Origin of the sequence: Candidatus Thiopontia autotrophica, from assembly GCA_014384675.1 — a bacterium.
GTDB lineage: Bacteria > Pseudomonadota > Gammaproteobacteria.
This window is the reverse complement of record JACNFK010000020.1, coordinates 1-57,671: the sequence shown is the minus strand read 5'-3', so window position 1 is coordinate 57,671 and position 57,671 is coordinate 1. Positions and strand designations below refer to the sequence as shown.

47 protein-coding genes, 3 tRNA genes and 2 pseudogenes (1 of these 52 running past the window's edge) are annotated in these 57,671 nt (G+C 49.6%); 20 read left to right on the top strand and 32 right to left on the bottom strand.

Annotated elements, in window-relative coordinates; all coding sequences use genetic code 11:
- On the top strand, nucleotides 1-847 hold the 3' portion of the coding sequence (gene hemN, locus H8D24_02725) for an oxygen-independent coproporphyrinogen III oxidase (protein ID MBC8519305.1). 542 nt of this gene lie to the left of the window's left edge; only the last 847 of its 1,389 coding nucleotides appear in the window; its start codon lies off the left edge, out of view; the stop codon is at nucleotides 845-847.
- A gap of 16 nt (nucleotides 848-863) precedes the next feature.
- Here hemN and mdh read toward each other — a convergent pair whose 3' ends face one another.
- The 18 genes from mdh to H8D24_02635 form a co-directional block, all read right to left on the bottom strand.
- Nucleotides 864-1,799, bottom strand: a complete 936-nt coding sequence (gene mdh / locus H8D24_02720) for a malate dehydrogenase (GenBank protein MBC8519304.1) — start codon at nucleotides 1,797-1,799, stop codon at nucleotides 864-866.
- 3 nt (nucleotides 1,800-1,802) lie between these two features.
- A complete protein-coding gene (locus H8D24_02715) occupies nucleotides 1,803-1,994 on the bottom strand; it encodes a hypothetical protein (GenBank protein ID MBC8519303.1) in 192 nt (63 codons plus the stop codon).
- Nucleotides 1,991-2,584, bottom strand: a complete 594-nt coding sequence (locus tag H8D24_02710; protein MBC8519302.1) for an RnfABCDGE type electron transport complex subunit A — start codon at nucleotides 2,582-2,584, stop codon at nucleotides 1,991-1,993. Before H8D24_02710 ends, H8D24_02715 begins: the two co-directional genes overlap by 4 nt.
- Nucleotides 2,581-3,234, bottom strand: coding sequence for an electron transport complex subunit E (locus tag H8D24_02705; GenBank protein ID MBC8519301.1), 654 nt, complete (start codon nucleotides 3,232-3,234; stop codon nucleotides 2,581-2,583). The genes H8D24_02710 and H8D24_02705 overlap by 4 nt, the downstream gene beginning before the upstream one ends.
- Nucleotides 3,235-3,236: 2 nt before the next feature.
- A complete protein-coding gene (locus tag H8D24_02700) occupies nucleotides 3,237-3,872 on the bottom strand; it encodes an FMN-binding protein (protein MBC8519300.1) in 636 nt (211 codons plus the stop codon).
- Nucleotides 3,869-4,885, bottom strand: coding sequence for an RnfABCDGE type electron transport complex subunit D (locus H8D24_02695; protein MBC8519299.1), 1,017 nt, complete (start codon nucleotides 4,883-4,885; stop codon nucleotides 3,869-3,871). The genes H8D24_02700 and H8D24_02695 overlap by 4 nt, the downstream gene beginning before the upstream one ends.
- The gene (rsxC, locus tag H8D24_02690; GenBank protein MBC8519298.1) at nucleotides 4,882-6,231 is read right to left on the bottom strand and encodes an electron transport complex subunit RsxC; all 1,350 of its coding nucleotides are present in this window, start codon (nucleotides 6,229-6,231) and stop codon (nucleotides 4,882-4,884) included. Before rsxC ends, H8D24_02695 begins: the two co-directional genes overlap by 4 nt.
- Nucleotides 6,232-6,244: 13 nt before the next feature.
- Nucleotides 6,245-7,120: a succinate--CoA ligase subunit alpha gene (sucD, locus tag H8D24_02685; GenBank protein MBC8519297.1), complete on the bottom strand. Its 876-nt coding sequence runs from the start codon at nucleotides 7,118-7,120 to the stop codon at nucleotides 6,245-6,247.
- 2 nt (nucleotides 7,121-7,122) lie between these two features.
- On the bottom strand, nucleotides 7,123-8,298 hold the full coding sequence (sucC, locus tag H8D24_02680) for an ADP-forming succinate--CoA ligase subunit beta (protein MBC8519296.1): 1,176 nt from the start codon (nucleotides 8,296-8,298) through the stop codon (nucleotides 7,123-7,125).
- Nucleotides 8,299-8,324: 26 nt separating this feature from the next.
- Nucleotides 8,325-12,101, bottom strand: coding sequence for a 4Fe-4S binding protein (locus H8D24_02675; GenBank protein MBC8519295.1), 3,777 nt, complete (start codon nucleotides 12,099-12,101; stop codon nucleotides 8,325-8,327).
- Nucleotides 12,085-12,918: an RnfABCDGE type electron transport complex subunit B gene (locus H8D24_02670; GenBank protein MBC8519294.1), complete on the bottom strand. Its 834-nt coding sequence runs from the start codon at nucleotides 12,916-12,918 to the stop codon at nucleotides 12,085-12,087. Before H8D24_02670 ends, H8D24_02675 begins: the two co-directional genes overlap by 17 nt.
- A 38-nt stretch (nucleotides 12,919-12,956) precedes the next feature.
- Nucleotides 12,957-15,476: a ferredoxin gene (locus tag H8D24_02665; protein ID MBC8519293.1), complete on the bottom strand. Its 2,520-nt coding sequence runs from the start codon at nucleotides 15,474-15,476 to the stop codon at nucleotides 12,957-12,959.
- A gap of 18 nt (nucleotides 15,477-15,494) precedes the next feature.
- Nucleotides 15,495-16,457: a 2-oxoglutarate oxidoreductase gene (locus H8D24_02660; protein MBC8519292.1), complete on the bottom strand. Its 963-nt coding sequence runs from the start codon at nucleotides 16,455-16,457 to the stop codon at nucleotides 15,495-15,497.
- A 2-nt stretch (nucleotides 16,458-16,459) separates the two neighbouring features.
- Entirely contained in the window at nucleotides 16,460-18,415 is a 1,956-nt protein-coding gene (locus tag H8D24_02655; GenBank protein ID MBC8519291.1) for a 2-oxoacid:acceptor oxidoreductase subunit alpha, read from the bottom strand.
- 126 nt (nucleotides 18,416-18,541) lie between these two features.
- On the bottom strand, nucleotides 18,542-19,801 hold the full coding sequence (locus H8D24_02650; protein ID MBC8519290.1) for an SLBB domain-containing protein: 1,260 nt from the start codon (nucleotides 19,799-19,801) through the stop codon (nucleotides 18,542-18,544).
- The gene (locus H8D24_02645; protein ID MBC8519289.1) at nucleotides 19,798-21,435 is read right to left on the bottom strand and encodes an FAD-binding protein; all 1,638 of its coding nucleotides are present in this window, start codon (nucleotides 21,433-21,435) and stop codon (nucleotides 19,798-19,800) included. Before H8D24_02645 ends, H8D24_02650 begins: the two co-directional genes overlap by 4 nt.
- 2 nt (nucleotides 21,436-21,437) lie before the next feature.
- The gene (locus H8D24_02640; GenBank protein ID MBC8519288.1) at nucleotides 21,438-22,064 is read right to left on the bottom strand and encodes a (2Fe-2S)-binding protein; all 627 of its coding nucleotides are present in this window, start codon (nucleotides 22,062-22,064) and stop codon (nucleotides 21,438-21,440) included.
- Nucleotides 22,065-22,161: 97 nt separating this feature from the next.
- Nucleotides 22,162-22,236: transfer RNA gene (locus H8D24_02635), tRNA-Glu, on the bottom strand.
- A 102-nt stretch (nucleotides 22,237-22,338) separates the two neighbouring features.
- On the opposite strand from H8D24_02635, the gene pcnB reads away from it, so the two are divergent.
- From pcnB to H8D24_02610, 5 genes are read left to right on the top strand one after another with little or no spacing between them, the layout of a single operon-like run.
- Complete coding sequence (gene pcnB, locus H8D24_02630; protein MBC8519287.1) at nucleotides 22,339-23,679, top strand: polynucleotide adenylyltransferase PcnB; 1,341 nt, start codon at nucleotides 22,339-22,341, stop codon at nucleotides 23,677-23,679.
- Complete coding sequence (gene folK / locus H8D24_02625) at nucleotides 23,679-24,173, top strand: 2-amino-4-hydroxy-6-hydroxymethyldihydropteridine diphosphokinase (GenBank protein MBC8519286.1); 495 nt, start codon at nucleotides 23,679-23,681, stop codon at nucleotides 24,171-24,173. The genes pcnB and folK overlap by 1 nt, the downstream gene beginning before the upstream one ends.
- On the top strand, nucleotides 24,173-24,997 hold the full coding sequence (gene panB / locus H8D24_02620; protein MBC8519285.1) for a 3-methyl-2-oxobutanoate hydroxymethyltransferase: 825 nt from the start codon (nucleotides 24,173-24,175) through the stop codon (nucleotides 24,995-24,997). The genes folK and panB overlap by 1 nt, the downstream gene beginning before the upstream one ends.
- Before the next feature lie 12 nt (nucleotides 24,998-25,009).
- Nucleotides 25,010-25,861 carry a pantoate--beta-alanine ligase gene (locus H8D24_02615; GenBank protein MBC8519284.1) on the top strand — a complete coding sequence of 284 codons (852 nt, stop codon included), beginning with the start codon at nucleotides 25,010-25,012 and terminating at the stop codon, nucleotides 25,859-25,861.
- A 7-nt stretch (nucleotides 25,862-25,868) separates the two neighbouring features.
- Nucleotides 25,869-26,249, top strand: coding sequence for an aspartate 1-decarboxylase (locus H8D24_02610; GenBank protein ID MBC8519283.1), 381 nt, complete (start codon nucleotides 25,869-25,871; stop codon nucleotides 26,247-26,249).
- An 11-nt stretch (nucleotides 26,250-26,260) separates the two neighbouring features.
- Here the strand turns inward: H8D24_02610 and ppc are convergent, their stop codons facing one another.
- From ppc to H8D24_02595, 3 genes are all read right to left on the bottom strand, one after another.
- Nucleotides 26,261-29,074, bottom strand: coding sequence for a phosphoenolpyruvate carboxylase (gene ppc / locus H8D24_02605; GenBank protein MBC8519282.1), 2,814 nt, complete (start codon nucleotides 29,072-29,074; stop codon nucleotides 26,261-26,263).
- A gap of 36 nt (nucleotides 29,075-29,110) precedes the next feature.
- Nucleotides 29,111-29,404: a rhodanese-like domain-containing protein gene (locus tag H8D24_02600; GenBank protein MBC8519281.1), complete on the bottom strand. Its 294-nt coding sequence runs from the start codon at nucleotides 29,402-29,404 to the stop codon at nucleotides 29,111-29,113.
- Between the two features lie 304 nt (nucleotides 29,405-29,708).
- The gene (locus tag H8D24_02595; GenBank protein ID MBC8519280.1) at nucleotides 29,709-30,065 is read right to left on the bottom strand and encodes a DUF3301 domain-containing protein; all 357 of its coding nucleotides are present in this window, start codon (nucleotides 30,063-30,065) and stop codon (nucleotides 29,709-29,711) included.
- A 233-nt stretch (nucleotides 30,066-30,298) separates the two neighbouring features.
- Here H8D24_02595 and H8D24_02590 point away from each other — a divergent pair, with 233 nt between their 5' ends.
- Nucleotides 30,299-30,625 carry a c-type cytochrome gene (locus tag H8D24_02590; protein MBC8519279.1) on the top strand — a complete coding sequence of 109 codons (327 nt, stop codon included), beginning with the start codon at nucleotides 30,299-30,301 and terminating at the stop codon, nucleotides 30,623-30,625.
- A 134-nt stretch (nucleotides 30,626-30,759) separates the two neighbouring features.
- Here H8D24_02590 and H8D24_02585 read toward each other — a convergent pair whose 3' ends face one another.
- The 8 genes and pseudogenes from H8D24_02585 to acs all read right to left on the bottom strand — a co-directional run bounded on the left by H8D24_02585 (nucleotide 30,760) and on the right by acs (nucleotide 39,088).
- On the bottom strand, nucleotides 30,760-32,193 hold the full coding sequence (locus H8D24_02585) for a formylglycine-generating enzyme family protein (protein ID MBC8519278.1): 1,434 nt from the start codon (nucleotides 32,191-32,193) through the stop codon (nucleotides 30,760-30,762).
- A gap of 201 nt (nucleotides 32,194-32,394) precedes the next feature.
- Nucleotides 32,395-33,717 carry an FAD-dependent oxidoreductase gene (locus H8D24_02580; GenBank protein MBC8519277.1) on the bottom strand — a complete coding sequence of 441 codons (1,323 nt, stop codon included), beginning with the start codon at nucleotides 33,715-33,717 and terminating at the stop codon, nucleotides 32,395-32,397.
- A gap of 15 nt (nucleotides 33,718-33,732) precedes the next feature.
- Nucleotides 33,733-34,257, bottom strand: a complete 525-nt coding sequence (locus tag H8D24_02575; GenBank protein ID MBC8519276.1) for a c-type cytochrome — start codon at nucleotides 34,255-34,257, stop codon at nucleotides 33,733-33,735.
- A 273-nt stretch (nucleotides 34,258-34,530) separates the two neighbouring features.
- The gene (locus H8D24_02570) at nucleotides 34,531-35,469 is read right to left on the bottom strand and encodes an ankyrin repeat domain-containing protein (protein MBC8519275.1); all 939 of its coding nucleotides are present in this window, start codon (nucleotides 35,467-35,469) and stop codon (nucleotides 34,531-34,533) included.
- 10 nt (nucleotides 35,470-35,479) lie between these two features.
- Complete coding sequence (locus H8D24_02565; GenBank protein MBC8519274.1) at nucleotides 35,480-35,941, bottom strand: NapC/NirT family cytochrome c; 462 nt, start codon at nucleotides 35,939-35,941, stop codon at nucleotides 35,480-35,482.
- A pseudogene (locus H8D24_02560) lies at nucleotides 35,918-36,181 on the bottom strand (NapC/NirT family cytochrome c). The gene H8D24_02565 and the pseudogene H8D24_02560 overlap by 24 nt, the downstream one beginning before the upstream one ends.
- A gap of 55 nt (nucleotides 36,182-36,236) precedes the next feature.
- Entirely contained in the window at nucleotides 36,237-36,863 is a 627-nt protein-coding gene (locus H8D24_02555; GenBank protein ID MBC8519273.1) for a c-type cytochrome, read from the bottom strand.
- 284 nt (nucleotides 36,864-37,147) lie between these two features.
- On the bottom strand, nucleotides 37,148-39,088 hold the full coding sequence (acs, locus tag H8D24_02550; GenBank protein MBC8519272.1) for an acetate--CoA ligase: 1,941 nt from the start codon (nucleotides 39,086-39,088) through the stop codon (nucleotides 37,148-37,150).
- Nucleotides 39,089-39,393: 305 nt separating this feature from the next.
- On the opposite strand from acs, the gene tig reads away from it, so the two are divergent.
- The 7 genes from tig to H8D24_02515 all read left to right on the top strand — a co-directional run bounded on the left by tig (nucleotide 39,394) and on the right by H8D24_02515 (nucleotide 47,478).
- On the top strand, nucleotides 39,394-40,698 hold the full coding sequence (gene tig, locus H8D24_02545) for a trigger factor (protein MBC8519271.1): 1,305 nt from the start codon (nucleotides 39,394-39,396) through the stop codon (nucleotides 40,696-40,698).
- A 78-nt stretch (nucleotides 40,699-40,776) separates the two neighbouring features.
- Nucleotides 40,777-41,355 (top strand): ATP-dependent Clp endopeptidase proteolytic subunit ClpP, encoded by a 579-nt coding sequence (clpP, locus tag H8D24_02540; GenBank protein MBC8519270.1) that lies wholly within the window; start codon nucleotides 40,777-40,779, stop codon nucleotides 41,353-41,355.
- 131 nt (nucleotides 41,356-41,486) lie between these two features.
- Nucleotides 41,487-42,755, top strand: coding sequence for an ATP-dependent Clp protease ATP-binding subunit ClpX (clpX, locus tag H8D24_02535; GenBank protein ID MBC8519269.1), 1,269 nt, complete (start codon nucleotides 41,487-41,489; stop codon nucleotides 42,753-42,755).
- Nucleotides 42,756-42,810: 55 nt separating this feature from the next.
- Nucleotides 42,811-45,213, top strand: coding sequence for an endopeptidase La (lon, locus tag H8D24_02530; GenBank protein MBC8519268.1), 2,403 nt, complete (start codon nucleotides 42,811-42,813; stop codon nucleotides 45,211-45,213).
- Nucleotides 45,214-45,301: 88 nt separating this feature from the next.
- Nucleotides 45,302-45,377 (top strand) — tRNA-Val (locus tag H8D24_02525).
- 22 nt (nucleotides 45,378-45,399) lie between these two features.
- Nucleotides 45,400-45,476, top strand: a tRNA-Asp gene (locus tag H8D24_02520).
- A 79-nt stretch (nucleotides 45,477-45,555) separates the two neighbouring features.
- Complete coding sequence (locus tag H8D24_02515) at nucleotides 45,556-47,478, top strand: SurA N-terminal domain-containing protein (protein MBC8519267.1); 1,923 nt, start codon at nucleotides 45,556-45,558, stop codon at nucleotides 47,476-47,478.
- Between the two features lie 11 nt (nucleotides 47,479-47,489).
- On the opposite strand, the gene H8D24_02510 is transcribed toward H8D24_02515, so the two are convergent.
- Nucleotides 47,490-48,290, bottom strand: a complete 801-nt coding sequence (locus H8D24_02510; protein MBC8519266.1) for an enoyl-ACP reductase — start codon at nucleotides 48,288-48,290, stop codon at nucleotides 47,490-47,492.
- Nucleotides 48,291-48,384: 94 nt separating this feature from the next.
- Here H8D24_02510 and H8D24_02505 point away from each other — a divergent pair, with 94 nt between their 5' ends.
- The 4 genes from H8D24_02505 to H8D24_02490 are packed head-to-tail and all read left to right on the top strand — an operon-like array spanning nucleotide 48,385 to nucleotide 55,037.
- Complete coding sequence (locus H8D24_02505; GenBank protein MBC8519265.1) at nucleotides 48,385-50,604, top strand: ABC transporter substrate-binding protein; 2,220 nt, start codon at nucleotides 48,385-48,387, stop codon at nucleotides 50,602-50,604.
- A gap of 13 nt (nucleotides 50,605-50,617) precedes the next feature.
- On the top strand, nucleotides 50,618-51,595 hold the full coding sequence (locus H8D24_02500; protein MBC8519264.1) for an ABC transporter permease: 978 nt from the start codon (nucleotides 50,618-50,620) through the stop codon (nucleotides 51,593-51,595).
- A 20-nt stretch (nucleotides 51,596-51,615) separates the two neighbouring features.
- Complete coding sequence (locus tag H8D24_02495) at nucleotides 51,616-53,034, top strand: ABC transporter permease (protein ID MBC8519263.1); 1,419 nt, start codon at nucleotides 51,616-51,618, stop codon at nucleotides 53,032-53,034.
- Nucleotides 53,031-55,037: an ABC transporter ATP-binding protein gene (locus tag H8D24_02490; GenBank protein ID MBC8519262.1), complete on the top strand. Its 2,007-nt coding sequence runs from the start codon at nucleotides 53,031-53,033 to the stop codon at nucleotides 55,035-55,037. Before H8D24_02495 ends, H8D24_02490 begins: the two co-directional genes overlap by 4 nt.
- Here the strand turns inward: H8D24_02490 and H8D24_02485 are convergent.
- Nucleotides 55,034-55,693, bottom strand: coding sequence for a glutathione S-transferase family protein (locus tag H8D24_02485; GenBank protein ID MBC8519261.1), 660 nt, complete (start codon nucleotides 55,691-55,693; stop codon nucleotides 55,034-55,036). The genes H8D24_02490 and H8D24_02485 overlap by 4 nt on opposite strands.
- 55 nt (nucleotides 55,694-55,748) lie before the next feature.
- On the opposite strand from H8D24_02485, the gene H8D24_02480 reads away from it, so the two are divergent.
- Together H8D24_02480 and H8D24_02475 are read left to right on the top strand one after the other, a co-directional pair.
- Nucleotides 55,749-56,456 (top strand): hypothetical protein, encoded by a 708-nt coding sequence (locus H8D24_02480; protein ID MBC8519260.1) that lies wholly within the window; start codon nucleotides 55,749-55,751, stop codon nucleotides 56,454-56,456.
- 601 nt (nucleotides 56,457-57,057) lie between these two features.
- A pseudogene (locus H8D24_02475) lies at nucleotides 57,058-57,219 on the top strand (PrsW family intramembrane metalloprotease).
- A 69-nt stretch (nucleotides 57,220-57,288) separates the two neighbouring features.
- Here H8D24_02475 and H8D24_02470 read toward each other — a convergent pair.
- A partial coding sequence (locus H8D24_02470) for a response regulator (GenBank protein MBC8519259.1) occupies nucleotides 57,289-57,671 on the bottom strand: 383 nt, incomplete at its 5' end.

The following is a 57,671-nucleotide window of genomic DNA, read 5'->3' as shown; positions in this document are numbered from 1 at the left end:
TCCTGTGGTACAGAAAGCAGTAAACCGCATCCAGTCAGAGGAAGAGACGTTTGCGGTATTGAATGCGGCTCGTGATACCGGTTTCAAATCGATCAGTATTGATCTTATCTATGGTCTGCCACATCAGACTGCAGATAGCTTCCAGAAAACAGTGGACAAGGTGCTGGAGGTTAGACCAGACAGGCTGTCGGTATTTAATTATGCTCATCTCCCCGAGATATTTAAACCACAGCGCCGTATCAATGAGGCAGACCTTCCAACGCCTGATCAAAAACTGGAAATTCTTCAACGTACCAACCAACAGCTATCCGAGGCAGGATATCTATACATTGGAATGGATCACTTCGCACTTCCTGATGACGAACTGGCTGTGGCCCAACGTGAAGGTACACTCTATAGAAACTTCCAGGGCTACTCTACCCACCGTGACTGCGATCTTATTGGTCTGGGAGTAACCTCAATTGGGGTGGTGGGTAATACATACTCACAGAACCTGAAAGAGTCAGATGATTACTATGCAGCAATAGATGCCGGCCAACTTCCAATTTTCCGTGGGGTAGAGCTGGATGCCGATGATCTGCTACGCAGAGATGTAATCACCGAACTTATCTGCAACTTCCGTCTTGGCTACAGTGCAATCGAAGAGCGCCATAACATCAACTTCAGTAACTACTTCCAGATAGAACTTGAAGAGCTCAAGGATATGGAGACAGATGGACTGCTAACCATGGACAGTGATGGTGTTACCGTGGCTACTGCAGGACGGTTGTTGATCCGTAACGTATGTATGGTATTTGACCGCTATCTACGTGAGAAAAAGGCACAACACTTCTCAAAGGTTATTTGATAGGTCAATTTTTCGTTCAGATCTGTTTTATGTTTTCCAGTAGTGATTGGTAGTTGGTTTTGAGCTGGGACTGTTCACTAGCAGTCAGCTCCATCTCTACTATCTTTTCCACACCACCAGCGCCGATCACACAAGGCACACCTATGAAGCAGTCATTGATCCCATACTCTCCATCACAACGCACAGAGGATGCAATAAGTCTCTTCTTGTTGTACAGGTAGGCCTCAACCATCTCCATAATTGCAGAGGCAGGGCTTATGTAGGCGCTGCCTTGCCCCATAAGTTGAACAATCTCGGTTCCGGCGTGACGGGTACGTTCGACAATCTCCTCGATCTTCTCATCTGATAGCAGGGTCTGGATGGGGATGCCGCCAACAGTTGCAGTTCTGGTCAGGGGGATCATTGATGGGCCATGCCCACCCATTACCATGCAGGAGACATCCTTGGCAGAGAAGCCGGTCTCCATGGCGATAAACAGACGAAAGCGTCCGCTGTCCAGAGCACCAGAGAGGCCGATTACACGATTTTTAGGAAAACCAGAGTGGCGCTGGAAGGCCTGACACATGGTATCTACAGGGTTTGTTGACAGGACAACAAACGCATTGGGGGCGTGAGTGGCAACCTCTTTGGCGACGGATTCGATAACCCCAAGATTTATCTCCAGCAGGTCGTTACGACTCATGCCAGCTTTGCGTGGAATACCTGCTGTTACGATCACAACCTCGGCATCCGCTATCTTGCTGTAGTCACTGGTTGCAGTAATCTCTACATCAACACCGGCGTGGGGGCGTAGTGCCATGATATCAAGTGCCTTGCCCTTGATAGGGTCGACTGCTTCTGGCAGATCAACAATGACTACTTCGGCATGATCTTTCTGGGTGATCATAAGGGCTAGTGCTGTGCCTATCTGGCCACCACCAACGAGGGCAATTTTTCTGGTCTGTAAACTCATAGTCTATTTAGGTGTTGTAAATTTTATTGTGTTGTCTGGTTTCTGGGCAGAGCAGTTATCCTTGCTGGCACAGGCGTCACATCCTGGTTTATATCCAAACTGTTGGGGATCCCTCTTCTTCAGCCACTCCTGAAACAGCACCCAGCCAACTAGCAGGGCGATCAATGCAAGGATAGAGATGATATATCCCGTCATGACGAGAAGAGTCCGGCAAAGCCCATAAAGGCCATGGAGAGGATGCCTGCAATAATCAGATTAAATGCAGTGCCACGTATCAGGGTTGGAACATCGGATAGTTCACTCTCCTCACGAAGTCCGGCCATAAGCAGCAGTGCCAGGGTGAATCCGCCTCCGGCACCAAGGGCGAAGATAATGCTTTCAGCAAACCCATATTCACGGTTGGTGGCAAATATGGCAAGCCCCAGGATGGCGCAGTTGGTGGTGATCAGCGGCAGGAAGATTCCAAGTGAGCGGAATAGAGAGGGGCTGAGCTTTTTGATCAGCATCTCGATAAATTGTACTACGCTGGCAATCACCACAATAAAGCTGATCAGTCGCAGGTATGGTGCATGGGGAAGTACGTAGGTGTTGAGTATCCAGGCACAGATGGCGGTGATAATCAGTACAAAGGTGGTGGCAAGCCCAAGCCTGAATGAGGTTTCGAGCTTTCCGGAGACACCCAGGAATGGGCAGAGCCCAAGAAAGTATGCCAGCACAAAGTTGTTTACCAACAGAGCACTGACGAAAATCCAGAGGAAGTGCTGGAAGGCGGCATCTGTCATCATGACGCTCTCTCCTCAGCCGGTTGCAGCATACGCATCTGTGCCTCTCTGCGCTTCTCTGTGACCCAGTTGAAGAAGAGCAGAATCAGCCCCAGGGTAAGGAAGCCGCCAGGTGGCAGGATCATGATTATCCATGGTTCAAAGTTGGGTCCGAAGAGTGAGACCCCAAACAGTGCCCCCTCACCGAGAATCTCGCGCACCCCACCAAGTGCCAGCAGGGCGAAGAGGAATCCTCCCGCCATACCCACCGCATCCATTACCGCAAAGCGGACACTGTTGCGTGAGGCGAAGGCCTCCTGGCGCCCCAGGATCAGGCAGTTTGCGGTAATCAGCGGGATGAACGCTCCTAGCTCTTTGTGGATCTTGGGAAAGATTGCCAGCAGGGTATAGTCGATGATGGTTACAAAGGTGGCGATAATGATGATGTAGCTGGAGATACGAACCTGTTTGGGAATCCACTTGCGCATTAGTGAGACCAGCAGGCTGGAGCCTACCAGCACAAAGAATGTGGCTAGCCCCATCGCCAATGCATTGACAGCAGAGTTGGTGACCGCCAGCATGGGGCACATTCCGAGTACCTGGACAAAGACAGGGTTGTCTCTCCAGATCCCCTTGAGCATCTCCTGGTACGCGCTTTCAGGTGTTTTTGCCATGACTATCTGGCTCCCTCATGTAGTGGAATGCCGTGGGTAGGAAGCCTGTTTAACCAGCGCTCATTACCCTCGTTGATAATACGAACCACAGCTTTTGCTGAGATGGTTGCACCTGTAATGGCATCAACTTCATTGGGAGCGTTCTTCATCCCTTTTTTCACGGTAACTATTTCTGGATCAATAGCAAGATTATCAAAATTGGATACAAATGAGAGGTCCTTGTATATTTTGTCTCCAAGCCCTGGAGTCTCACGGCTCTCCAGAATCTCCATACCTACTACTTTACGTGACTCTGGAATATATCCATACAGTATCCCGATAGTGTCCTGAAACCCCGGACCGGCACTGGGGAGGGCATAACCGACGAACTCTCCATGCTGGTTATATCCACCGTAAAGGGTGTTTTCATCTTTACCTTTTTCTGTACGGAAACGCAGGCCGTCTGCATCTAGCTGAAACTTTTTCATCTCACTTACCCCTGGCAACACCTTGAATACAGCCTCTCTCAACTCTCTGGCTTTATTGTCGGTAATTGTCTGCAGAGTAGCCTCATAGATGGCAACAATTGCCACGCCTGAAATTAGCCCAGCTATTGCCAGTGTGGAGATCAGGCGGGTGGAGGTGGGTTCGTCACTCATTTCCTGCTCCGGCCAAAGACTCTGGGTTGGGTATAACGGTTAATCAGTGGGGTGGCGGCATTCATAAAGAGAATGGCATATAGTATCCCCTCTGGTAGCCCACCAAAGTTACGAATTAGCACTACCAGGAATCCAACTCCGCAACCAAATATCCATGCCCCTTTTGTAGTGACAGGTGAGGTGACAGGGTCGGTTGCCATGTAGATTGCACCAAGCATCATTCCGCCAGAGAAGAGGGTGAAATGGATATCTGGGAAACGGGCTGGATCGATTGCCTGTAACAGTAGGGTAAAGACCCCTACAGAGAGAAAGATTGCCAGTGGTATTCTCCACTCCAGCGCACGACGTAACAGCAGGTATAGTCCTCCAACCATCAGTAGCAGGCCACTGGTCTCTCCAAGTGAGCCAGAGGTGTTGCCAAACATCAGGGAGAATATTGGGGTATCAATCTGCTCAAACTTCATCAGGCCAAGTGGGGTTGCGGCACTCATGCCATCCATGGGGGGAGACTGCATGAATGGCATGGCAAGGGTGCTTGGGTGTAGGCTGAAGAAACTGTCAGGCCCCGCAGCGATATGCCATGTCGTCATTGCTATTGGAAATGTTCCAAGCAGAAAGGCACGACCCACAATGGCAGGGTTGAATAGATTATTACCAAGACCTCCCCAGATTATCTTGCCGAGCCCAATAGCAACTACTCCTCCCAGCCACGCCATCCACAGCGGAAGAGCAGGTGGTAGGGTCATACCCAGTAATATTCCAGTAAGTAGTGCACTGCCATCACCAAGCGTAATGGAGCGGCTCTCTCTGGAGGTAAAAACCCACTCTGTCATCAAGGCACCAAGAGTGGTCGCAGTAACCACCAGCAGTGCACTCAGGCCAAAGAACCAGATCCCTGCAAATAGTGCAGGCATAAGTGCCAACAACACGTCACGCATTGCAGTCGGTACAGTCAGCCCCTGTTTTACCAGAGGTGATGGCTGCAGCAGAAGATTCGGGTCATCCCTGTTCATGCTGCCTCCTCGACAGGGTGCTGGCGCATATTGTCTTTGGCTGTTCTAATCAACTGCACAATCGGGATATTGGATGGGCATGCAAAGCTGCATGCACCGCACTCAACACAATCCATTACATGGTAATCAATAGTCTCTTCATAACGTCTGTTGCGACTTAACAGTGCCAGCCGTGATGGATTGAGAAAGTATGGGCATGCCTCCAGGCAGCGCCCACATCTAATGCATGGGTACTCATGGGGTCTGGCTGTCTCTTGCTCGGTAAATGCAAGAATGGCTGAGCTTCCCTTTAGAATGGGAACATCCAGACTGGCTATAGGAAATCCCATCATGGGACCACCCATTATTACCTCTCGAGTTTTGTCATTGAGCCCACCACAGAATTTCAATACATCCCTGACTGGAGTACCAAGTGGAACCAGAAGATTTGCTGGTTGATCAATGCCAGGGCCAGAGACTGTGACCACCCGTTCAATAAGTGGGGATCCGGTTGCAAAGAGGTCAGCAATCGCTACAACGGTGCCGCTGTTGTTGACAGCAACCCCGATATCTCTCGGTAGTTGACCGGCAGGAACCTCTTTGTGGTAGACAGATTGAATCAACATCTTCTCTGCACCCTGGGGATACTTCACCTCCAGAGGGGTTATGGTTATTGGCAGTTCCGGGTTTTTATCAAGAGCTTTTTGGAGATTTACAATCGCCTCTGGCTTATTTTTCTCTACGCCAATATTGGCTCTCTTGGCCCCAAGTTTTTGGCGCAGGATTTCGGTTCCGTTAATAACTTTTTCTGGCTGCTCAACCATTAAGCGATGATCGTTGGTAAGGAACGGCTCACACTCTGCACCATTGATCAGCAGATCATCAATCACGATGCCGTCTGGAATCGAGTATTTAACATGGCTGGGGAATGCTGCACCACCCATTCCAACTACTCCTGCCTGCTGTACAAGTTCAATAAAATCATCCAGAGAGATGGTCTCCCAGGATGGGGGAGGGGTGGTCTCTACCCTCTGGGTGGAAAATGGATCAGCCTCGATGACAATGGCTGGTTTAAATGATCCATCCAGTGTGCGTTGAGGGCTTATTTCACTTACTGTGCCGGTGACTGGGCTGTGTAGAGCGGTAGATATGAAGCCTCCCGGTTTGGCAATCATCTCTCCACGTTTCACGCTCTGACCTTTTTTTACAACAGCTATGGCTGGCGCACCTATATGTTGCCCCAGCGGCATTACATAACGGTGACCAAAAGGTACCCGCTGAATTGCAAGGTCTGCAGTCTGCCCCTTGTTGTGGGCAGGGTGTACACCGTGTGCAAAGCTCTGTCTGAAAAGTGAAAGGAGACCCATAAACTATTAATGGTTAACTGTTCAGTAATGCAGCCATATGTTTTCCGATCTCGGCAGGAGAGCGGGAGACTGTGACCCCGGCTGCCTCAAGGGCGCTTATCTTGTCTTCCGCTGTTCCCTTGCCACCAGAGATGATTGCACCTGCATGACCCATTCTGCGTCCTGGAGGTGCGGTCACTCCGGCAATATATGCTACTACCGGCTTTGTTACATTCTGGCGAATATACTCTGCGGCCTCCTCCTCTTTGCTGCCACCAATCTCACCAACCAGTACAATTCCCCTGGTCTGTTCATCCTGCTGGAACAGCTCCAGACAGTCGATAAAATTCATGCCATGGATTGGATCTCCTCCAATACCGATACAGGTACTCTGTCCAAGACCCTCATTGGTGGTCTGGAAGACCGCTTCATAGGTGAGGGTGCCAGAACGGGAGACTATGCCAATTGCCCCCTCCTGGTGAATATTGCCAGGCATGATTCCAATCTTGCAGGCTCCGGGGGTGATGATGCCTGGACAGTTGGGTCCGATAAGGCGGGTGTCTGGAAAGTCTTTCAGGAATGCCTTTACCTTGATCATGTCCTGAACAGGAATGCCCTCGGTAATGCATACGATCGTCTTGATACCACCGGCAGCAGCCTCAAAGATTGCGTCCGCCGCAAAGGCGGCAGGAACATAGATCATGCTGGCATCAGCACCGGTAGCGTCTACAGCATCTTTTACAGTGTTGAATACAGGGCGGTCAAGATGGCTCTGGCCACCTTTCCCCGGGGTTACTCCTCCAACAATATTTGTTCCGTAGGCAATTGACTGCTCTGCGTGGAATGTGCCCTGTTTGCCTGTGAAGCCCTGGACGATGACACGAGTATCGTTGTTAATTAAAATGCTCATCTCTACTCTCCCTCCTGGCTATTGGTTGAAGAGACTGCCTTCTTGGCAGCCCCTGTAAGGGTCTCTTCAACATCAATGTTGAGTCCACTGTTTTTCAGGAGATCCATCCCTTGCGGAGCGTTGGTTCCCTCCAGACGAACAATTACCGGGATCTCTATACCAACCTCCTTCACAGCCGAGATTATTCCCTCGGCAATCAGATCACAGCGCACGATGCCACCGAAGATATTTACCAGAATGGCCTCTACCTTGGCGTCACTGAGGATCAGCTTGAATGCAGCGGCTACCCGTTCTGCAGTTGTACCGCCACCGACATCAAGAAAGTTTGCAGGGTCTCCGCCATGGAGCTTGATCAGATCCATTGTAGCCATAGCGAGACCGGCACCATTGACCATGCAGCCAATATTGCCGTCCAGAGTTATATAGTTCAGGTCGTGTTTGCTTGCTTCGAGTTCAGTCCTATCTTCCTGTGACGGATCATGTAGTTCCTGTAGTTTCGGGTGGCGATAGAGAGCGTTATCATCCAGGTTGATCTTGGCATCAAGCGCCAGAAGATCTCCATCACCAGTTACTATAAGAGGGTTAATCTCTACCAGACTAAAGTCGTTGTGAGTAAATAGACGGTGCAGACCGCTAACAATTTTGGTCAACATCCCAATCTGTTTGCCCTCCAGCTCCAGCCCAAATGCCAGTTGGCGGCATTGGTATGGCTGCAGACCAGCAGCACTATGGGCATGTACTGTAAGTATCTTCTCGGGAGTTTCGGCAGCAACCTGTTCGATATCCATTCCACCAGCCGCAGATACCATATAGACAATCTGTTCGCGATCGCGATCAACCAGTGCGCCAAGGTATAACTCTCTACTGATATCCAGTGTCTGTTCAATTAATACCTTCTGGATAGGCAGGCCACGACCATGGGTCTGAGGGGTGGTTAGGGTGCTACCCAGCATCTCATCACTGAAGGTAGAAAGTTCATCAATGCTCTTTGCTATTTTTACGCCTCCAGCCTTGCCGCGCCCACCAGCATGGACTTGCGCCTTGGCAACCCAGGCCTCGCCACCAATATCGTTGGCAGCCTGCGCTACCTCACCAAGACGTTCGATGGTTACTCCAGCAGGTACGGGGATCCCAACCTGTTCAAAAAGCTCTTTGGATTGATATTCGTGAAGGTTCATTAATTACGTTCCTTGTAATTGCTAATTTATTGGTCTGGATCAGACTGGCTGTCAGTTAGTGCAACCAGTTGATCAGTTATGCGTTGGGTAATCTCGGACTCCAGCCGGTTTCTTAGTGTCTGGAGCTCCTCTTGGTGCTCTCTGTTCAGTTCATCAATCTCTCTTTGATGGTCGGCAGAGATATTGCTCTCTGCCTCTCTCTTAACCTGTTCAGTAAACGGAGTAACGATTCCGGCGAGCTCCTGGAGCATCTGCCACTGCTCAAGCAGTTGCCCCAGACGACTGGCAAAACCGGGATTGATTGCATGTTCTTCGAAAACAGGAATCTTGTTGTTCTGGGCCCTGGTATCAAGCTTGAGCCACTCCTCAAGCTCTACAGCTTTGCTCTTCTGTCCATTGGAGAGGCTGGTGAACTGTCCCGAGAAACGTTCTTCGCTGATTGCCCACTCTGCAATTGATCTGCTCTCGGTTGGATTTCCTTCCAGGCTAATGCGTGTTCCAAAGACTCCGTCAGCAGTCGGGTTGTAGCTAAATAGAGGAGTGGCATGTCCGTTGAGGGCCAATTCAGCCTGTCTGATTGTCGCCTCGGGATTAAATCCATGGCGTTGTGGGCTGGGCACATAAATTCTTAGCAGGGCAGGTCCAGAATGACGCAGTGATTCACGTACCACTCTATTTAGATGGTCAGGGGCGGCGATTGAGCTCTGTGCAACGTAAGCATTGCGTTGGGAGAGGGCAGTCAGAGCAAGCTCCGAGCGGGCATCGGAGTGGGTGTCACTAAACCCAAGATCCATTTCTGCCAGCACAATAACCTTTATGGGGAGTCTGCTGTTAAGTAACCAGATAAGTTCCCCTGCAGATTCTGCACCCAGCGTGGTGTCATTGCCAATTAGCAATAGAGGAGGCGATTGCTGTAGTTCATCTCTGCTTAAATCCCCCCAGACAAGCTGTTCTGTGGCCTTGCGTTCTGCAAGAGAGCCATTCTTCAGTAGTAGTTTTGCTTTGCGCAAAATGCGATGAATCTCTGTGGCCTGTTCCAGTTGACCCTCTATCAGGCCGGATGCAAGGGCACCGACCTCTCCTGCAGATCCAATAACTACAGGGACCTGGAATGGGTTGGATGGAAAGGTTCCCGCCCAGGCTGCTGCAGTTCCAGGAGCAAATACCATGCTATAGCGGGAGCGTCCCAGAGAGTGTTCTCCGCTTGCAATCCTTTCTCTCTCTGTGCGGATTCTCTCAGCCAGATTTATCCACTCTTTCAGCTCTTCCGCATTTACACCATCACTTTCAATATTGGCAGTCTTTTCTGCCAATGCACTCAGATCAATTTGCCTGCTGGATACGCTCTCAAGACCTTCTGCCAGCGAGGAGAGATCATCGGCATGAGAGGCTACTGCCAGTTTTTCCCGGATTCCGGAGAGTAGCTTTTGATGAGTCTCATCAATATTCTCCAGAAGTCTGTGTACCATTGGCTGTTGATGATATTCGGTTATCCCCAACAGTTGTCTGATAGCAATTTTCTCACCAGAACCTGGTTCTGCAGAGTCACCACCAGCCATTGCCATAGATGCATGGCGAGAGAGCATGGTTGCATTGAGTGTGCTGATTTCCGGACGAGCACCATAATCAATAATGGTTGTTGAGCTACTGTCTGGAAGTTGCTCCCATACTCTCCAGCTCTTATAGGCGTGGTCCAGCTCTTCATCACTCTGTTCCTGCATAGTGAGTGCAGGCGTATCTGATTCTGTTTTACAAAGTTCGGCACAGATTCCACATCCCTTGCAGCTGTCAGGGTTGACTACAATTGATAGCAGCTCCCCGGATTGTGCTTTTAGCCGTTCCGGGTGGTGGAAAAGAGGTTCTGTATGGATGAGAGGGAGCTCACCAATGTTGGATGCAAGCTGTGATATGGCATCTTCCGCACTGGTTCTGCGTTCATCCGGGAGGGGGGAGTGTGTCATTAACTCATCCCAGCTTTTTTCTAAAAGCTCTTTAGCTTCACCGCTGTTGATGGTGAGGCTCATCTGTTTGGCGAGTTTGGATAGGTGGGGGCGCAGTGCATCTGCTCCTCCCATCTTTATACCTGCCTCCAGAAGTTGGGTGGGAGAGAGGGAGACAGCTACAATTGCACTGTCAGGACAGTTACTCCAACACTTGCCACATCCTGTGCACTGCTCCGGATTGAGAAGAGGCAGAGTGTTGCAGCCAGTAGTGATAAATGTTGAGGTTAGCGGAGGAATGTGACCAACTGCAGCGAATGGATCAATACCCTGGTTACTCTCCATCCCGTCCCGGTAGAGAACTCCGGTCTGATCCCAGAATCGTGACAGGTTCTGGTATCCGCTATCTTGATCAGATCCCAGGTGGCGTACTGCCATAGGGGTATGCTGTGAGTTGGATGGTGTGGAGGGGTGGCTGTTGTTCTCTCTCCCTCCAGTAATGCCAAGTTCCCCCAGTTCAGGATAATTCCTCTCCAGCAGGTCAGTTAGGACCTGCTGTTTTGGATTGCTGTTGTTGGGTAGTGGGGTAACTCCAACCCTTATAGCGTCATCATGGTGAGGAGCCTTAAACGCTGCCACCAGATCAGAGTCGTGAACAGGAAGTCCTCCAACTCCATAGATGACGGAGTTTGCCTTACAGTTATGTGAGAGCAGAGGCAAAACTTCTCTATACAACTGAGGCTTTTCATCAAGCAGTGATTCACTGCGATCAAGGATTATAGCCTCACTACAGTTCTGTAGAGTCTCATGTAGTGTTTTGGCAGGAAATGGTGCAAGCAGATGAATACTAGCTACAGCAATCTCTTTAAGTTGGTTGGAGATGTTATTACAACGACCTGTTATTGATCCATAGCAAACAATAATCTTTTTAGCTCTCTTCTTGCCGAGGTAGGTGACAGCACTGTAATTTCTACCTGTTAGTTGAGCGAAACCGGTGAAGGTATCCTGCAAAATTTCCTGAACCAGTGCTCCAAAGAACTTGGTGTGAGAGATGGTGCCAAGCCCAAAACTGTATGGGTCTCGATAGCTTCCCTGTAGTGTTGGATTATCCAGACTGTACCAATTTGGCACCCGGCGGCGCTCTTCTCCAAATACAAGTTGCTGGGCTGGCTCTGCAACCGGAATTGAATCAGCATAGTTGCCAACCAGGTTTTCGATAAGTTCTGGAGATGGCAGTTCAATCTGTTGTGGTGATGACGCGGTTTCGTGACCATCCATTATTACTATACCTGGAACAAGTGCCTTCTCAGCAACTGCTCTGGCAATCAGGGTGAAATCAATGGCCTCTTGTACATTCTGTGCATAGAGAATAAATGCTCCACTATCTCTGAGTTGATGAATACCTTCATCACTATCTTCATGGCTTTCGCCATTCAGGGGAAGTGCCTTGCTGGTGGCATGGATAACCAGTGGCAAGTGGTGACCAACTGCACGTCTGACAAGATCCTGTGCATTGGCAAGGTCACTTGACCATAGACTGCAGGAGGCCCGTTTGCCAGCCATCGCAAGCCCCATGGCCGCAGATAGTGCACCACGAGCACTTCCGCTCTCTATGTTAAGGAGTGGCTTTCCAAAAAGATTAACCTGTTGACGCTGCTGTTCGTTACGCCATGCAATGGAACCTTTCTCAGGAGGGAAGGCCTCACCACATGCGGCAGCCTCCGATAGAATGCTCTCAACTGTAGCTACCGCAACACTACCATTTAGCGTTGTGGTAATACCGTGACTGTCTGTTTGCAGAGTGTTATCTGCTCCGATGACTTTGCGGTAGATGCGGTTTGCGATTTCAGCGAAGCTGGGCATAACGTTTTTGACCCTCGGTCAGGTTTCTGTTTTTGCGGTCAAACTGTCCACCATCTATCCATATAATGGCTTCAGTGGGGCAGCGATAGGTGGCCTCTGGTGTCTCTTCCACCATGCTACTGTAATCTACAACAGGCAGGCCATCCACCATCTCTATCAAGCCAGGATTGGCATCTGTTGCACAACGTCCACAGCCATCACAGGCGGTACCACATAGTGAGAGAATCGCATCCCCCTCCAGTGGGGCACTGCATTGAACCAGGAGGTGTTCATTAATCGGGTGAATCTTGAAAAGATCCTTTGGACATGCAACTACACAATCCTCACAGGCTGTACATTTATCCAGATCCACAACCGGGAGACCATTGGCATTCATGTGAATGGCATCAAAATCACATGCGATCTCGCAGTCTGCCAGTCCCAGACATCCCCATGAACACCCTTTGCCACCTCCAGAGACTACAGCAGCAGCGCGGCAGCTATCAAATCCCTGGTACTCTGCAATCTGCCAGGCCTCCTCTTTGCCACCAGCACAATGAAGACGGGCAACCCGTTTTATCTGTGAGCCAGCATCAACTCCCAGGAATTCGGCAATTTCCTCGATCTCATCCTTGGGGGCAACCGTACATTGGCTTGGTTCCACACTGCCTTTGATGAGTTCTTCAGCAAAAGCACGGCATCCAGGAACACCACATGCACCACAGTTGGTGCCAGGTAGCATCTCTTCTGTCTCATCAATTCTGGGGTCTTCGTCTACCTTTAGCAGACGATAGGCAACAGCAAGAATTACCCCGAAAAAGAGTCCTATTCCCATCATTATAGCTGGAGATGCTAGCAGACTGTTCAAGGCTGCTCCTATCCCTGGTTGAATGGGGCTGCTCTCTCGATCAGCTCATCCAGATCAGGTTCACTGCTATTGAGTGGCATTCCAGGGTGGATACAGCGGGATGGACATATTTCTGCCGCTTCAACCAGTTCCGCATAGGTTCCAGCATTGGGGTCAGCTATGTATGCCTGTTTATCATCGTTGTAGACAAACATTTGTGGATTCATATTGGTGCAATCATTGCATGTTGTGCAGAGAATGGATTCGATCCATGGGTCTTCAGAGATCTCGATAACAGGCTCCTCCTCTGAAGCCATCTCTTCGACAGCCTCCTCGGTTGGTTCGGAGTCTTGCTCTTCTGTCTCTGTAGTAGTTGCAGTAGTTGCAGTAGATCCAGCGCCGGCAACGATATTCTGTTCGAGGTTCATTCCCATCAGCACCTTAGCCAGTTTACTCATCACCGTTGCTGTTGCATCGGCCTGTAGTTGACTAATCTCCTCGGCGTGACTCTGCTGAAGCTCACTGATAATGCTGTTCTGTTTTGCCTCCATCAACAGGTTAGCCTCATTGACAGCCTGGTCTGCGTGTGGATTACGTACTCCAGAGAGCTCCTGCAGGGTATGCCAGTAGTTGAGCCTATCCTTGCACGCAAGCACCAGTTCTCGGGATACAACAGCTCTGTGGAGCAGGTTATCCTTGTTGATAGTCCAGACGAATGGTACTAGAGAGAAGCTGTTTTCCTCGGATTGTTGCAGATACTCAGCAATTGGAGTTAGAGCCTCGGACTCAAAATTACCAGGAATAAGGCGAAAATGGTTTCTGAGTTTAGGTACCAGCAGTGCATAGTCGGCAAAGGTGAAGGCGAATTCCGTATGAGTCACCTCACCATTCTCATTTTGATAGCTGAACGGATGGATGGCCCAATCCTTTTCAGGCTGCGGATTGACACTAAAATTCATCCGCTCGGCAAAGGTATCCCCCAGTTCTGGATTCATCCGGAAGAAGGGGTGAACACGCCCCTCCAGGGCAGCACTGGCCACCATCCATGGATCCATCAGGAACTGTTTTCTGCTCTTCTGGATTGATGGATCGATCATGTGAGGATCATCTTCCTGCAGATTACTGGTAATCTGAACCCCGGTATTAATCAGGTGGACTCCAGTGTGGGGAATCTCGGTTGCCTCCAGGAAGCTGCTCATCAAATGTTGATAGCGAGCAGCAGAGGTTTGGGCCACGTAGCATTGACGATGTGCTGTTGCTATATACCCTAGTTCCAGACGGAAATCATGGAATGGGGACTCTTCTTCACTAGCAGCAGGATTACTATGACCCTTGACTCGAGTCAGGATCTGAATGGGTCGTCCGGAGCCCAGTAGCTGAGAGAAGGAGCTAAGCCCCTCACGGGCCAATCGATTTGCCGGCTCTAAAGCAACCGTTGCTGGAACAAGTAAGAGTTCCTCCTTTGAAAAAGCCTCCCAGTTAAAGTTGGCAAACCAGGGGTCATGAACAGTTGCATCATAACTGTTGTCAATCTCCAGGCGGGCAATTCTGCATGCAGTAAAGAGCTCGGCAAGCTCATTTGCCTCACTGTCGAATATGGATGTCGCCTTGTGACAAGGGTCTGCATCAACTGTAGTCTCAAAGTGGTTGGGATGATCAGCCCATGGACCAGAGAAGTCGCCAGTATGGATAAAGCGTACCTGAACAGGATCTCGCTGGAACTGGTTTATGATCTCTGCTGCATGAGTGATTCTATCCTTGCGCGCCTCAGACATGGTGACTGTGCCACTATTCTGGGGAAGCACTGAAGAGAGGGCCTCGGAATTAAAGCGATTGGCATTGCTGCCAACACTTTTCTGTAGTGCAGAGGCGCCCATTGCTTCACCTGATTTGCGCTGCTCGATATCAAGAATCTGATTGAGTTGGCGGCGTAAATCCTGGAGCTCAATCTCAAACTGGTCCCAGCGCTCTTCAGAGCGTCCATGGACCAGATGAATCATTAGATGAATTGCGGTATAGCGATCGTATGGGAGGAGTTGATCCGCTTCACTGAAGAAACCCTTAAGTTGCTCAAGATCATTCTCGACCGCCTTCTGGTTGTCACCAGATAGAGAGAGGTGCTGTAACAGTGCTTCAACAGAACGGTTTACTGCCGGGAAGAGCTGGAGTGGCCCATCATGCCCTTCCAGCTCACCTCGAATTGCATGTTCCAGCCAACCCAGGTTATCTTTAAGTATTCGTGCACCATTCTCGCCGGGGGCAAATTCTGCTACAGACTCCTGGAGAAATGTGGAGAGAGGTAGTGCATATTGACTGCTCTGGCGGGACTCTCTGGAGAAGAGAACCAATGGATAGTCATAACTAATCTTTGAGACATCACGAAATGGACCAAGCAGTGCAGGAAGATAATCACTGCCAATCTGTCTGGTCTCACGTTCTACACTAGGGTCTCCAAGGTGAAAGTGGTGAAGAGTCCTTAGAGTTTTGGTCTCTGATTCTGGCTCTGATTGCGTAGAGTTCAGTATGGGAAGTGAATGTGCACTACTCATTGGGTTGAATATTCCTCTTTAGATCGCAAACGCATCCAGGGCGTCATTGGTTGCAGCAATCTTTATTTCATCCGTAGCATCGTGGCCGACGCTAGAGAGGTCACTGTAGCAAGGGATGTTACTATTCTGATAGAGGAGACCAACAGGAATGATTCCCTTCTCGGTCTCGTCACGTGCAATTTGAAGAGCTTCAGCCATATCTGCAGGGTCATGTTCCATGGTTTCAGGAAAGAGCTTTTCAATTCCCTTGGCGACGGGGATCCCGTTTTCATGGGTCAGTAGACGCAGTCTGGAGGCATCCTCCTGAAGCTCCTTGGTAATGGAGTCTACAAAGACCGGGCAACGCTGAATGATTCTGACAAAACTTGTCCCCTTGTGTTTGTGTGCCGCCTTCAGAGTCTCGTGCAGCAGGGGAGGGTTCCAGTCCACAACCTGCGCAACAAATGATGCGTTGGTGATTCCCAGAGTAACTGTATTGGGGTTGAGCATATCCAGAGATGCTCCCTGCGGATGAGTGCTGGTCTTGAACTCGATTGGGGTGGTTGGAGAGGTCTGCTTTTTGGTCAATCCATAGATCTGGTTGTCAAAGACAAGCACTGTCATATCCATGTTATAACGCACGGCATGAATCCAGTGAGCTGTACCAATAGAGAAACAGTCACCATCTCCGGTAGCTACCCATACATCAAGATCTGGGCGTCGAGATTTTACCCCGCAGGCCAGAGGGAGGGCGCGACCATGGAGCCCATGGAGTCCATAAGTTGCCATATAGTGTGGCATCCGGCTTGAGCAGCCGATTCCGGAGACAAAAACTGATTTTTCCGGTGGTAGCTGAGCATCACGCAGGATGCGATGAGCTGTTGCCAGTACTGCATGGTCACCACATCCGGAGCACCAGCGTGCCTCATTTCCTTCATAATCATCCAGGGTGAAGTAACGCTCCTGAATATCGAGGGACCAATCTGCCTTGATTCCAAACATCGTTATTCTCCTTTGTCCTGTGAGGATCGGTTGTCAGTAACCTGATCCAACCGTTCCTGAATGGCGTTCTCAATAAGTTCCGGTTGCAGGGGGTGTCCATAGACCACTGACCAGCAGTCCACATCAACCAGAGTCTGAATACGTAGTATGCTAGCCAGCTGTGCGTAGCGACGGTTCTCATCGGTAATCATCGGTGCCTTGGGGTCGTCACTGTAGTTGACCTCTACCGTAATTACCTTTTTGAATCTAGAGAAAATCTCTTTTAGTCCAGGCTCCAATGGAGAGAGGAATCGTAGGTGTATTGAGGAGACCTTGCTCCCTTTTTCACGAAGATTATCAATTGCCTCGTTGATTGCGCCATAGGTAGAACCCCAGCCAACAACTAACAGGTCTCCACTCTCGTCACCGTGTATTTCTGGAGGAGTCAGGGTGCTTTGCAAGGTGGCCAGTTTGCGACTACGCATGCTTGTGCTGTGCTGGTTCTCGGTCGACTCATAGGATACCTTGCTCTGTTTGGTGTGAGAGAGGCCTGTCAGTACATATTCACCCCTGGGCATTCCCGGGATTGGGCGTTGTGAGAGCCCGGTTTTTTCATCCCAGTCATAGGCTGGAACATCCGGGTTCCATTCTGATTGATCCAGTGGTGGTGCCAGCATGTCACGGCTCAATTCCGGACGTACCCAAGGCTGTACCCCGGTTGCCAGATTTGCATCTGTCAAGACGATTACTGGGGTGCGGAAGGTTTCAGCCAGTTTGCGGGCCAGCACTACCATACTAAAACACTCAGCAATGGTGGCGGCAGCAAGTATAATCTTGGGCGCATCTCCAGGCATGCCATAAAGGGATGAGAGGAGGTCTCCCTGCTCAATTTTGGTGGGGAGACCAGTAGATGGCCCGCCACGCTGAACATCTACAATCACCAGCGGGATCTCTGCCATTACTGCCAGAGCAATGTTCTCGGTCTTCAGTGCCATACCTGGACCTGAGGTAATTGTGCAGGCTGTTTTGCCAGCGTAGGAGGCACCAATTGCAAATGCTATTGCCGCAATCTCATCCTCTGCCTGATGAACGAAGCCTCCAGCTGCCGGGTAAACATCTGCCAGATAGTGTGAGGCAGAGGTTGCCGGAGTAATGGGGTACATGGAGACTAACTCCATTCCAGAGGCCATCACCCCCAAACCAATTGCAGTATTCCCGTTAGTGACAACCATTTTCTGACTGCCCATCTCTTCTGCTGGAGGAATATCAAAGAAATAGTCGCCAACATGCTTCTCTGCAAAGGCGTAACCAGCATCAAACAGGTTTTGATTGCTGGTGATGATCGCGTTTTTCTTGCCGGCAAAGGTGATGGCAATCTCGTTTCGGCTCATCTCTTTGTCGCGGTTATAGATTCGGCAGAGCATGCCGAGGACAAACATGTTTTTCCCTTTGCGGGGGTCTTTGACTACCTCCAGACAGGCCTCGTGGATCGGTAGCTCATGGACAACCAGCCCATGCTCACGGAATTCGACAACGGCCTTTCTATACATCTCCTGAATTTCTGTGGAAGCATCACTTTCCCAGCGATTATCCAACAGAACAATAGTGCCTTTTTTGTAGGCACCATTGGCTATTCTGGAGTAGAGAACCTGTTCATTGAAGGCGACAACCAGGTCACCCTCATTGCCGACATTGGTCATATATTTAGAGCCAAAGCGGATACGAATACCACTGGCTCCAGATGGGGTGCGCGCAGGTGGCTGGATCTCGGCAGGGATAATTTCTACCGTCCAGACTCCATTGTTCATTTTGGCACTTATATTTCCGAAGGTCTGCCCACATTTTTGGGCTCCTTCTCCAGAGTCGCTTACAATTTCTACAATATTTTCTTTGATGCTAGTTGGTTGCACGAACGATTTCCTCGCAGAGCTTTTTCTTTTGTTGACCTTGACAGGTCGGTGGCAATAGCCGCTAATCATCTCATGAAACAGGGTGTGGAATCAAGCTGAAATGACTATATAAGCTATGTGTGTATTGTGGTTTTTGGAGAAAATAACCGACGATTACCGGTTTTTTACCTAGATTTCGCCGAAGTTTAGGTTTGTTTAGCTGTGTCTCAGTGGTTGCTCATATTCATCCATAAAATGGTAGAGAGAGCTATCAAGCAGTTTTATTGCCCCGTCCAAAAGATGGCAACGGCCACTTCCCGGGAGGATGCGGGTTAGATTAATCAATGTGTCAAGATCGGCACGGGTTCCATTTCCGCTGTCAATTCGCGAGAGCAGTTGAGACGCATAAAATGTTCCTGTTTTGCATGAAGGACACTGCCCACAGGATGAGTTTGCAAAGAACGAGACATATTCTGTCACCCGGCGTACAACTCCTGTCCCCTCTGAGATTACGATCATTGCCCCTGTACCCAGGCTGGATCGTCTCTCCTGCACCGAGTCAAAGTCCAGCGGGACATCCAGATCCTTTGGTGTCAAGATTGTGTTGGAGGGGCCACCGGTAAAGACTGCCTTGAGTTTTCTGTCCAGCAACATGCCTCCACCATGGATATGGATCAGGTCAGACAGGGGAGTACCCATCGGGAGTTCATAAGCTCCGGGACGTAGTACATCACCACTCAGGGAGAAGATCTTTGTGCCGTGCGAGTCTCCCTCTCCCTGGTTTATAAACCACTCTGCACCATTGCGAATAATATGAGAGACGTTGGCCATGGTCTCTACATTATTAATCAGTGTAGGGAGTCCAAATAGTCCTGCTTTAGCAGGATATGGTGGCTTGCCACGTGGAAATGGAAATTTGCCCTCAATAGACTCAATTGCCGCAGTCTCTTCACCACCAATATAGTGACCAGAGCTGGCAACAATATAAAACTCAAGAGGGCGTCCAAGGATGTTGGAGACCTGGTTTACATAGTCGGTTTCACTCCACTGGTTTGTGGCCTCTTTCATCGCCTCAAGCGAACCTTCCTGTTCAGGATTTATATAGAAGACAATCTGGTTTGTGCCAGTGGCCAGTGCGGTAATAATTGCCCCTTCAATAACCTGATGAGGGGTCTCCTGAAGCAGGATTCGGTCTTTGAATGTTCCCGGCTCATCTTCATTTCCGTTACAGATGAGATATTTGTCCTGGTCACTCGGTTCATTCGCTACAAATTCCCACTTGATATGGGTTGGGAACCCGCTACCACCGAGCCCCAGTAACTTTGCTTCACGAATGGTTGGTAGAATATGTTCCGGATTCAGTATTGCTTTCTCCAGACCGTCACCACCAATATCAACCAGCCAGGTATCGAGATCAGCACCGAAGCGACGATCAGGATGAAGTAGTACCTGATTCAGTTTTGATAAGTCACTCATGAGCTCTGCCTTCGGTTACGGTGCAGACCAACATAATCTGAGTCCAGATCAAATTTTGCATATTCAGGAAAGAGTATTGGTCCCTGTAGATCCATAGAGAGTTCTGCGTTGGTCAGCTCTCTACGGAGTGTATTTAGGTGCTCAATAGATAGTTGACTGCTGCGTTTGTCTTTTCTTTTTTTGGCGGCGGCAGCTCCTGCCTTACGCCCAAAGCTGATAATCTCAAGAAGAGCATTTCCCATAAGACGATTTCTTCCGTGAATTCCACCGGTTACCTCACCAGTAGAGAAGAGTCCTGGCACTGAGGTTTCACAATCTTCATTAATTACTACACCACCGTTCTGATAGTGGAGGGTAGGGTATATAAGTAGTGGTGTTTCAGCCGGGTTGATTTCGGCTTTCTCTCCCAGGTGCATTAGCTTGGGAAACCTCTTCTGCAGAACCCCGGGTTGCCTGGCCTCCAGCCCTGGGGTGTCCAGCCAGATTCCCTGATGGCCATCCTCTGTAATTATGCCTCGACCTTCACGACATTCACGAATAACGGCGGCAGCAACAATATCTCGAGCGGAGAGCTCATCAACAAAGCGTTCTCCATTCCCGTTTAACAGATAGGTTCCACAGGAGCGAACTCCTTCAGTTATAAGGCTGCCTGCAAGGTGGAAGGGGTATGCAAGACCAGTTGGATGGTACTGAAAAGAGTCAAGATCACGCAGTTGCGCTCCCATGCGATAGGAGAGTACCAGGCCATCACCAGTTGCACCGAAATGGTTTGATGTTGGAAAACCATTAAGGTGCATTCTTCCAATGCCGCCAGTTGCGACAATAACTGCCTTTGCGCTTATCTGGATATATTTTCGATTTTTCAGTGAAGAGATAACAGCTCCAGAGCAGCCACCCTGATCATCCCCTAGTAGCTCCACTGTTGGACTGTAGTCCCACACATCAATGTTGCTGTTATGGACAGATTCACGTAGTACTCGCATCATCTCCAGGCCAGTGTAGTCACGATAGAAACATATGCGTTCCGCTGAGGTACCACCAGCACGCCTGGTAAGCAGGTCACCAAACTCATCCAGATCAAACTGCATGCCCTGCTGGATAAGCCAGCGAATAACATCAGGTCCATCCAGCACCAGTTGAGATACAAGGTCAGGATCAGATTTCTGATGGCCGGCACTCATGGTGTCGTTATAGTGGAATTGGGGCGAATCATCCTTGTTGATGGAGGCTTGAATACCGCCCTCTGCCATTACTGTGTTGCTATCCCCAAGACGCAGTTTTGTAGCCAGGATTACTCTGGCCCCCTGTTGTTGTGCAATCAGTGCGGCAGCACATCCTGCACCACCACCACCAATAACCAGTACATCTGTCTCTACAGTCGCGGCTCCTGCCAAATCAGCTTCACTGATTCTTGAGTCTGACTGCAGTGTATCGGCAAGCTGTTTGTGGCAAGGGTCTCCCTTGTTGGCTCCAACCTTTAGTGTAGTTAGGCACTCTTCGATATAGTCTGGGTGAAAACTGTTTAACAGTTTTTCACTATCAATTTCAGGTATTGGCAGAGGCCGCTCCTGTTTGATGCGATAGTTGGCGACTGCCTTCTGATAGGATATTGCCTCGTTATTGACCTTATCCATAATTACTCCTTGATCACCTGTAGGGCGCCAGTACGGATCTTTTCAAGGCGATTAATCAGGTTGGAGGGGCGAGAGTGAAAGTATGCGGTCACACGTCGAGCAAACAGGCCAACATGGTTTGGAGCAATCTGTTCAGGACATCCGGTCATGCAGAGATCACACATAACACACTCAATAAACAGGTCTCCGGCCTCTTTAAAACGCCCCTTTACCGCAAGCTCAACCCCCTTCTCAACATCAATATCCTTGGGGCATGATGTTGTACAACCGTGACAATTGCGGCACTGTTGTGCTTCAGGAAAAATCTTGTGGAACTCGGTCTGGACCTCCCATGAATTTTGTATCTGTTCCAGACTGTAGCTATGCTGGGATGGTGACGGAAAGACCAGAAACATTACCTCCATACCATCCTCAACCAGGGTCTGGCACCCCATCTCCATGCTTATCTCGTCAGTTTCTGCGCGACGCACCAATACCCGGCAGGATCCACATACACCCTCGAGACAGCCAACCCCCTGGACGCGGGGATATCCTGCTTTCCACAGTGCCTGGATTACAGATAGTGTCGAGGAGACATGGATCTGTTTGCCGTTAATGGTGACATGGACTTTTGTTTGGGTATCGCTCATGCAGGATTTTATGTATTGAAAACAAACGAATATAACATAAAAAACCGATTCTTATCTCTGTAGAGCAGGTCTATAGAACAAGAATCGGCCTTGTTGTTGGTACTCCCTAGGGGAATCGAACCCCTGTTACCGGCGTGAGAGGCCAGCGTCCTAACCGCTAGACGAAGAGAGCATTTTTTTGGTCTATGTGACCGGTGGCGTATTCTGCCAGAGAGATAAAACAAGTACAATACGCAATATGAAATTAATAAAAGGCTCAGGATGGATAAAACGCATGTTCTCTTCTGAAAAAGGGCGACCATCTGTCGATGCGACTATATTTTCTCGTTCGGAGCATCCGGTCTCACGTGGGCAGATGAGCCGTAATGCGGTCAAGGTTCTAAATAGAATACACAAAGGTGGATATGGAGCTTATCTGGTTGGGGGTGGAGTTAGAGATTTGATGCTGGAGCGTGAGCCCAAGGATTTCGATGTAGCAACAGATGCAACTCCAGAGGAGATCAAGGCACTATTTCGTAACTGTCGTCTGATTGGTCGCCGTTTTCGTCTGGCTCATGTCCATTTTGGGAGGGAGATAATCGAGGTTGCCACCTTCCGTTCGGGACAGGATGGTTCAGTGAGTAACGCGAAACAGAGTGAACAGGGCATGATTCTGCGAGATAACCTCTACGGAACTCTGGAAGAGGATGCCTGGCGTAGAGACTTCACAATCAATGCGCTCTATTACAATATTGCCGATTTTTCGGTGGTGGATTATACCGGTGGAGTAAGAGATCTGGAACGTGGACAGATCAGGATGATTGGTGATCCAGCGCAACGCTATCATGAAGATCCTGTAAGAATGTTGCGGGCAGTCCGTTTTGCAGTAAAGCTTGGTTTTCAGATTGAGAAAAAGACTGAGCAACCAATTTTCAAGCTGGGAAATCTGTTGGAGCAGATCCCCCAGGCGCGACTATATGAGGAGTTTCTCAAGATGTTCCAGTCAGGGCAGGCGCTGGAGACCTTTGAACGACTGCGTCACTATGATCTGTTTCGCTACCTCTTTCCGCTTACTGACAGGGTATTGGATCAGCAAGAGGGGTTTCCTCATGCCTTTCTGATCAAGGCACTGGAGAATACGGATCGTCGTGTTGCAGAGAACAAACCAATTACCCCGGCATTTCTGATTGCAGCACTTCTCTGGGAGGAGGTGCGACAGATTGCAGACAGATCTGATGAGAGACACCCAGAAAGTGGTGCCAGATTGCCAGAAAATGTACGCCTGCACCATGCAGGGCGTAATGCATTGAGGGAACAAAGAAAAACTCTATCAATGCCAAAAAGGTTCGCCATAATGGCCCAGGAGATATGGGAACTGCAGACCCGTTTTCAGCGTCGTAAAGGCAGGCAGCCATACCGTTTTATGGATCACCCCCGCTTTCGTGCTGCTTATGATTTTCTGTTGCTCAGATCCGAGGTTGGTGAGGTTGATAGCGAACTGGCCAACTGGTGGACTGACTTCCAGAAAGTTGGTACGAAGGAGCGAGAGAGCATGATCAACGAGGCTCCGGGTAGCGGTAAGCCCAGAAAAAAGCGGCGTAGACGCAGCAAGAAGCCGGCTCAGACCAGCAACTGATGAAGGCATATGTTGGGCTGGGAAGTAACCTGGATAGTCCAGACAAGCAGATAGATAGTGCGCTGCTTGCGTTGGAGAATATGGATCAAACCACTCTTGTTGCCATCTCTTCACTTTATATAAATCCACCGATGGGACCACAGGATCAGCCGGACTACCTGAATGCAGTTGCAGAGATAGATACAACACTGGGACCATCACAACTTCTGGATCAGCTACAAAAGATAGAGCATCAACAAGGGCGTAACAGAGAAAGGCGTTGGGGGGAGCGTACAATTGATCTTGATATTTTGCTCTATGGACAAGATGTTGTGGATGACGAGAGATTGCAGATTCCTCATCCAGGAGTTGCAGAGAGGCCATTTGTACTGGTTCCTCTGGCTGAGATTGCAGGTGCTGAGCTGAATGTTCCCGGGGAGGGGATGGTTGGAGAGTTGTTGCAACAGTGTGATTGTGGTGAGATGACAAAAATAGAAATAAGAGGGATAGATTGATGAGTAGTTCAACCACAAACAGTGGGCATGGTCGTGTAACAGTCTCTACATTAATGGAGATGAAGGCTAATAAAGAAAAAATCACCTCACTTACGGCATATGACTATAGTTTTGCTCAACAGATTGATAAGGCGGGAGTTGACCTGGTTTTGGTAGGGGACTCTCTGGGGATGGTAATTCAGGGCAGAGAGACCACAATTCCAGTGACTGTTGACGAGATGATTTATCACGCCAGGATGGTTGGTCATGGCCTGAAGAGAGCGTTACTGCTGGTTGATATGCCCTTTATGAGTTACGCCACGCCAGAGCTGGCTCTGGAGAATGGTGGTCGCCTTATGAAAGAGACAGGGGCACAGATGGTAAAACTGGAGGGTGGAGAAGATCAGGTTGAAACGGTGTCACTTTTGGTGAGTAGAAATATTCCTGTTTGTGCTCATCTGGGATTGCAGCCACAGTCTGTTCACCGTTTGGGCGGATATCGTGTTCAGGGCAGAGAGAGTGATGTTGCCCAGCAGATGATTGCCGATGCTCACGCGCTAGAGCAGGCAGGAGCCTCAATGCTGGTGCTGGAGTGTGTCCCGGTGGTTCTGGCTCAGGAGATTACGGCGGCGCTTGAGATTCCGGTTATTGGGATTGGGGCAGGGGTTGAGTGTGATGGCCAGGTGTTGGTGCTGTACGACATGCTGGGAATTACTATGGGCAGAGTTCCACAGTTTGTGAAAAACTTCATGGAAGATGGCGGTGCTGTTTCGGAGGCACTTTCCAATTATGTTGCAGAGGTTAGAGGGGGCAAGTTCCCGGCTGTTGAGCATACATTTCAGTAGGGCGGTTGTGGGGTGGAAGAGTTTAGTCAAATTGAGTCATTAAGAGAGCATCTTGCCGGATTGCGCTGCATGGGCGAGTCAATCGCCTTTGTACCAACCATGGGTAACCTGCATGAAGGACACCTGGAGTTGGTGAAAGAGGCAAAGAGAAATGCAGCTGTGGTGGTTGTCTCTATCTATGTTAATCCTGCCCAGTTTGGAGAGGGTGAGGATTTTGATAATTATCCCCGGACCATGCAGCAAGACCGAGAGAAGCTTGAGAATATTGATACCTCAATTCTCTTTGTTCCATCAGATGGAGAGATGTATCCAGCTGGAGACCGTTCACCAGCTACAACTGTTGAGGTTGCAGGGATATCCGAACAGCTCTGCGGCCGCTCTCGTCCAGGACATTTTGCCGGGGTAGCTACAGTAGTTACCAAGTTATTAAACATTGTGCAGCCTGATGTAGCGCTTTTTGGGCAGAAGGATTACCAGCAGTTACTGGTTATTCGCCAACTGGTTGCAGATCTTAACCTTCCTGTTGAGGTTATCGGGGTTCCAACTTTTCGTGAAGATGATGGTTTGGCCATGAGCTCCAGGAATGGTTATCTTGATGCGGAGGAGAGAGAGAGGGCCCCCGAAATATACCGTACACTACAGTGGGCTGGAGATCAGCTTGAGGCAGGTAGAGAGGATTACCCCGTGATTGAGCTGGAGGCGATAGAAAAACTTCGGCAGGCCGGGTTCCTGGTTGACTACTTCTCAATTCTGGATTCAGGGTTGCACAGCGTCAAAAATGGCAGCAAAAACCTGACTGTTTTGGCTGCAGCAAAGATGGGGGCAACCCGATTAATTGATAATTTACCCCTTAATCTGAGATAATATGCCGATGCAAATCAATATGCTCAAGACAAAACTGCATCGTGCAACGGTTACCCACTCTGAATTGGAGTATGAGGGCTCATGTGCGATTGATGGAAGCCTGCTTGATGCCTCCGGAATAATGGAGTACGAGCAGATACATATCTACAATATCGATAATGGCGAACGTTTTGTAACCTATGCTATTCGTGCAGAGCATCGTTCTGGTGTGATCTCGGTTAATGGTGCGGCAGCACACAAGGCAAACCCTGGAGATCGTGTGATTATCTGTGCTTACACGGCACTGGATCAGGCAGAGGCAAAAAATTTCAAGCCCAGACTGATCTACCTCAGCGGTGATAACCGTATTGAGAGAACCGCCCATACCATTCCTGTACAGGCCGCCTAGTACTATATTCTCTAGCCAGTATTCCTCATCCCATTGGATATGGCATTAATGGTTCTTAACAGCGGCTGCATCCATTGATCATCCTCTCTCTCTATATCTGGAGATGAGATAAATCTCTGGTGCAGAATAATCTGGATGTGGTTAAGTGGGTCCAGATAGGGGTTGCGGCGCATAAGAGAGAGTGCGAGAGATGGTATATCCTCAAGCATGCTCTCCTGTTCGGTAATCTCCAGGAGCTGCTGACATGTTTTGGCATGTTCGTCTCTGATCATGCTGAAGATCTTTTGTGCGCTCTCTTTGTCCTCTGCCAGCATGGAATACTCTTCCGCTATGTCCATATCTCCCTTGAACAGGGCCATCTGTGTATTACCCAAGAGGGCGCTGAAGTAGGGCCATTGTCTGGCCATCTGCCTAAGCTGTTTTAACCTTTCAGGCTTGTTATCGCGCCACTTTTCCAGGGCGCTGCCTATGCCATACCATGCTGGGAGAGTGTGTCTGGATTGGGCCCAGCCAAATACCCAGGGGATGGCACGAATGGAGCTCTTGGAACGATTACCCTTGGAACGATGTGATGGACGAGATCCCAGGTTAAGGAGTCCGATCTCCATGACTGGTGTTGCTTCATAGAAGTAGTCCAGTAGTCCGGGCGTATCATCTATCAGATTGCGATAACTCTTTTCCCCAAGCTTGCTTAGCCTCTCCATTACCTTGCGATGCTCTGGGTGTTCGGATTCACTTTTGCGTATGATGCATGTGGTTGCTTTCATAAGTCCAGTAACGCCCATGGTCAGTTCGTAGAGTGCAGTCTCCTCATTGGCATACTTGTAATAGAGCACCTCTCCTTGTTCGGTAAACTTGATTTGGCCATGAACAGTTCCGGCTGGTTGTGAAAGAATTGCATCATGGGTAGGGCCGCCACCACGCCCAATGGTACCGCCACGACCGTGGAACAGGCGACACTCTATCTTGTACTGCTTCGTCAGTTTTACAACCTGTTGTTGAGCCTTGTACAGATGCCATGATGAGGATGCGATACCCCCATCCTTCGATGAATCAGAGTAGCCCAGCATCACCTCCTGGAGATTGCCTGATAGAGTGAGCAACTCTCTGTATGTCTGGTTTTTGAATAGTCTGCTCAGTACCGGTTTCAGTCTGTCAAGGTCATCAATGGTTTCAAATAGTGGGGTCACCTGGAGATGGCAGAAGCGTCCACCAATATCACGCCCAACCAACCCTGCCTGGCGGGCAAGCAATAGCACCTCTAGCAGATGGCTTGCCTCATGAGTCATGGAGATCACATAGTGGCCAAATGATTCATCACCAAGTTCCTCACGCATACGATAGATAACATCGAATATCTCTAGAGTCTCCAGGGTTTCTGTCTGCAGTAGATTTTTCTGTAGAGTGAAGGGCCGATCCTGCTCTATTGCCTTGGCAAGCAGCTCAATTCGTTCAGATTCATCAAGGCTGTTATAGTCGATGCCGGTTTCATTGCTGGTTAGCATATCTGCAATAGCATCGGTATGGCGTGTCGATTCCTGGCGTATATCAAGATGGAGAAGGTGGAAGCCAAAGGTCTCGACAAGCCTGATTAGATCCTGCAGGTCTCCTCTGGCAGTACGTAGATCTCCCTGATGTACCAGGGCATCGTATATCAACCCTAGATCTTGGCGGAACTCATCAATGGAGTCATAGCCAGGAATACGATTGTCCACGTTATTGCCGAAGATGCGGCGATTCAGGATCTCCAGATTTAGTGAGAGACGGTGTTGAATAACAAAGAGGCGACGCCGATATGGTTCATTATCAAAGCGCTCTATCTGGCCACAATCGATTGATTGGCAGAATTTTTCATCCCGGGAAACCTGGTCAATAAATGGCTGTGGCAGATCTGATAGCTTACTGGAGTGTGTGAGCACATGGATGAGTGAGTCAACACGACCTATATACTCCTCAAGAATGGTTTTTGCATAGATACGTACAGCGGTTTCAGTGGTTTGAGGCGTAACATATGGGTTGCCATCACGATCTCCACCAATCCATGAGCCAAAGCGGAGAAATGATGGCACCTCAACTCCCTCCATGGTAGGAGCGCCATCAAGATATATCTTGCGGATGTGTCGTTCCAGATTACGATAGAGTCTGGGGACGGACTTGAATAGAGATTTCTGGTAATAGTAGAGCCCCTGGTTGATCTCATCCTCTACAGTTGGTTTGCGTGTACGAATCTCGTCTGTATTCCAGAGTATCTGTATCTGTCCCTCCAGGTCACGAATAATCTCATCTTTTTCAGAGCGGCTCAGACGAGGGTCATCCAGCTTCTCTTCATACTCAAAAACCCGGCGCAGACCCTCCATGATTGTTCTGCGACGCGCCTCGGTGGGATGGGCTGTCATGACCGGCATGTAGGCCAGACTGTTTAACAGGGATTGCAGATCTTCTTTGTCAATTCCATCATCCACAAAACTGTGGAGGGTTGCATCAAATGATCCTCTCCACAACTGCTTGTCGGTAAGTAGTTGTTTGCGACGTTGCAGGTGCTGAAACTCCTCTTCAGTCTGGTTTATCAGGCTGAAGTAGATGCTGAATGCCCTGATAACATGGGTGAGCTGATCTGGGTCCAGCTGTTCTATCAGCTGCATCAGTCGGGCACGTTTTCGGCTATTCTCCTTTTTTCTGAGAGCTATAAAACCCTTTCTCAGCGTCTCTACAGCATCAAAAATATCCTCACCAGCCTGGTTTTTAAGCACATTGCCAAGGAGTGTGCCGAGCAGTTTTACTCTGCTACGGAGAATCTGGTCTCTGGGTTGGGTAAGTTTCTTCATCCCTTTCAGAATGACATATTCACCGGTAGAGTGCAATTAGCAGCTCATATAGTTCCTGAATGAACCAAGATCATGAACATTATCGAAGCCCATAGATTCCAGGTATGTTTTTGCCATACGGGTGCGGGCTCCGGTAACGCAATAGAGGACTATTGGACGCTCTTTATCGAGCATCTCCTCGGCCACCTGAATTGATTGCAGTGGGACATTTACCGCATCAGGAAGGCATCCTTGTGCGTACTCCATCGGACTGCGAACATCTACCAGTTGCCCATCCTCATCTTTTATCATCCGCTGCGCATCTTCGCAGCTTATGTTCTGTGAAAACATAATTGTTTCCTTTTTTATCCATTTGTCACCAGGATAACTATGCAAGCCATCTAAATTATGACCCCGTGATTATTGGGGTTCAAGACCGCTATTTTTGGTATAAGTGGCGGAATCTATTCTCTTTTTTGTGAATAGAATGTGGTGACTGTTGTTAAATTAATACTGCGCGCATTGTACCATATTCAACAAATCCCTTCAATGCTTATTCTGGGAATCTTTCTCCAACTTTCGATTTCTACGTAGAGCAATCATGATGCCAATAACAAGAGCCAGAGCCAATAATGCAAGTATTTTTCCCATAATATTAAAGAGTTACGATATTTTCCGGTGGAGGTACAATAGTTGGATCCTGAGGTGGATCAATATGAATTAGATCAGAATATGGCCCAAGCATGGTCATGGTTCCCTGAAAGCGGTCTGTTCCATCATAGCTGTAATCAAAGCTGTAGGTGCGGTAAAAACGGATACGGCCACTACTGTCTCTGCGTAGGCGAATGCGTCGGAGTGATACAGTCTGATCAAGGAGTTGTGCACCATAATTTTTACAGGTCAGGCGACAAACCGTAATGGCTCGTTCACGCGCACGCATGCTGTCCGACCAGAAGAAAATGGCGGAGAGGGGGATACCAACAAGCAAAAGGGTCTCAATCAGGTCTCGCATGGAATGACGACTTTACCATATTCGCAGGGCTGAATTTTGCAGAGCTACAGGAATAAAATGGTATGCTCCGGATCAATCTTTGGGATTCTTGAGCTGGTCTCCTTGCAGCAACGGGGGTACGCCTATATCCCGTATGCCACGCAATGAAGTGATCTATTAAATATGGACTAGTTTGGAATAATTGAGTAACCTAGCGAGTCATTCAATAACATAACACGTTTAAGGAAGAAAATATGAAGAGCAGAAATAGTCTACTGGTGGCATTGAGTGCAGTCACTGCAATAATAGTCTCAACAAATGTATCTGCGGATGCTGCCGGTGATTATGCCGCTGGATGTTTTGCCTGTCACAGCCCTGCAACTGCAGCCGCAGTAGGTGCTCCTGGTGTGGGTGACAAGACTGCCTGGGCACCACGTATTGCCAAAGGTATGGATGCACTCTATGCAACCGCAATCAATGGCTCTCCAACAAACCCACTGATGATGCCGCGTGGTGGAACAGGCCTGAGTGATGATGCACTGAAGGCTGTGGTTGACTACATGGTGGCACAGTCAAAATAAGAATAGTTTCTTCATAACCTCTCCAGATAAGATATATCTGGAGAGGTGGTATCCAGCCGTCATCACCCACCTGTACTTCTGTTGTTGGGAGTAGAGTAGTATGAATCCATTAAGCTTTTTTAGAGGTTCCCTGGCTACAGATCGCGAGCAACACGAAAACCGGTATCATCACTTTTTCTGCTTGGGAAGTCGCGCCAGCGGTTGGCGGAACGTACCTCGTGTGGAGGAAAGCTCCATGCCCCACCACGGATAACCCGTTTTCCACAGCCACCCTTGAGATATGGTGAGCCATCAATGGGGGCATCAGAATAGGTGTCAGACCAACAGTCAGCAACAATCTCGAATACATTACCGGCAGTATCATGCAGTCCAAACAGGTTTGGCCTGAAGCGCCCTACAGGTGCGGTACGCTCACCATCCCATATGCTGCCACAGCCATCACAATTGGACTCCGTGGTTGGCGCTTGATCACCCCACCAGAACACGGTTTCTGTCCCACCACGCGCGGCATACTCCCACTCAGCATCAGATGGAAGGCGATATGGCTGGCGTGTTTTGGTTGCAAGCCACTCGGTATAGGCAGTTGCATCGTTCCATGACACATTTACAACCGGTCGGTTACCACGTCCCCAGCCGCTATCATCTGGTTTATCATGACCGGTTACCTCGCAGAAGAGATCATACTCATCAAAAGTGACCTCATACTGACCTATGGCAAATGGCCTAAGGCGCATTGGTTGAAGAGGGAGCTCATCGTTATCACCATCCTTATTTCTTGAGCCTCTGGTAAAGTCTCCTCCACGCAAGGCGATCATCTCTGGAGCAGAAATATCCTGATATAGCAGATCATGAAACTGGGTTGCAGGGTTAAGTTGTTGACGATAATTAAACAGAGATGGCGCTCTGCCGTGATGGACATTAACTGCAAGCAGTGAGAGCTGTGATGAAGGGATATCAACCCTGTCTCCATAACGGGTCACAGCCTGTATTGAGGAGTTTCTAACTACCCCTTGTCGTATCTTGCCATTATTGTCGGTAATGTTAACTGATAGCTGATCCTCTATCTCCTCAAGATCGATTATATGGAGCTGCTGGATGGGGATTATGGAGAGCCCATCCTCTCCTGCAAGCAGAATTGATGAGGTTGAGATGGTTGCAGTGAAGCGGTCTCCATTGTCTGTACTGATTGAGTCAACAGGTATCGGTGGTGGGGAACGTACAGTTTTCCTGGAGAAGATAATCTCTGAAATGTCTGCCAGGTCCAGAGGGAGTGCAGGTTGATCAAATCGTAAAATAGTAAATTCATCACCCTGTATTGTTCCGCTGAAACGCTCTCCAGGATGAGTTGTAATCTGGTCAGTACCACCTTTCTGGCCAGGGGTAAGTGATGCAACAAAAGAGTAGGGAATTGTGACCAGACCATAACTGGTCTCAATAGCGAAAGCCTCATGAGCAATAGTGCCATGGAAGATGTTGCCATTGTTCATGGTCACCACCTCGTATCCCTGGCGGCCGGACTCTGCCGTGCTGCTAATGATCAAGAGCAATCCAAATAATAGTCTGGCCATGTTGGTATGAATCCGTGCGAAAGTAATAGCGATATCACCCATGCAGCATGCTCAAGCACATCCCTGTGTCGCTCGACTGTGGTCGTCCAGGCCACAGACGGCTACTCGTGGGAGGTCGCTATTACTTTCGCACGGATTCATAATAAAAAAGCCCTCAGAAGTCTCCTTCTGAGGGCCTGTTTTCAGAACGTTAATCTGAGCTTATAGCTTCTTGCCGTCGCTAAATGCATCAGTAGTAATGTTCTCATACCAGCTCAGTGCATACGCTACTTCACGTTCGCGATGTGCTGGATTACGGTTTTTACCGCTTGGGGTAAGACCACCGGAGACCTTCATGACCTTCGAGTGATCTGCAGCCAACTGGTATACCGCTGCTACGGAGAACGCATCATTTGGTGCAACCACACTGTAGCAGGTGTTGGTGTAGGCCGGGATTGGAGCAGAGTTACCATTCAATGCTGCAACAATAGCCGCTGCCGTTACCTTCGCTTCAGATGCCGCCGCATAACCGGACTTTGGAAGCCCCTTGGCTGCACTGGAGTCACCAATGACGTGGATGTTTGCACGCTTCTTGGACTCAAAAGTCTGCAGATTTACAGGACACCAGTCACCATCAACCAGACCATTTACATGTGCAACATGGCCAGCCTTCTGGTCAGGAATAACGTTAAGAACGTCACCCTTAACCTCGTCAACCTCGGTGATAGCAGTGTTTGTAGCTGCATCAATCTCTTCCAGAGGAGTCATCTTTCTCCACTCAATGATAGAGCCATCATTGCTACCGTCTGCAGCTGGATCAAATCCATAATGGATATTCCATGCCTCACGGAACAGGCCAAACTTGGAGAACTTACCCTTTGGATCAAGGACAATAATCTTGGATTTTGGATTGTGAGTCTTGAGGTAGGAAGCGATCTGGCTGGTACGCTCGTAAGGTCCAGGAGGGCAACGGAATGGGTTGCGAGGTGCTGCAATTACAACAGTACCACCATCCTTCATGCCACGAATCTGCTCACCAAGAAGGTTCATCTGATGACCAGACTTGTATGCGTGAGTTACAGACTTGTTGGCAACCTCTTCACTGTGTCCATCAACAAACTTGAAGTCAACACCTGGAGATACCACGCAACGGTCAAAGCCGTAGCTTCCACCACCAGCAGTCTTCACGGCCTTGTCACCAATCTCGGTAACAGAGTCATGAACAACCTTGATACCCATTGCAGTAAGACCCTCATAGGTGTGACCAAGCTGATCCATGGTAACCATTCCGGTCAGGGTCAGGTTACTGGTAAAGCCGGTGTAATAGGTCTTGTTTGGCTCAATGATAGTCACATCAATGGATGCATCGGCACGCTTAATGTATTTTGCTGCAGTTGCGCCACCCAGACCACCACCAACAACCACAACACGACCGCGCGAATCAAGGTTGGTGTTTGCAAAAGATAGCCCAGAAGTGGCAATGGTTGCAGCACCAACTGCTCCACCAGAAACCTTCAGAAAATCTCTACGATTAAATTTACTCATTTTATTTGCTCCTCCTTAACGCTGACTGGCGTAGTAGTTGAGGATGGCTTCCATACCGGCAGCACCTTCCTTCTTGTTCAGCTTCTTGACCTTTTTCTTCATCTTCTCGGGCATAGAGCGATCTCCATTATCGAAGTCTTCCATGCTGTAGTGAAGGTAAGGTGTTAGCTGACCAGCAAGAATACCGGAGTCATCGTCGGCTAGAGATCCACCCTCTGAGTGACACTTCTCACAGTACTTGTCATGCAGTTTCATACCCTTGGCAGCCTTGGCCTTGTCAAAAGACTGATCTGCACGAGTCTGTGATTGCTCGGCGAAGTAGTTAGCCATTGCGCCGATCTCATCTTCGCTGTAGCCCTTGGCAATACGTCCCATAATGGTACTGACAGTATCACCCGACTTGTATGCATTCATCATATCTGTAATGTAGGTTGCAGACATTCCGCCAATGGATGGAATAGCTGGTCCAGAACTACCGCCATCAGTACCGTGACAACCGGCACAGGTATTGGATAGCATTGATGCATCAGCCCCTGTCATATTTCCGCCTGCAGATACAGACAGACTAATTGCGCAGCCACCAATGATGGCCATAGCAAGTTTAGTTGCTTTCATATCTCCTCCTAAAGTTAATTAGAGATTTTGTTAAAATTAATATTAATTTGCTCCAAGTCTCTCAACCCGGAGCAGAGCAATAATAATATAAAAAGAACTTCTTGTGCAAGCAAATAGAGGCAGATTAGAGTATCTGTATCTTCTTATATGCGTTTACTGAAACTGCATTCAGGGTGTGGCTGCAGCGTTTCAGTAAAATTATTTTTTTATGATTGTGCGAAGATATTCTGTTAGTTGATGATGGCGATTCATTTTTGAAATCAGTAACAGATCAAGCCCCTCATGATCACGCACATCTGTCTTTGCGCCTCGTTGAATCATTAGTTTTGCCAGCTCCATATTGCCACTGCCTACCGCTTCCATTAGTGGTGTCCACCCATCCTGGTCGGTGACATTTATATCTGCACCGTGGTTAAGTATGGTAAGTGCGCTATCAACCCCTCTTTTGGAGACAGCGTAGTGGAGAGCTGATGCGCCGTGATCATTAGTGACGGATGTTGATGCCCCGCGGTTGAGCAGGGCATTAATAATATCCATATTCCCGCTCTCGGCCGCCATCATCAATGCAGTTTTCCCATTTTTATCACGAATATCCATTCCCGCACTGGCGAGAAGAAGCATGTGTACAGTATTAATGTGCCCCTGTTTTGTCGCTATCATGAGAGCAGTCCGTCCATGGCGATCTGCGGTGTTAATGTTGCTGTTATATGCCATAAGCATGGAGATGACATCTGCATCTCCACTGCGGATTGCCACCATCAGGGCATCCATTCCATTACTGGTTTTGATGTGAGGGTCGGCACCTGACCTTAATAGTAGGGCTACCAGGGTGATACTTCCCTCATCTGCAGCAGCGGAGATGGCGGTATATCCACCTTTGGTCTGATCATTAATACGGGCGCCACTGTCAATAAGCAGTTTTGCAATTGAGATTTGACCATCCTCTGCAGCATAAATCAGCGGAGTATGGCCAAGCTCTCCTCTGCTGTTTACATTCGCGCCTCTGTCAATTAGTTGTTGAGTGGCCTCAAAATCACCATTGGCAGCTGCTCTGCGCAGGGCGTTATCCAGTGCCTCATCAGCGGATGCTGTAGTTGAGAGGAGCATGGAGAGTAGGGTTATTACGATTTTTTTCATTGTGCTGTTCCTATTCTTCATCTTCCTCTTCGTCTTCATTCTCCTCAGGCTCGTCGGGCTCTGTATGGGCAATTCCCTTATGGCAATCTATACAGGTCTGTCCCTTCTCTGTGGCGCGACCATGTTTCTTGCGAGCACTGCGGTCCTGTATATCAAGGTCCATGTTCTCGAAATCATGACAGTTTCTACATTCGCGAGAATCGGATGCCTTCATCTTGTCCCAGACACTGTTTGCCATCTTCCAGCGATATGCATTGAATTTCTCCAGGGCAGCCTCTCGACGCTCTTCCGCCTCCTCGCTCATGTCATCTTCGCTATAGACTTCCCCGTAATTTGGAATGCAGAGGTTGGACCCCTCCTTGATCGGGACAAACAGATCCGGACAATTTCCATTGTCATCTGCACTTACAAGTTGTGACTCATCCGGCTCAATAGTACCGAGCACCCAGTGGTATACATCCTTGGCTGCCATGATCTTGGCAAGGACCTTGGGGAAGAATTGCTGCGGTACGTGGCAGTCGGAACAGGTTGTCTGCACACCGGACTGGTTTTTGTAATGGACGGTCTCTTTGTACTCTTCAAGATTTACCTTCATTGAGTGACATGATGTACAGAATGCCATCTCGTTGGTTGCACCAAAGAATATGTTTACGCCCCCCAGGGCAACCATGCCTGCCACGAAAATCAGGAGTGGGACAAATAGTTTTTTCATCTTCACAAGTTTCCTTTAATAGTTTTTATAATATCTTGTTATTATTGCGCGTTTGTTAGAATCTTGATGAGTAATCAATGACTGCTTTTATATCTCTGTAGCTAAATTTTTGAATCTGTTTGACCATCTTCTTGTTGGCGTTTCTCCGTTTGCCATCCCTGATCCAGATAAACTGTCTTAACATGTATTCGTAGTGTTGATTGTTCAGTTTGGGATAAAAATTTTCCGGATCGCCCTCACCGTTGTCGCCATGGCATTGAGCGCAGTTGTCCTGATAAAGTTTTTTGCCATGCTCCAGGTCGTCTCCATGTCCGAGGTAGTTTTGCCTGTTAACAGGCAGGGTTGTGATGTATCCAGTGACATCTGCTATATCCTGAGCATTACCAATATATCTGTTCAGAGTAAATGGATACATGACCGGATTGTCGCGATTAAGCTGGCGAATATCGGTTAGTTGTTTGATCAGAACCGACTTGTGCTGGCCGGCCAGTTGTGGATATGTTCCCGGGACACGGTATTGACCAATTCCTGGAGCCATTCCCCAGCCCTGCGAGGTGTGGCATAGAGAGCAGGTATCATATATTTTTTTGCCGTTATCTATATCCGGTGTAAGCGTCATTGCCTCCTCGGCCTCACCTCCACGATCAAACCCATCCCACCCATGGGATAGTGGTGACAACATGGCAATAAACATGAAAGTGATCGGCTTTCTATGCATTACATCTCCTCCGAAACAACATCCTGGATAGATCATGGGATCAGCAAGATGTTTAATTTATATTTTATTACTCGCCCAATCATACTGGTTGGGTGAGTAGGCGCAACTATTTTTCTACACAACTAAGGAACATCTGAAAAAGATTAATGGGATGGGGGTTTGGGGAGAGGGCTCTACAGGTGTTATTACAACGCACTGAACCATAACCTTTCCCCCATAGGATAACTTGTGAGGGAGATCTGGTTGGTTTATCCACTCTCCCGATTGTTGATTAACTCCTCAACCACAGAGGGGTCAGCCAGGGTAGAGGTGTCTCCCAGATCTTCCAGCTCGTTAGCTGCAATCTTGCGTAGAATTCGGCGCATGATCTTGCCGGAACGTGTTTTTGGCAGCCCTGGGGCCCACTGGATAATGTTAACCTTGGCAATTGGTCCAATCTCCTTGCGTACAAGCGCCACCAACTCATCTTTTAGTGAGTCACTGCTTTCGGTTTCCTGCATCAGGGTGACAAAGGCGTATATTCCCTGTCCGGTAATTTCATGTGGGTATCCAACCACAGCAGCTTCGGCCACCTGTTCATGCAGTACGAGGGCTGATTCAATTTCTGCGGTTCCCAGACGGTGACCAGAGACATTGAGTACATCATCAACCCGACCGGTAATCCACCAGTATCCATCCTCATCACGGCGGGCACCATCACCACTGAAATAGTATCCGGGGAACTGGCTGAAATAGGTTTCGATAAAACGGTTATGGTCGCCATATAGGGTGCGCATCTGCCCTGGCCACGGAAATTTCATTGCCAGATTGCCTGAGGTTGCCCCTTCAAGCTCGTTACCCTCATCATCCAGCAGTACTGGCTGCACCCCAAAGAAGGGACGGCTTGCAGAGCCCGGTTTAAGTTGATGTGCCCCTGGCAGAGGGGTAATCATATGGCCACCGGTCTCGGTCTGCCACCAGGTATCAACAATTGGGCAGCGCCCATCACCAACCACATTGTAGTACCACTCCCAGGCCTCCGGATTAATCGGTTCGCCTACAGTCCCGAGCAGTCGCAGTGATTTTCTGGATGTGCTTCGCACCGGCTCATCACCAGCAGCCATTAGTGCACGAATTGCGGTGGGTGCAGTATAGAAGCTGGCTACACTGTGCTTGTCACAAACATCCCAGAAGCGGGAGACGGTGGGGTAGGTGGGGATGCCCTCAAACATCATGGTGGTGGCGCCATTAGCCAGGGGGCCATAGAGTATATATGTGTGTCCGGTTACCCATCCCACGTCGGCGGTGCACCAGTAGACTTCGCCATCCTTGTAGTCAAAGACCAGTTTGTGGGTAATGGCAGCATGGAGCATATAACCACCAGTTGTGTGTTGGACCCCTTTTGGTTTTCCGGTAGAGCCAGAGGTGTAGAGGATAAACATTGGATCCTCGGCATCCATCTCCTCAGGAGGGCACTTGGTAGGTGCATCCTCCATCGCTTCGTGGTACCAGATATCTCTCTCCGCATTCCACTCAACAGGCTCTCCGCCACGTCTTACCACAATAGAGGTATGGACATTGGGGCAGGCGGCCATGGCCTGGTCTGCATTCTGTTTAAGCGGAACCTTTTTGCCGCCACGAATGCTCTGGTCAGCGGTAATCACCACCCGGCAATCAGAGTCAAGGATGCGATCACGCAGTGCATCCGGAGAGAATCCGCCAAACACTACAGAGTGGATGGCACCAATACGGGTGCAGGCAAGCATTGCTACAGCAGCCTCTGGAACCATCGGCATATATATGGAGACTCGGTCTCCCTTTTCTACCCCACGTGCTTTGAGCACATTGGCAAATTGACTGACCTCGGAATGGAGTTCCCTGTAGGTTATCTTGCGATCCTCATTGGGGTCATCCCCCTCCCAGATAATTGCAATCTGATCACCACGATCCTTCAGGTGGCGATCAAGACAGTTGTATGAGGCGTTGAGTTTGCCACCCTTGAACCAGTTTATATGGACGTCATTACTATAATCCCAGTCAAGTGTGGTCTCCCACGGCTTGAACCAGGTGAGGTAGCTAGATGCCTGCTCTGCCCAGAACTCCTCAGGGTCAGCCACAGATTTTTGATACATCTCCTCGTACTGTTCAGCGGTGATGTTGGCCTGTGCCGCAAAATCACTATTAACCGGGTAAGTTTTTCCACTGCTCATATTGTTGACCTCCATGTTAAGCCTGAATTCTCTAGGTGCTCCCACCTGTTATACACCAACCTCTTGATTCATATAGTGATATTTTATTCTTCGGAAATCACAACAAGGATTATGCTCAGTCGAGAATTCGCTCTATGAATCAATATGTTGCACATTATACGCACGATCATCTGGAGGATTCAGGTTAAATTTGCTCTTCCAGGATGAAACTGTACATTCTAGCCATGATTGGTTTTTTAGGGTACTGCCAGAGCGAGATTTTGGGGTACAATACGCGGCTTTCAACCACGGAATCGAGAGTAGACATGGAAGTATCTGTAGAAACAACCCAAGGGCTAGAGCGCACAATTACAATTACTGTTCCTGCGGAGCGTGTTGACAAGGAGGTTGCGGATCGTCTCAACCGACTGAAAAATACGGCCAAACTGAATGGTTTTCGTCCTGGAAAAGTGCCAATGGCGGTAGTCAAGAAGCGTTTTGGGGAGTCAGTTCTCCACGAGGTTGCAGGAGAGGTGATTCAGGCCAGTTTTGGTGAGGCGGTCACCAAGGAGAATCTTACTCCGGCGGGAGCTCCAAAGATTGATCCGGAAGAGATAGCAGCGGGTAAGGACCTCACCTACAAGGCCACATTTGAGATCTATCCAGAGTTTGAGATCGCATCGTTTGCAGATATCAAGGTAGAGAAGCCTGTTGTTGAGATTGGTGATGATGACATGGACAAGATGATCGACAATCTGCGTAGCCAGCAACAGAGCTGGGGCGAGGTTGAGCGAGCAGCAGCCGATGGTGATCAGGTAGTGATAGATTTTGTTGGAACTGTTGATGGTGAGGAGTTTGACCGAGGCTCTGCTGAAGGGGTGCCGGTAACTCTGGGATCCGGTTCAATGATTGCAGGCTTTGAAGAGGGTATTGCCGGGATGAAGGCTGGTGAGGAGAAGAGTATTGATGTCACCTTCCCTGATGACTATGCGGCAGAGGATTTGGCTGGCAAACCAGCCCAGTTTGCGATCACGGTAAACAGTGTCTCCGAGGCGGTGCTTCCAGAGATAGATGATGAGTTTATTACCAAGTATGGCGTAACCGAGGGCGGGGTTGAGGCTTTCCGTACCCAGATTCGTGAAAACATGCAGCGCGAGTGTGATCAGGCAGTTAGCCAGGTGAACAAGAATCAGGTGATGGACGGGCTATATGAGACGCACGGCTTTGATATTCCAACCCCACTGATTGATGAAGAGGCTGCCCGTATGGCTGAAAACATGCAGCAGCAGATGCAGGGGCAGGAGGGAGTTCTGAGTCCTGACCTGTTCAAGGAGCAGGCAGAGCGTAGAGTCAAGCTGGGGCTGATTCTGGCTGAGATTACCCGTGAACATAATGTCCAGGTTGATCCAACCAAGGTGAAGAAGCATATTGAGACCATGGCTTCAGGTTATGAGGATCCACAGGAGGTTATTGAGTGGTATGAGAAGAATCCACAGCAGCTGGAGGGTGTGCAGAATCTGGCTCTGGAGGAGCAGATTGTGGATCTGGTGATGAATGATGCTACAGTGTCGGACGAGAGTATGGAGTTCGAGGAGCTGATGCAGAAGGCTAATGCCAATCGTACTGCTTAGGTATCGCATACAGGTAGCATTGAACCATTTAACCGAGGAAGAGATAAGAGTATGAGTTCACCAATAGAGAATATAGGCATGGTACCAATGGTGGTAGAGCAGTCCTCACGTGGGGAGAGGGCTTACGATATTTACTCCCGCCTACTCAAGGAGAGAGTCATCTTTCTGGTGGGCCCGGTTGAGGATCAGATGGCTAATCTGGTGGTTGCTCAGCTACTGTTTCTGGAGTCTGAGAATCCAGACAAGGAGATTCATCTCTATATCAACTCTCCTGGTGGTTCAGTTACAGCTGGTCTCTCTATTTACGACACCATGCAGTTTATCAAGCCAGACGTAAGTACCATGTGTATTGGTCAGGCTGCCAGTATGGGGGCACTGTTACTGGCTGGCGGGGCGGCAGAGAAACGTTTCTGTCTTCCACACTCCAGGATGATGATTCATCAGCCTCTTGGTGGTTTTCAGGGGCAGGCATCAGATATCGAGATTCATGCCAAAGAGATTCTCGATGTGCGTGAGAGGCTGAACAAGATCCTGGCTAACCATACGGGGCAGCCAATTGATCAGATTCGCAAGGATACAGACCGTGACAACTTTATGAGTAGTGATGAGTCGGTTGAGTATGGCCTGATAGACAAGGTGTTATCGAGCCGCAATTAATAACTGATAGAAACAGTTGGTTATTGTGTGGCTGCGTCTTGTATAATCTGGCCAATATAGTATAAAGAACCATCAAAAAACAGTAATTGACGAGTGATCTAGTTGCTCAAGGTACGGAAGGTGCAAATTTTATGAGTGAAAACGAGGAAGATGGCAAGCTTCTCTACTGCTCTTTCTGCGGAAAGAGTCAGACTGAGGTAAGAAAACTGATTGCGGGCCCATCGGTTTATGTCTGCGACGAGTGTGTAGAGCTCTGTAATGACATCATTCGAGAGGAGCAGGATGAGGATGAAGAGTCCTCTTCAGAATCGTTGTTGCCGACTCCGGAGAAGATCAGGGCAACACTTGATGACTATGTTATTGGTCAGAACCAGGCCAAAAAGACCCTCTCTGTTGCGGTCTATAACCACTACAAGCGCGTAGAGTCAGGTTATAAAAAGGATGATGTAGAGCTTGCCAAAAGTAACGTACTGTTGATTGGCCCTACAGGGTGTGGCAAGACTCTGCTTGCAGAGACTCTGGCCCGTACCCTTAATGTTCCGTTTACCATTGCAGATGCAACCACACTGACCGAGGCCGGTTATGTAGGTGAAGATGTAGAGAATATCATCCAGAAACTGCTGATGAAGTGTGATTACGATGTGGAGCGTGCCGAGAGTGGCATTATCTATGTTGACGAGATTGACAAGATCTCCCGCAAGGCAGACAACCCATCCATTACCCGTGATGTCTCTGGTGAAGGCGTACAGCAGGCACTGTTGAAGCTGGTTGAGGGTACAACAGCATCTGTGCCGCCACAGGGCGGAAGAAAGCATCCACAACAGGAGTTTTTGCAGGTAGATACCAGCAAGATTCTCTTTATCTGTGGCGGTGCCTTTGCCGGGCTGGACAAAATTATTCGTGACCGCTCCGAGAAAAGTGGGATCGGTTTTGCTGCCGAGATCAAGAGCAAGGATGATGAACGTTCTGTTGGTGAGGTGCTGGAGGATGTTGAGCCAGAGGATCTGATCAAGTACGGATTGATCCCGGAGTTTGTTGGCCGTCTTCCCGTAGAGGCAACTCTGAGAGAGCTGGATGAGGATGCGCTGGTCAAGATTCTGACAGAGCCGAAGAACGCCCTTACCAAACAGTATGGAAAACTCTTTGAGATGGAGGGGGCAGAGCTGGATATTCGCGAGGATGCCCTGCATGCTATTGCCAAAAAGGGGATCAAACGCAAGACTGGTGCTCGTGGCCTGCGCTCTATTCTTGAGCATGCGCTACTTGATACCATGTACCATCTCCCATCCCAGGAGGGTGTTGAGAAGGTGGTGGTGGATGCCACTGTTATCAATGATAAATCAGAGCCGCTGCTTATCTTTGAGGGGGGCGAGCAGGAAAAGCTGGCTGTCGCTGAGTAGTACCTAATACTCCATGGGAACAGAAGACAAGAGTGTAGCTCCAGTTGATCCTTTAATGCAGGAGTACTCACTGCTTCCACTGCGCGATGTTGTGGTATATCCACATATGGTGATCCCACTATTTGTTGGGCGTCCCCGTTCCATCGCGGCTCTGGAATCAGCGATGGCGGAAAATAAAAAAATTCTTCTGGTGGCACAAAAGAGTGCAACTGAGAATGAGCCATCCATAAGCGACCTGTTTAATGCAGGTACAGTTGCCACCATTCTCCAGCTACTGAAATTGCCTGATGGGACCGTCAAGGTTCTGGTGGAGGGTAAAAATCGTGCACTGATTCACCATATCGATGAGGATCATGGGTATATGCGTGCCCAGGTTTCAGTTCATCGTGGAGAGATTGTTGGTGGTGTTGAGGTTGATCTGTTATCCGGCTCCATTCAGAGTCAGTTCGAACACTATGTAAAAATGAACAAGAAGATTCCTCCAGAGGTTTTGACCTCACTGGCTGGAATTGATGATCCTGGCCGTCTCAGTGATACGGTGGCGGCGCATATGACGCTTAAAATCGATGAGAAACAGCAGCTGCTGGAGACCTTCGATGTGCAGGAGAGGATGGAAAATATTCTCTCCATCATGGAGGGTGAGCTCGATATTCTTGAGGTGGAGAAGAGGGTGCGGGGTAGGGTCAAGAAACAGATGGAGCGTAATCAGCGTGAGTTCTATCTGAATGAACAGATCAAGGCGATCCAGAAAGAGTTGGGTGAATCTGAGGATGGAACCAACGAGATGGATGAGTTGGAGGGAAAGATCAAGAAGGCCGAGCTGTCAGAGGAGGCCCAGGCAAAAGCTGACTCCGAGCTGAAGAAGCTGAAGATGATGTCTCCCATGTCTGCTGAGGCGGCAGTTGTCCGTACCTATCTTGAGACCTTGATAGGCGTTCCATGGAAGAAGAGCTCAAAAGTTCGTGGTGATCTGGCCCGTGCAGAGAAGATATTGAATGAAGACCACTACGGTCTGGAAGAGGTGAAGGAGAGAATTCTTGAGTACCTTGCAGTACAGAAGCGTGTAGGCAAGATCAAAGGGGCAATTCTCTGTCTGGTTGGTCCTCCAGGGGTTGGCAAGACCTCGTTAGGGCAATCAGTTGCCCGTGCTACCAGTCGTAAATTTGTACGGATGTCACTTGGTGGGGTTCGTGATGAGGCTGAGATTCGTGGGCACAGGCGAACCTATATAGGGTCAATGCCGGGTCGGATCATCCAGAATATGAGCAAGGCGGAGGTGAGAAACCCACTGTTTCTGCTGGATGAAATAGACAAGATGGCAATGGATTTTCGTGGTGATCCGGCATCGGCTCTGCTCGAAGTGCTTGACCCCGAGCAGAATAGCACCTTTGGCGATCACTACCTTGAGGTGGACTATGATCTCTCTGATGTGATGTTTGTGGCAACCGCCAATAGTATGAATATACCCGGCCCTCTGCGTGATCGCATGGAGGTGATCAGAATTCCTGGCTATACCGAGGAGGAGAAGCTCAATATTGCGCGCCAGTACCTGATTCCAAAGCAGATGAAGGATAACGGTCTCAAGGCCAAAGAGGTGACCATAAGTGTTGGTGCAGTCCGTCAGATGGTACGACACTACACCAGAGAGGCTGGGGTCAGAAATCTTGAGCGTGAGATATCCAAGGTATTACGCAAAGTGGTCAAAGAGCTGGTTCTCAAGGAGCAGAAGGGCAAGGTATCTGTCTCTATCCGTAACCTTGAGCACTATCTTGGGGTCAAAAAATTCCGTTTTGGACTGGCCGAGAAGAATGATCAGATTGGCCAGGTTACTGGCCTTGCATGGACCGAGGTTGGTGGAGAGTTGTTGACCATAGAAGGGGCTGTAATGTCTGGAAAAGGCAAATTCTCGGTGACCGGTCAGCTCGGTGATGTCATGAAAGAGTCCATTCAGGCTGCGATGACGGTGGTGCGTAGCCGCTCCTCCGCATTGGGAATCAAATCATCCTATTACGAGAAAAGTGATATCCATATCCATGTGCCGGAAGGGGCTATTCCCAAGGATGGGCCAAGTGCGGGGATAGGGATGTGTACAGCACTGGTTTCCGTGCTTACCGGTATTCCGGTTCGTGCAGATGTAGCAATGACAGGTGAGATTACCCTGCGTGGAGAAGTGTTGCCTATTGGTGGGTTGAAAGAGAAGATGCTGGCGGCTCATCGTGGTGGAATCACTACCGTACTGATACCTGAAGAGAACAGAAAGGATCTCAAGGAGATTCCGGAAAACATCCTCACTGACATTGAGGTAAAACCGGTCAGATGGATTGATGAGGTGTTGGAGATTGCGTTGCAGTTTTCACCGCAACCACTGGACGAAAAAGAGCAGCAGGACGAGAAAATAGAGGAGTCCGGTAGCGGTGCGGAAAACAGCCATGAGTCATCTGTTAGACAGACTCACTAAAGGCAAAAAAACAGTATAAAAGTGATATTTAAGCTAGTAATGAGTCATGGTATATCGTAGACTAGCGCGCGCTATCTGAAGACAGATAGGGTGCTTAGCTCAGCTGGGAGAGCATCGCCCTTACAAGGCGAGGGTCGCAGGTTCGATCCCTGCAGCACCCACCAAATAATGTGTTGTAAAAATTGTGGAGCGGTAGTTCAGTTGGTTAGAATACCGGCCTGTCACGCCGGGGGTCGCGGGTTCGAGTCCCGTCCGCTCCGCCATATACCAAGGGCGTGCCTGATCTCAGGTGCGCCCTTTTTTTATCTATTTTTTGAGTTTTGTTGAGGAAGGAAACAGACCATGTTGCAGAGTATTCACGATCAGGCACAGAGTTGGGTTGCATGGGTTATCGTCGGGTTGCTGATTATTCCATTTGCACTGTGGGGCATTAACTCCTATTTTGATGGGGGTTCAGGTGCGGTTGTTGCAGAGGTAAATGGGACAGAGATAAGTCTAAATGAGTATCAACGTTCGCTACAGCAGCAGCGTCAGAGAATGCGCCAGTTGATGGGGGCAGATTATCGCCCGGAGATGTTGGAAGATCCACGTATGCGTCGTGCGGTACTGGATGCGATGATCGAAAACGATCTATTGAATCAGGCAGTAGATGGTGATGGCTTCCGCATTGGTGATGAGTTGCTCTACTGGCAGCTGCAGCGTACCGAGGCCTTTCGTGGAAATGATGATAAATTCAGTCAGGATATCTACAAACAGGTTCTCTCCTCACAGGGCATGAGCCAGCCATTTTTTGAGAGCAGAATACGCTCTGACCTGATGCAGTCTCAGCTTCTTACCGGTTTTCGTCAGGCCTCTTTTGTAACAGAGAGTGAGCTGCGTGAGGCTGTGCGTCTACAAGAACAGAAACGTTCACTACGTCTGCTTACTATTCCTGCATCAGTTGACAGGATTGAGAGCAAGGATGTTGGAGATGATGAGATTGCTGCGCAGTACGAGATAAACTCGGTTGCTTATGAGATTCCTGAACAGGTTAGTCTTGATTACATTTCACTGTCGGTGGCAGATCTTGCCGGGGATGTTCCGGTTGAGGTAGATGCACTACAGAAGCTATATGAGCAGCGCAAGGAGAGCCTGCTTGCAGATGAGGAGCGTCATGCACGACATATTCTGATTGAGCTGGCGGAGGGGGCTGATGAGGAGGCCACTGCAGCGGCTCAGGCTCGTTTGAATGAGGTGCAGGCCAAATTGGCTGCGGGAGACTCTTTCGAGGCCCTGGCAGAACACTATTCTGATGATCCCGGATCCGCAGCTGCTGGGGGTGATCTGGACTTCTTCCCTCGTGGCATGATGGTTCCAGAATTTGATGATGCGGTATTCTCCATGCAGGTGGGGGAGGTGTCTGAGCCGGTTCGTACTCCGTTTGGTTTTCATCTGATTCGTCTGGATGAGATTCAGGCGGAAGAGATTCGTACGTTTGAGGATGTTCGCGGAGAACTCAGTGCAGAGCTAAAACGCCAGACTGCTGAGGACCTCTTCTTTGAGTATGCAGAGACTATTGCCAATCTGGCTTATGAGCAGCCTGATTCACTGGATGGGGCAGCAGAGGCCGCAGGCCTGGTAGTCAGGCAGAGTGAGCTATTCAATCGCCAGGGGGCGACTAATGGAGTTGCCACAAACCCTGGAGTAATCAAGGCAGCATTCTCAGATATGGTTTTGGTAGATGGCAAGAATAGTGATCCGATAGAGCTGTCAGAGGACCATATGGTTGTTGTCAGAGTGCGTGAACACCGTCCAGCAACAAGAAAACCGCTAGAGAGGGTGCGTGCAGAGGTGGTTGATGCAATTCTTGCCCAGCGCGCAAGGGCTACTGCAAAGAACAGTGGAATGGAGCTTCTGGACAAGATTCAGAGTGGTGCTGTTGGCACAGACGCAGCTGCAGAGAGTGTGGCTCTGCAGTGGAGCGGGGTTGAACAGATCAACAGGAGTGATAAAACCATATCCTCAGAGGTTGTAGCACGAGCATTTCAGGTGAATCTGCTTAAGGGGCAGAAAGCGTATGCTGGCACCGAGTTGCGTGGAGGTGGTTATGCGTTGATTGAACTGCTGGCAGTTGAGGATGGTAGTTTTGAGGCCATGGGTGACAAACAGGTAGAGGTTATGCGTCGTGAGCTTGCAGACCGTAATGTGAAAAGTCACTATCAGAGCTATGTTGCCAGCCTGCGTAACCAGGCAGATATTAAGGTCTACGAGGATCAGTTAAACTAGAAAAACCCCTCCTAATCCTCTTTCCTGACTCCGTAGGTTGCCATTCCGGTGGTGTTGTAACCACCATCGACATAGGTGATCTCGCCGGTCATTCCGGAAGCCAGATCAGAGCAGAGGAAGGCGCCAACATTGCCAATCTCGTCAATTGTCACATTGCGGCGTAGTGGCGAGTTTTTCTCCGAGTAGTCGAGTAGCAGATTGAAGTCACCAATCCCCTTGGCCGCCAAGGTCTTGACTGGTCCTGCAGAGAGGCCATTAACGCGAATTCCATCAGGCCCAAGGTCGGCAGCCATTGCTCGTACAGCGGCCTCCAGACTGGCCTTGGCCAGCCCCATGACGTTGTAGTGGGGAATGGAGCGTATTGCACCCAGGTAACTTAGGGTCAACATTGAGCCCTTGCGCCCCTCCATCATCGGCAGGGCCTCACGGCCCAGTGCGGCAAAACTATAAGAGCTGATATCGTGGGCAACCTTGGAGCCCTCACGAGTTACCGAGTCGATAAAACGGCCATCAAGCTCCCCTTTTGGTGAGAAAGCTACTGAGTGCACCAGGCAGTCCAGTCCGTCCCAATGGGTAGCAAGAGTCTCAAATGTCTTCCTGATCTGGTCATCGCTGGAGACATCACAGGGGATGGTAATATCACTGCCAAGCTCGGCAGCAAATTTTTCAGCTCGGCCCTGCAGTTTATCACCCTGATAGGTGAGGGCAATTTCGGCCCCCTCACGGTGCATCGCCTTGGCAATACCCCAGGCAATAGAACGGTTACTGGCTACACCAACAACCAGCACTTTTTTACCTTGCATAAATCCCATTACAAATCCTCGTATACTGTCCAATCGTTCGGTTTTTATTCTGGTATTATCCAGTCTTTCAACAGAGCTTGTAGTAATCCAATTTTACACAGACATAGTGAGAAGTAACAGGATAAAAAGATGGGAATTGTCTGTTGCCCTGTGCGGCTGGCTACTATCTTCTGCCCTCCAGGCTAACTGGAATAATCCGTACCCTCAAGATGGGCTGGAGGAGCAGGTGCTCTACTCGTCATTCTCGGGGCGCCCCAAGCATCTGGATCCGGCACGTTCCTATAGCTCCAATGAGTACACCTTTATTGGGCAGATATATGAGCCTCCACTGCAGTATCACTATCTGAAGAGACCCTATCAACTGGAGCCACTAACCGCCTCCAGAATGCCGCAGGTCACCTATCTGGACAAGGATGGGAATGAGCTTCCAGGAGATGTTGAGGTGGAAGAGATTGCCTACTCTCTATACGAGATCTCGATAAGAGATGGGGTCAGCTATCAGCCACATCCAGCTTTTGCAAAAGATGAGCATGGTGGAGTGCGTTATGGTGATCTGACCGAGGACGAGCTGGCTGGAATCGAGAAGATGTCTGATTTCGCAGAGAGTGATTCCCGGCTGCTGACAGCAGCAGATTATGTCTATCAGATAAAACGGCTGGCCCATCCATCGCTCCACTCTCCGATTTTTGGTCTGATGAGAGAGCATATTGTCGGTCTTGGTGATCTGCGAGATGCTCTGAAGGAGACCAGAGACAACAACCCGGAAGAGTGGCTGGATCTGAGAGAATTTTCCCTGGAGGGGGTTGAGGTGGTGGATTCACAAACTTACCGGATCAAGGTGAATGGAAAATACCCCCAGTTTCTCTACTGGATGGCGATGCCATTTTTTGCCCCCATGCCGTGGGAGGCAGACCGTTTTTACTCTAATCCACTGCTTCATGAGAAAAATATAACTCTCGACTGGTACCCTGTGGGAACAGGCCCATTTATGCTGACGGTAAACAACCCAAATCGCAAGATGGTTTTGGAGCGTAATCCAAATTACCACTCCGACTATTACCCCGTTGAGGGTGAGCCTGGTGACCATGAGAGTGATCTGCTGGTTGATGCAGGAAAACAGATCCCGTTTCTTGACAGAATTGAGTTTAGTCTGGAAAAAGAGACCATTCCCTACTGGAACAAGTTTCTGCAGGGTTACTATGATTCATCCGGGATCAGCTCGGACAGTTTTGATCAGGCAGTACAGTTCTCTTCAGCTGGTGAGGCAGAGTTGAGTGGTGAGATGGAGCAACAGGGCATGCGTCTGCAGACATCTGTATCTACCTCAATCTACTATATGGGATTCAATATGGTGGATTCGGTTATTGGTGGGGATAGTGAACAGGCCAGAAAGCTGCGTCAGGCAATCTCAATAGCTGTGGATTACGAGGAGTACATCTCAATTTTTGCAAATGGGCGAGGTATTCCTGCCCAAGGGCCACTGCCAGCCGGGATTTTTGGCCATCAAGAGGGGAGAAGCGGGGTTAATCAGACAGTCTACAGTTGGAGTGGTGGCAAGCCAAAACGGCGTTCGCTGGATGAGGCTAAACAGTTGTTGGCCGAGGCCGGTTATCCAAAAGGACGTGACCAGGAGAGCGGCAAGCCATTAACCCTCTATTTTGATGTAACTGCCAGCGGCCCGGATGACAAGGCACGCATGGACTGGTATCGAAAGCAGTTTGAGAAGATAGATCTACAGTTGGTGGTTCGTAATACCGACTACAACCGTTTTCAGGACAAGATTCGTACTGGTAGCGCCCAGATCTATCTATGGGGATGGAATGCAGACTACCCTGACCCCGAGAACTTTCTGTTTCTCCTCTATGGACCAAATGCCAAAATTGGCAAGGGTGGAGAGAATGCATCCAACTATGATAACCCCGAGTTCAATCTCCTCTTTGAACAGATGAAGAATATGGAGAACAGTCCTCAGCGGCAGCAGATAATCAAAAGGATGGTCTCCCTGCTGCAGCATGATGCACCATGGGTATGGGGTTTTCACCCCAAGAATTTTGGTCTCTACCACCGCTGGTATCAAAATACCAAGCCAAATCTTATGGCTAACAACACCCTGAAATATGTGCGTGTTGATCAGGGCGAGCGTGCCAGGCTGCGTGACGAGTGGAACCGCCCAGTGCTCTGGCCTCTGTGGGGAGGAGGGTTATTGCTGTTGATTATGGTGGTGCCGGCATGGTTGGGTGTGCGCCGCAAAGAGAACTCATCACTGAGAACAGTGGAGCATGTTGGTTCTACAGAGGCGGGGCGTTTGGAGGTTATTGAATGAGCACGGTAAAGATATGTTGAACTACATTCTGCGTCGCATTCTCTACGCCTTCCCGATTCTGGTTGGAGTCAACCTGCTTACCTTCTTCCTCTTCTTTGTGGTCAACACCCCTGATGACATGGCACGTATGCATCTGGGGATGAAGCACGTAACCGAGGAGGCGATAGAGAACTGGAAACAGGAGAGGGGGTATGACCGTCCACTACTCTGGAACGAGGCGGCGTCCGGTAGTGAAAAGATGACCGATACCCTGATTGTCTCCGAGTCCGTCAAACTCTTCCGTTTTGATTTTGGGGTGGCTGATGATGGACGCAATATTGGAGGAGACATCAGACAGCGAATGGGGCCAAGTCTGGCAATAGCTGTGCCCATCTTCATGATCGGGCTCTTCACTAATATCACCTTTGCCATGTTGATGGTCTTTTTCCGTGCCACCTACCTTGATCTCTCGGGAGTGGTGCTGACGGTAGTATTGATGTCTATCTCTGGTCTTTTCTACATTATTGGTGGGCAGTTTGTGGTTGGTAAACTGATGCATCTGGTTCCGATATCCGGTTATGAGGGGGGGCTGGATGCGTTTCGATTTGTGATCCTGCCGGTGGCGATAGGGGTGATCTCGGGCATCGGCTCAGGGACCCGCTGGTATCGCACCATCTTTCTTGAGGAGATGGGAAAAGATTATGTTCGTACTGCCCGTGCCAAGGGGTTGCCAGAGTCCAGGGTGCTGTTTCACCATGTGCTGAGAAATGCGATGATCCCTATCCTTACCGGTGCGGTGGTTGTGTTGCCTCTGCTCTTTATGGGAAGCCTGATTACGGAGTCATTTTTTGGAATTCCCGGGCTTGGTAGCTACACCATCGAGGCTATCAATGCCCAGGACTTTGCCATTGTCCGTGCGATGGTTTTCCTCGGGGCCGTGCTCTACATCATCGGGCTGCTACTGACAGATCTCTCCTATACCCTGGTTGATCCACGGGTGAGGCTGTCGTAATGGCTGAGATATACGCCTGGATTGGGGGCAAGCCACTTTTCCTCTGGACAGACATGTTGATCTGGCTACTGGTTGCAGTCATTTTTTTTGGAGTCTCACACACCCGTAAACACCCACATCTGCTGGAGCCGTGGCATCGGGTGGCAAAAAGCCGACTGGCCATGGGGTCACTTGTGGTGTTACTGGTGTATGTAGTGATAGGGTTAATGGATTCCATTCACTATCGTCCAGCTATGGAACAGGGTGAGCAGGGAGAGGAGGTTCACTATGCGGTTGAGGCCAGAACCTTGCTGGACTGGACGGTTGGTGGGTTGCGAGAAAATAGTGAAAAGAGCTACTCGGCACCCATGGCAACACATCTCTATGTGCGAGAGATGGTGGAGGCTCCAGATGGCGCAGTAAATCGTGACTTCCCGCGACTGAAATCTGGTGGCGCCCATCTGCAAGATCCCCAGCAGCGCGGCGCTGACCTTCTTGATAATCTTATGTTGGGCACTGTCAAGGGGGTGCTGCTCTGGATTGGAATTGCTCTTTTATTGGCGCTGTTGATCAGCAGGAAACGGGGTGACCGGTCCTCTCTGCGCTGGATGGCGGATGTCACCAGAGGAGATACAGCGACCCCATGGAAAACAGTTCTGTTGATCACAGCCATAGTCTCAATACTGGTGATGCTCTCCATTCAGATCGGGGTTAAGTACCATATACTTGGAACCGACAAAGTGGGGCAGGATGTCTTTTACCAGGCAGTAAAGAGTATACGTACAGGGCTGGTGATTGGAACTCTGACCACCCTTATCATGCTTCCATTTGCGATTCTGTTGGGGATCATGGCCGGCTTCTTCCGGGGCTGGATAGATGATGCGATTCAGTACATCTACACCACGCTAAACTCTATTCCAGGGGTGCTGCTGATTGCCGCAGCCATCCTGATGATTCAGGTCTATATAGACAATAATGCCGCACTTTTTGAGACCACCGAGGAGCGTGCCGATCTGAGACTGCTCTTCCTCTGCATTATCCTCGGGGTTACCAGCTGGACCGGCCTCTGCCGACTGCTACGCGGAGAGACTCTCAAGCTGCGCGAGATGGACTACATCACGGCTGCCCATGCATTTGGGGTGAAGAATCTGCGTATCATCACCCGTCATATCCTCCCCAACGTGATGCATGTAGTGCTGATCTCGGTAGTGCTTGATTTCAGTGGTCTGGTATTGGCCGAGGCTGTGCTCTCCTATGTGGGGGTCGGAGTTGATCCCACCATGTATAGCTGGGGTAACATGATCAATGGGGCTCGCCTCGAGATGGCAAGAGAACCGGTGGTCTGGTGGACGCTGCTGGCATCGTTCCTCTTCATGTTCACTCTGGTGTTAGCGGCAAATCTCTTCTCCGATGTGGTACGAGAGGCATTTGATCCTCGTCTGCAGAGAGGAGAGAGATGAGTCTCAAGGTATCCAACCTTCAGGTCTGGTTCTATACACGGCATGGAGCTGCTCGGGCTGTAGACGGGGTGTCGCTGGAGATCAACAATGGGGAGACCTTTGCCCTGCTGGGCGAGTCCGGATGTGGCAAATCAATTACTGCTCTCTCAATAATGCAGCTGCTTCCAGAGGCTCCACTGGCACGACTGCGTGGCGATATATTGCTGGATGGAGAGAATCTGCTTGATCTGCCAGAGCGCAAGATGCGCAAGGTTCGTGGCAGACGTATTGCGATGATATTTCAGGAGCCGATGACCTCTCTCAATCCGGTACTGAGTGTAGGCGACCAGGTGGGCGAGGTACTACAGCACCACTTTGGGGTAAAGGGGGCGGAGCAACGCAGGCGGGTAATTGAGCTGTTAGAGGATGTCGGCCTGCCGGATCCGGCACAACGGATTGATATCTATCCCCATCAACTCTCCGGTGGAATGAAACAGCGGGTGATGATTGCCATAGCACTTGCGGCGGAGCCTGATATCCTGATTGCCGATGAGCCCACAACCGCACTGGATGTAACTATTCAGGCACAGATTCTGAAGCTGTTGCGGCGCCTGCAGAGAGAGCGGGGGATGGCGATCCTGCTTATTACTCACGACCTTGGGGTTGTGGCAGAGATGGCTGACCGGGTTGCGGTGATGTATGCCGGTCAGCTTATAGAGCAGGCACCACGCGCCCCATTTTTTGCGCATCCCAGCCATCCATATACCCGTAGACTGTTTGCTGCGATCCCGGATAGCCGCAAACGCAGTCAGCCACTCTCCATGTTGCACGGCACCGTACCGGTATTGACCCAGGAGTTTCGTGGATGCCGTTTTCACAACCGTTGTGACCGTGGTTGGGAGCTCTGTACCGAGAGCTCTCCAAAATGGTTTCCAACCAGCAAGGGGCAGGCGGTACGCTGTCACCTGTTTGATCCAAAGCTGGAGCTGGCGGATCAACGAGATAGTGGTGAGCAGACCGCTGCCGACTCATACCATTCAGCGGAGAGCAGCGATGACGGTTCTGCGCTGCTAAAGGTAGAGGGGCTGAAGGTTCACTTTCCGGTAAAAAAAGGTCTCTTTCACAAGACAGTTGGCTATGTAAAGGCGGTCGATGGGGTGGATCTCTCAATTGGCGCTGGCAGGACTGTAGCGCTGGTTGGGGAGTCTGGCTGTGGCAAGACCACGGTAGGAAAATCAATTCTGCGACTTCTTGATACAACTGCTGGATCCATAATTTTTGACCGGGTTGATCTTGGGGCGTTAGAGGGTGATGAGCTGAGAAAAATCCGTTCCGATTTTCAGATGATTTTCCAGGATCCATACGCATCAATGAATCCACGCATGATGGTGGCAGATATTATTGGTGAGGGGATGGATTCTCTGTTGGAGGAGAGTGGCAAAAAAAGGGTGAGTGAGCTGCTGGAGGAGGTTGGCCTTACTGCAGAGATGGCTGGACGCTATCCACACGAATTCTCTGGTGGACAGCGTCAGCGGATCGCCATTGCGCGAGCACTTGCAGTAAATCCCCGGCTGCTGGTCTGTGATGAGCCAACCAGTGCACTGGATGTCTCGGTGCAGGCACAGATTCTGAATCTGTTGCGCAGACTCCAGCAACAACAGGGTATCTCCTATCTCTTCATTACCCATAACCTCTCTGTTGTCTCCTGGTTTGCCCAGGAGGTTGCGGTGATGTATCTCGGCAAGATAGTGGAATATGGAACAGTGGAGGAGGTGATGACAAAACCACTCCATCCATACACCCAGGCACTGTTGTCGGCTGTCCCGGTAATCAACCAGGAGAGTGGGCGTGAGGTTATTCAGTTAGAGGGGGATCAGGCCTCCCCAACCAACCCTCCATCCGGGTGCCCATTCCATCCGCGCTGCCCACAGGCGCTAGAGCGCTGCAGCAGCGAGGTCCCTGTTCATAGAGAGGTTGGTGATGGCCATCGAGTCTCCTGTCTGCTGGTTGATGTGACTGCTTAAGCAGACACCCTGGATCCTGCAACCCCACCCTTCATTTTCAGCATCCCCTTGTAGATCATCGGAAACTCCTCAACCACGGACTGCTGCACACAGTCGCGTTGCAGCAACTGATCCCGCCATGCGCACACCTTGGGAAGGTTTTCACAGGTGTGGATCGAGGCCAGCTTCTCCAGCAGATTCAGGCGCATAAATAGTGGGGCAAATGCCGCGTCAACAAGAGAAAACTGCTCCCCATTAAAGAACGGGCTACTCTCAAGAACCTCCTCAAGTTTGGCCAGACGCCCCCTCATGGTCTCGACAGCATCATCAAACTCCTCTGTGTCTGCTGAGGTATTAAGGGTGAATAGAACCTCAAGACATGATGATGCATACTCAATCCAGCTCCGGTTTCTGGCCCGCTGAAAGGCATCTTCGGGATGCAGAGACCCTGCGGTGGTCTCATCGATAAATTCGCTTATCACTGCAGACTCAAACAGCACCTCACCATCCACCTTCAACAACGGTACCTTTCCCAAAGGGGAGATCTGCAGGAACCACTCAGGTGGATCGGCAAGATCAATATAGGTGATTCTGTACGGAACCTGCTTCTCTTTCAGGGCGATAACTGCACGCTGAACATAGGGGCAGAGCTTGAAACTGACCAATTCGAGATCCATATTTGGTATCCTCCTCCGGTAATGTTTATAGGGAATATCTTTTCAGGAATTGTAAATGAGTAGGGCTCGATTGTCTGCGCCATTCTTGCTGGTTGTAGCGCTTGCGATAGTGCTTGTCGGCTGCATTCCCGGGCAGACGCGCTATCAGGATATTGGAAGTGGGGGCGGGGAGTTTAGTGTCAAGATGTTGGCAAAGTCGGACATGAGCAGGGTTGCCGAGCTGGGGCAGCGAGAGGTATTGAAGTCGCTGCGAAAGATGATGGTCCATCTCTACAATGCAAACCCAAGGCAGCTCAATCGGGGACGCTCCCAAGAGCAGACTAAATATACAGTTCAGAGCAGCGTAAAACGGATATTTGGCCAGCAGATGCGCTGGAACTTTCCCGAATTTGGTGGGGTGAAGGGCAACCAGATACTTCACCTGACCTTCGACAAGGACTACAAGGGAGACAGGGTGCTCGCCCTTACCTCTGCCCTGGTCTCCATGACCATGCGCTCCTACAATGGAACTACCCAGCTCTATATGCTGGATCAGCTTGATCCTCAAAAGATCTACAACAGTGCCCGCAATTTTGAGGTTGCCCTGAAAATGGTGGATATCTACCCCTATCTAAAGCAGAGCGGCAGTCAACATATAACCACCATGATAGGGCGAGCAACAGCAAATCAGGATCTGATAGCGATCCTGGTTGCAGACCACCTTAATCGACAGTTAACAGGCGTTGCCCAGTCTGTGGTAACAACTCTGCTACTCCCCATATAGGAAAGGGGGTCAGGTCTGCGTTTTTACTGTTATTTGATGCTATCGCCAAATAACAGTAAAAACGCAGACCTGACCCCCATTTGAGTTTCATTCAGCTTGATTGGATGGTGGAAAAGGGGTATAATTAAAGCATTTACTAAAACGGTTGATTATGTCACCACTATTTAGGTATAACATCATGAAATATATTGTAAAAACAGTTGCCATTGTTACAGCGATGGCACTTTCTACAGCAGCTTCGGCATTCTGGAATCCAAAAGATTGGGACATGAAGGATGGCTGGAACAAAAACAGTGGCTCTGACCACCCACTTGCACCATTTGGTTGGGGCAGCAAGGATGGACGTGGCCCATTTGGAGGCGAGAATGGCTGGGGCGCCATGGACTCCATGGTAGATAGCATGGGTATGGGGGACGCTATGAGCGACATGAATACCGATGTAGAGTGGGACCTGAATCTTGATACCAAACTTAAGGGACAGGCTCAGGCTGAAGGAAAGGGAAATGGCAAGAGCGAGTCAAAGGCTCGCAACCGTGCCCGTTCTGATTTCCGTAAAGACAATCGCAGAAGATACTATCCCGGATATAACCAGCCACCGGTTGCCCCATACGGATATGGCCCTGCACCTTACGGGAATTACGGATATGGTCCATCACCATACGGCCAGATGGGGCCATCAGGCCAAATGCCATTTGCCCCAGCAATGCCGCCACAGATGATGCCTCCACAGATGATGGCGCCACCTCGTCAATACTGGAGATGATAGACGGGCACACTACCTAACAGAAAAGCCCTCAGATGAGGGCTTTTCTGGTTTTGTGAGATGTCGTTATTACCCCCAGCGGTTGATCTTCTCTATCAGCTCCTTCATGGTGAATGGTTTGTAGAGCACATCGTTGATCCCGGACTTTTGGTAATTTTCGTTCGCCTCTTGGTGGGTGGCTGCAGTCAATGCAATGATCGGCAGGTCAGGGTGGCTCTGCCTGATTATATGCGAGGCCTCAAATCCATCCATCACCGGCATCTGTAGATCCATCAGAATAATGTCATATTGGTTGGAGTTATCATTAACCTTGTTAACAGCAGTCTCACCGTTCTCGGCAATCTCTGGTTTGCATCCAATGTGTTCAAGCAGTTTGCTGGTTACCATCTGATTAGCCAAAACATCCTCGACAATCAGTACCCGGCATCCTCGGTTGATGACACCCGAAGTTA

Coding starts and splice junctions, on each gene's coding strand:
- mdh (MBC8519304.1), bottom strand. CDS start 1,799: ATGAGTTTACAGACCAGAAAAATTGCCCTCGTTGGTGGTGGCCAGATA.
- H8D24_02715 (MBC8519303.1), bottom strand. CDS start 1,994: ATGACGGGATATATCATCTCTATCCTTGCATTGATCGCCCTGCTAGTT.
- H8D24_02710 (MBC8519302.1), bottom strand. CDS start 2,584: ATGATGACAGATGCCGCCTTCCAGCACTTCCTCTGGATTTTCGTCAGT.
- H8D24_02705 (MBC8519301.1), bottom strand. CDS start 3,234: ATGGCAAAAACACCTGAAAGCGCGTACCAGGAGATGCTCAAGGGGATC.
- H8D24_02700 (MBC8519300.1), bottom strand. CDS start 3,872: ATGAGTGACGAACCCACCTCCACCCGCCTGATCTCCACACTGGCAATA.
- H8D24_02695 (MBC8519299.1), bottom strand. CDS start 4,885: ATGAACAGGGATGACCCGAATCTTCTGCTGCAGCCATCACCTCTGGTA.
- rsxC (MBC8519298.1), bottom strand. CDS start 6,231: ATGGGTCTCCTTTCACTTTTCAGACAGAGCTTTGCACACGGTGTACAC.
- sucD (MBC8519297.1), bottom strand. CDS start 7,120: ATGAGCATTTTAATTAACAACGATACTCGTGTCATCGTCCAGGGCTTC.
- sucC (MBC8519296.1), bottom strand. CDS start 8,298: ATGAACCTTCACGAATATCAATCCAAAGAGCTTTTTGAACAGGTTGGG.
- H8D24_02675 (MBC8519295.1), bottom strand. CDS start 12,101: ATGCCCAGCTTCGCTGAAATCGCAAACCGCATCTACCGCAAAGTCATC.
- H8D24_02670 (MBC8519294.1), bottom strand. CDS start 12,918: ATGATGGGAATAGGACTCTTTTTCGGGGTAATTCTTGCTGTTGCCTAT.
- H8D24_02665 (MBC8519293.1), bottom strand. CDS start 15,476: ATGAGTAGTGCACATTCACTTCCCATACTGAACTCTACGCAATCAGAG.
- H8D24_02660 (MBC8519292.1), bottom strand. CDS start 16,457: ATGTTTGGAATCAAGGCAGATTGGTCCCTCGATATTCAGGAGCGTTAC.
- H8D24_02655 (MBC8519291.1), bottom strand. CDS start 18,415: ATGATTAGCGGCTATTGCCACCGACCTGTCAAGGTCAACAAAAGAAAA.
- H8D24_02650 (MBC8519290.1), bottom strand. CDS start 19,801: ATGAGTGACTTATCAAAACTGAATCAGGTACTACTTCATCCTGATCGT.
- H8D24_02645 (MBC8519289.1), bottom strand. CDS start 21,435: ATGGATAAGGTCAATAACGAGGCAATATCCTATCAGAAGGCAGTCGCC.
- H8D24_02640 (MBC8519288.1), bottom strand. CDS start 22,064: ATGAGCGATACCCAAACAAAAGTCCATGTCACCATTAACGGCAAACAG.
- pcnB (MBC8519287.1), top strand. CDS start 22,339: ATGTTCTCTTCTGAAAAAGGGCGACCATCTGTCGATGCGACTATATTT.
- folK (MBC8519286.1), top strand. CDS start 23,679: ATGAAGGCATATGTTGGGCTGGGAAGTAACCTGGATAGTCCAGACAAG.
- panB (MBC8519285.1), top strand. CDS start 24,173: ATGAGTAGTTCAACCACAAACAGTGGGCATGGTCGTGTAACAGTCTCT.
- H8D24_02610 (MBC8519283.1), top strand. CDS start 25,869: ATGCAAATCAATATGCTCAAGACAAAACTGCATCGTGCAACGGTTACC.
- ppc (MBC8519282.1), bottom strand. CDS start 29,074: ATGAAGAAACTTACCCAACCCAGAGACCAGATTCTCCGTAGCAGAGTA.
- H8D24_02600 (MBC8519281.1), bottom strand. CDS start 29,404: ATGTTTTCACAGAACATAAGCTGCGAAGATGCGCAGCGGATGATAAAA.
- H8D24_02595 (MBC8519280.1), bottom strand. CDS start 30,065: ATGCGAGACCTGATTGAGACCCTTTTGCTTGTTGGTATCCCCCTCTCC.
- H8D24_02590 (MBC8519279.1), top strand. CDS start 30,299: ATGAAGAGCAGAAATAGTCTACTGGTGGCATTGAGTGCAGTCACTGCA.
- H8D24_02585 (MBC8519278.1), bottom strand. CDS start 32,193: ATGGCCAGACTATTATTTGGATTGCTCTTGATCATTAGCAGCACGGCA.
- H8D24_02580 (MBC8519277.1), bottom strand. CDS start 33,717: ATGAGTAAATTTAATCGTAGAGATTTTCTGAAGGTTTCTGGTGGAGCA.
- H8D24_02575 (MBC8519276.1), bottom strand. CDS start 34,257: ATGACAGGGGCTGATGCATCAATGCTATCCAATACCTGTGCCGGTTGT.
- H8D24_02570 (MBC8519275.1), bottom strand. CDS start 35,469: ATGAAAAAAATCGTAATAACCCTACTCTCCATGCTCCTCTCAACTACA.
- H8D24_02565 (MBC8519274.1), bottom strand. CDS start 35,941: ATGGCAGCCAAGGATGTATACCACTGGGTGCTCGGTACTATTGAGCCG.
- H8D24_02555 (MBC8519273.1), bottom strand. CDS start 36,863: ATGTTGTCACCACTATCCCATGGGTGGGATGGGTTTGATCGTGGAGGT.
- acs (MBC8519272.1), bottom strand. CDS start 39,088: ATGAGCAGTGGAAAAACTTACCCGGTTAATAGTGATTTTGCGGCACAG.
- tig (MBC8519271.1), top strand. CDS start 39,394: ATGGAAGTATCTGTAGAAACAACCCAAGGGCTAGAGCGCACAATTACA.
- clpP (MBC8519270.1), top strand. CDS start 40,777: ATGGTACCAATGGTGGTAGAGCAGTCCTCACGTGGGGAGAGGGCTTAC.
- clpX (MBC8519269.1), top strand. CDS start 41,487: ATGAGTGAAAACGAGGAAGATGGCAAGCTTCTCTACTGCTCTTTCTGC.
- lon (MBC8519268.1), top strand. CDS start 42,811: ATGCAGGAGTACTCACTGCTTCCACTGCGCGATGTTGTGGTATATCCA.
- H8D24_02515 (MBC8519267.1), top strand. CDS start 45,556: ATGTTGCAGAGTATTCACGATCAGGCACAGAGTTGGGTTGCATGGGTT.
- H8D24_02510 (MBC8519266.1), bottom strand. CDS start 48,290: ATGGGATTTATGCAAGGTAAAAAAGTGCTGGTTGTTGGTGTAGCCAGT.
- H8D24_02500 (MBC8519264.1), top strand. CDS start 50,618: ATGTTGAACTACATTCTGCGTCGCATTCTCTACGCCTTCCCGATTCTG.
- H8D24_02490 (MBC8519262.1), top strand. CDS start 53,031: ATGAGTCTCAAGGTATCCAACCTTCAGGTCTGGTTCTATACACGGCAT.
- H8D24_02485 (MBC8519261.1), bottom strand. CDS start 55,693: ATGGATCTCGAATTGGTCAGTTTCAAGCTCTGCCCCTATGTTCAGCGT.
- H8D24_02480 (MBC8519260.1), top strand. CDS start 55,749: ATGAGTAGGGCTCGATTGTCTGCGCCATTCTTGCTGGTTGTAGCGCTT.